Here is a 48835-nt window from a genome sequence, read left to right on the forward strand (position 1 = left end):
CGTGTAGGATTCGAACCTACGACCAATTGGTTAAAAGCCAACTGCTCTACCAACTGAGCTAACGACCCACGCTTTACACCTCCAGCGTTCTCAACCGGAGCGATGCGTATCTTACAGAACTGCCAATAACGTGCAACCCCAGCATTTTCCGAAAAGCTTTCGAAAAATGCGAAATTACACATATCGGGAATTCAGTTTGGAGGTTACCCTTCCAGATTCCTCAAATAAACATCAGCCAAACGTGCCGCTGAGCTTCCTGGGAAATCGTTTATCGCTTTTTGCAGATACTCGCGTGCTTTAGCACGATCACCCTGACGGTCATAAACCTGACCCAGTTTGTAAGTTGCATCGGCCAATTTATCGCTGAAAGGATACTTTTCAACCAACTGGGTAAATGCGGCCTGCGCATCCTTCAACTCGCCTTGGGCAAGATAAACCTCACCCAGCCAGTACTGAGCGTTATCGACAAAAGTACCGGATGGGTACCTTTCAACGTAGGTTTTCAAACCCGCGATGGCTTCAGGAAACTTACGATCACGAATCAGCTGAAAAGTATCCTGATATAAAGCCTCACCAGCCTTTTCTGCAGCCGCTTCTGCCATACCCACTGATACATTAGCAGCTACCGAAGCAGAAGCCCCGGAAACATCAGTCGTTGCAGGTTTTGAAGGGTTAGCAGAATTTGCCTGCTGCCCAGAAGCCAGCTGACTGATGCGCCGATCCAGATCCAGATACCGATCACGATTCTCTTTCTGAATACGCTCAATAGCATTGACCTGTTCTTCTACCAGCCCACGCAGTTCCATCACTTCACGCTGAAGCGTTTCGATTTGGTTGAGGAGACCGGCAGGTTGGGCGATATTCTCGGTCACGGTCAGAGTTGAGACCGGAGATGAAGCGGCAACAACTCTGGAAGCAGGCACAGGTGCACGTTCGCCGCCAGCACTCACTACCGGAATAGGAGAAGATTCAGCATAAACCTGAACTGTGAGAGCAGTCAGCATCAGACCCAGCAAAGCATTCCTTGCCGCCATTTGCGATTACCCTTCTACAGGAACGATAACTGCACGACGGTTCTTCGCCCATGCCGTATCGTTATGAGCAGGATCAACAGGCTTTTCAAAGCCGTAACTCACAACCTCAACACGGGAAGCAGAGATGCCCTTCAGAGCCAGATAGCTTTTCACAGCTTTTGCACGACGCTCGCCCAGTGCCAGGTTATAAGTACGGGTGCCACGCTCATCGGTGTGCCCCTCAACAACCAGCTTGCTGTTCAAGCCTGCAGGGCTGGTCAGGTAAGCTGCCTGCACATCAAGAGCTTTAATATCGTTAGAGCTGAGTTTGTCACTATCGAAACCGAAGTGAACTGTATCCTGCTTCAACAGATTTGCGATCTGCTCAGCACTACCGTTAACCTTGCCAGAGTCGATTACAGCCTGAACTGCTGGATCAACCAGAGGGGTAGTTACAGCAGCAGTCTGATGACCACCAGCAACTTCACCACTTTCAGCGCCAGACCCAGAAGTCTGAGTATTAGAGGCACAACCAGCCAGCCAGAGAACGGCTAATCCCGTAGCGACCCCTTTGGCGATATGGGCAAACTTCATTTTGGACTCCCGAGTTATCATGATAAAAAACTCAATTAAGGTACCAGAGTTGCCCTCGGCAAACCAGAACACCAAAAGGGTCAACTCCTACTTAGCCAACAAAAAACGTACTTTTATTGCAAAAATGGTGACCACGCAGGTTCACGAACATCCCCCTCACTGGAAGGCAGCCGGAAACTGATTCGCCCATCAGCAGAAATAATGCCCAGCACACCTTGACCACCACCCTGGGCGGAGTAAATCAACATACGACCATTGGGGGATACGTCTGGGGCATCTTCAAAAGGTGAAGACGACAGAATACGCATACGTCCAGTACCCAGTTCCTGAACAGCCACATTATAGGATTCGTCCCCTTTGCCTTTGTGAATAAAGGCAAGACTCTTGCCATCTGGGAATACGCGAGCCCGCGCATTAAAGCGACCTTCAAATGTCAGGCGTTTAACACCGCCATTTGCCAGAGTCACTTCATACAACTGAGCTGAACCACCACGATTAGATGTGAATACAAGGCTCTTACCGTTTGGCATCCAGGCAGGTTCGTTATCCATGGCAAAGTGACGTGTCACCTGGGTCAGGGTTCGTGTTGCAAGATCCAATACGTAAATATCAGGGTTGCCAGACTTTGACAGCACCATGGCAATTTTTTTGCCATCAGGTGACCATTTGGGTGCACTATTTAAACCACGGAAGCTGCTGATACGTTCACGTCGACCAGTAGCCAGCTCCTGAATATAAATCGCAGGACGCCCGGTCTCAAAAGAAACATAAGCCAGTTTACGACCATCGGGGGACCAGCTTGGAGCCAGAATAGGCTCTTTTGATTGCAGAACAGGCACAGCACGATAACCGTCCATGTCTGCATAAACCAGTTTGTAGTCTGTTCTGTCGATACTGTAACGCTTGGCCACGACATAGACGATACGGGTAGAAAATACACCCTGTACACCGGTAATTTTTTGATAAACGGCGTCACTGATATTATGAGCAACAGACCTCAACTGATTGCGGTTGCCTGAAACCTCACCCCGAACAACTGATTTTTTGCCCAGTACATCAAATAGCTCATAGTTCACTTTGTAACGATTATTCGGCTGCTCAGTCACCTGCCCTACGACCAGATAAGAAGCCCCAAGGCGCTTCCAGTCACCAAAGTAAACCTCATCATCCTTTGATGGAAAACCAAGGAACTGATTGTTGGGCAGTGGCGCGAACTGCCCACTTAAACGCAGATCATTACCAACAATACCGGCTATATCCTCTGGCAGAACACCTTTTCCATTCCAGGAAAAAGGAACAACCGCTACAGGCACTGCCTGATCATTACCCTGGGTAATCTCAATAGTCAGCTCAGCACGAGCCAGACTCACCAACAGAAGCAAATACCCGAATAGGGCGAACCGAACAGACCGCGCCAACATTCTCATTTCAGCAAATCCCTGGGATCAAAAACAAATCTGAACTCTCGAAAATCTCGATCAAACAGCCGGCTTTCCAAATGCTGAATCTCCCGGAATGGTTGCGCTTTTTCTATGGCCTGCAATGCAGACCTATCAAAAGCACCATTACCACTACTGGAAATCATGGAAATACTGATGACCTCTCCGGTCGGCAGCATTTTTATACGGAATGTAGCCTTCATTCCTCTTTTCGCCGAAGCCGGTCGTGACCATAGCGACTCAACAAGGTTTTTAATAACACCTGCATAGGTGGCCACTGCCACCTGATCACCCTTTAGCTGCTCAGCCTGCATGCGTGCTTGTTGCTCTCTGGCCAATGCCGCCAGCATCTCCTGTTCACGTTGCTTTTGCAACTCATCGAGACGCTCCTGTTCTTTACGGAGTTTTTCCCGCTCTTGTTGTTTACGCTCTGTTTCCTGCCTTCTTTTTAAAGCGATAGATTTTTTATCCACCTTAGGCTTGGGTGGAGCTTTCTTAACAGGTGCCGCCTTAACAGGCTTTGGCTTAGGAGCAACTTTTCGTGCGGGCTTCGGTTTGGCTTTTGGCTTTGCCTCAGGCTCAAGGGTAACCATACGAGCACTGACAAAACTGGGGGTGGGATTAATCGTACGCTCTTCTGATGAAGGCATAATCATAAACAACCCAATCACCAGAATGGTGTGCAATACAACTGAGAACAAGACGGGAATTGTCCAGGCATTACTTCCCTGCCCCCGTAAGATTTTTCTGACACCACCCAGCATCCGCCAGAAGAACTTTTCCTTCACGCTCAGTTAAGCTCCCCTGGCTCAGTAATCAGGCCAACATCACTGACTCCGGCCTTTTGCAGTACAGCCATCGCCTCAACAACCGCACCATAACTGGCAGCCTTGTCACCTTTTACCAATACTAACGTTGAAGGACGAGCTTTTTTGATTTTACTGACCCGATCAGTCAGCACATCCAGAGAAAGCGGCTTATCGCCTGTAGATTCAAGACTCAGATAATAAGAACCATCTGGTTTTATGGAGACAATCAGTGGCTCTTCACCCTTGGGAATCTCTACAGGCTTGCTGTCGGTTTTTGGCAGGTCAACCTGAACCCCCTGAGTAAACATGGGGGACGACACCATAAAAGCCACCAGCATAACCATCATGATGTCGATAAACGGCACCATATTAATTTCTGACATGGGCTTACGACGCCCGGCACCTCGCGCCATAATCAACTCTCCCCGCGCTTATCGGCAGACTGCACAACCTGAGCATGAACCTGACGGTGCAGAATGCTGGAAAACTCTTCCGCAAAGGTTTCATAGCTGGTGAGCAATTGCTCAACACGGGAGTTGAAACGGTTATAGGCAACAACGGCAGGGATAGCGGCAACAAGACCAACAGCTGTAGTTACCAGGGCTTCGGCAATACCAGGAGCAACAGCAGCCAGGGTGGTTTGCTGAACATTGGCCAGCCCGCGGAAAGAATTCATAACCCCGACAACGGTTCCAAACAATCCCACGTAAGGACCAGTTGAACCAACAGTTGCCAGAAATGGCAGGTGAGCTTCAAGGTTTTCCTGCTCGCGGGTTACAGCTACGCGCATGGATCTCTGAACACCATCCATTAAGGCATCAGCATCCACGCCCTGCCCACGCAGACGGGTGAACTCACGAAAACCGGCCATAAAGATGCGCTCCATCCCACCATCAGGATCACTGTCACCATGTACTTCCCGGTAAAGTTTGCCGAGATCCATGCCTGACCAGAAGCGATCTTCAAAGGTAACCGCTGACTGGTGGGCATTACGCAGAACAATAACGCGCTGGACAATAAACACCCAGGACACCGCCGAGGCCACCAGCAACATCAGTAGCACAAACTGAACCACCCAGCCGGCATTCAGCACCAGCGCCCACATTGATGTACCTTCTGTCACTCTTTCCTCACTTGCCCGCTAGTTTGAAGTCGATAGCTTGAAGTCGATAGTTTATTAAGCAGAAAACATTCAGGACTTTCCGTCTTGCGATGATAACAGCATGGCCTGACGCACATTGACCGGCAACCCGACCGGACGAAGACTGTTGGCACTGACACAAGCAATAGCAACCTTGCCTTCACAGAGTTTCTCTTCACCGCGCCAGATAGATTGAATCATATCAAAGCCGGCACGCCCACGGCGGGACAAGCTGACCGTTACATTCAAAGCGTCATCCAGCCTGGCAGGCTTGAGATAATCAACCGAGGTATTACGCACAACAAACAGGATACCGTCATGCATCAGCGCTTGCTGGTCGAACCCGAGACTACGCAGATATTCCGTCCGGGCTCGCTCCATAAACTTCAAATAATTAACGTAGTAAACAATACCGCCGGCATCAGTATCTTCATAATAAACACGTACCGGCCAGTTAAAAACTTTATCGGCCACAGCCACACCTCTACTTGGAAAGAGCCCTCACAAAACAAAAGTGAGCTCTTGATAGGCTTATACCATGGAAAATCATTGTGTAGTGCCATCTATACAAAATGATACATCTACAAAATACCTGAACACATTGAACTTCTTCGTTATGGGTTACATAGGAGCAACACGACTGGTGCCGTTCTGGGTGTAAATACGCACATGTTCACCATTCTGGAACACCATACTCGGATCAACTTCCTGCACAACAGAAATCAACTGCCCATTGGTCAGACGAATGGTAATATTGACACCTTGCTTCCGGGTTGCCTTTTCCTCAGCCATATTGCCGAGAATACTACCCAGAACAGCACCACCAATAGCGGCTATGTCACTGCCATGACCTCTGCCAATACCGCTGCCAGCAATACCACCAACCGCACCGCCGGCAATACCACCGAGACCACTCTGGCTTCCTTCAAGAGTCACAGCCTCCAATTCAATAATAGTGCCTTCCTGTATTGCCTGAATCGTACGAGCTTCGCTCTGGGAATAGACATGGGAAGTCTGGCTAGACTGACAGCCAGCCAGAACAGACATACTGCCAACAACAATAGGTAAAAAACATTTCTTGATCATGGCAGCGCTTTACTCATCAGTGAATGAAAGACCAAAATGCTCATAAGCATGGCGGGTAACTACCCGCCCCCGAGGCGTGCGCATAAGATAGCCCTGCTGGATCAAATAGGGCTCAAGAACATCTTCAATGGTATCCCGCTCCTCACCAATGGCTGCCGCAAGACTATCAACCCCAACCGGCCCGCCATCAAACTTCTCAATCATAGCCAGCAGCAGGCGGCGATCCATATGATCGAAACCCTGGTTATCCACATCCAGCATATTCAGAGCGGCATTAGCCACTTCACCCGTAGCCTTTCCATTCGCTCGCACTTCAGCAAAATCCCGTACCCGTCTCAATAAACGGTTGGCTATTCGTGGTGTACCACGTGAACGACGGGCCACTTCACCAGCTCCATCTACACCCATATCCATATTCAGAATCTTTGCTGAACGCTGAACGATGGTTGTTAGATCGGCAACGCTGTAAAACTCAAGTCGTTGAACAATGCCAAACCTGTCACGAAGTGGAGAGGTCAGCAACCCCGCACGGGTCGTCGCGCCAACAAGGGTAAAGGGTGGCAGATCAAGCTTGATGGAACGGGCAGCAGGGCCTTCACCAATCATTATATCTAGCTGATAGTCTTCCATGGCCGGATAAAGCACCTCTTCAACCACTGGACTGAGACGATGAATTTCATCAATAAAAAGAATATCGTGAGGCTCAAGATTGGTCAGCATGGCCGCTAAATCACCAGCCTTTTCCAGCACCGGGCCAGAGGTAGAGCGAAGATTTACTCCCATCTCATTAGCCAGAATATTGGCCAGAGTCGTTTTACCCAAACCCGGTGGACCAAACACCAAAGTGTGATCCAGGGCATCCTGACGCAGACGGGCCGCCTGAATAAAAATGTCCATCTGCTCCCGCACTTTTGGCTGACCAATGTAGTCATCCAGCTTGTCCGGGCGGATCGCACGATCAATACGATCTTCGAGTGGCGCTTCCTGCGCCGAAATCAATCGATCACTCTCTATCATCTTCGCTTTCCTGCCAGCTCCTGCCTACACCATCGCCTTGAGAGCCTGACGAATCAACTCATCAGTACCTAAAGATTCATCCTGAACCGCAGAAATTGCTTTACTGGCTTCCTGTGGACGATAGCCTAAAGCAACCAGCGCACTGATCGCGTCCTGAATCGGGTCATGACTTGGAGTTGCAGCAACTGGTTTACCAGCCGCAGCCATTTCCAGGGGAGCCAAAGCCGACTGCCACTCATCCAGGCGATCCTTCATTTCAACAATCAAACGTTCTGCAGTTTTTTTACCAACACCAGGAATACGGGTGAGCATAGAAGCATCCTGCTCATGAACGCTGCGGGCAAACATTTCCGCTTCCATACCAGACAGAATCGCCAGCGCCAACTTTGGCCCAACACCATTCACGCGAATCAGGGTGCGAAACAGCTGACGCTCACTCTTATCCGCAAAGCCATACAGCAGCTGCGCATCATCCCGCACCACAAAGTGGGTATATAACGTGGTTTCCAAACCCAGCTCCGGTAACCGATAAAACGTAGTCATCGGTGCTTCCAGCTCATAACCCACACCGGACACATCAATCAGCAACCCGGGAGGGTTTTTCTCTATGAGTATGCCGCGCAGTCTTCCAATCATATTTTGTTCTACTCCCCTCCCCAGCACCCAGAAAAGCGCAGGAGGTTATCTCAAATGCTGACAGCCGGCTTATCCCCAGCAATGACTTTCGCTAAACAATTCGCACAAAAATCAGCGCAATCTACCGCGAGCAATCCGACGCCCACCAGTCCCCGCCAAGCCAATCAACCCCTGCCGAGTATGAGCATGACACAGGGCCACGGCCAAAGCATCCGCAGCATCCGCCTGCGGCTTACGGTTCAACCGCAACATCGCCATCACCATATGCTGTACCTGCTCTTTATCCGCAGAACCAGTACCGACCACAGCCTGCTTCACCTGCCGGGCAGAGTATTCACTCACCGGCAAGCCACTGTTCATTGCTGCAACAATGGCTGCGCCGCGGGCTTGCCCCAATTTCAAGGCAGAGTCGGCATTTTTAGCCATAAAGACCTGCTCAATGCCAACCATCTGCGGCGTCCAGGCAGCAATAACCTGATCAATACCGTCATACACCTGTTTCAGACGCTCCGGCAGCTCGCCCGGCTGAATACGAATACAGCCCGAGTCTACATACTCAACTGTCTGCCCGTTATGGTTAATTACCCCATAACCTGTTACCCGGGAACCCGGGTCAATCCCAAGAATAATTGCCATACATGAAAGCCAGCCTGTTCAGGCAAAGTATTAACACTGTTTATTTTTACAGTAAAATCAGGATGTGTGAAGGGCTAATACAACACCTTCATCTTTTAGGAACAGCACGCCATCAAAATAACTTACAAAGACGCGGCAACCGGTAACCAAAAGCAACAGGTGTTTTTCGCCTCAAGGGTTAAGCTGTCGAGCATATTTTCACCAGCCACATGTAAGAGGCTTATCGGGTCATGAAGGATTGGTTGACGCCACTGGCCGTAGTCACTGCCCTGACGGTTGTTCTTTTTCTGATAACACTGGGAGTCAATGTGTTATGAGAAAAGTGAGAGCACAGGAAAAATGACCATATAGATAACATCACTGCCAATGCCAACATACCTCAGGAACCAATCCTCACCATTTCATGTCTATAGGGAAAACGAGAAGTATCAGAGGGGGGGGATATGCCTGCCATTCGCACCAAACCACACCGACAACGATCAACGCCCTACAACCTCCGCCCACGCCGACCAGCCTTTCCTGGTCGCCACACTCAGGCTCAGCAGAAAGTGTCGCTATCCGGCATCAAAAAAAGAGTAACTTCGATTCTTGCCGGCAAAGTCCAGCTACCCCAAGTATTTACTCTATTTACAACCACCCCCTACCCTCTCAGCCAGAATAACAAAGATGCACTCGAAGAATGCTTATCACGAAAAGAAATTTCATTACAGAGCTACCGGAAAGAAGTGGCCTGGGGTAAATCAGTCACACTTGTTCCAGACAGTGTCTTGATGTCTTTAAATGAACAAGAGTTATCCGAAAGAGCGATTCAACTTGACACGCTGTTCAAGGAACAAGGGCCAGATAAATTTCGCTGTAAGGAGTTAGGCACCGTTCTGATCAATATGTGTATTGTGTTGAAAGCCTTAAAGGAACGCCATGACTGCTATGCACATAAGGAAATTCAATCACTGATTCAGAGAATACAACAACACCTTGAAAGCGCCGAGACATATCACTACACAGACATTTACGCATTTGTGATGCAATATATCCTATTTTATGAAACATACCGGGACGGAATCGAAACGATAAATAAAAACAAAGACAAAAGAAGAACAATAAAGGGAAACCTTTCTCATATAAGTCAAATCAACTTCTCCGACAGAGAGACGGCAACAGATGAATTGCGTGACAAACTCATTCCGTTCTTCTTTTCGAACTATCCAAAATCAGACATGGATAATAAATATCTAATATGGCCCAGCTTCGAACCTTTGGACATTCCTTTTTTTGTCCGATCTCTACGTTACAACATCAAGCCAGCGGGACTGCTTGTCTCCCGCTGGGGATTCCATGATGACTCTTTAATGGGTCTCCATGATTTTTACCGCCACGACATCACACATTGCAATGTTCAATACCAGCAACAAAGTCGTTACGGAACAAAAGCCTCACATAAAGCAATACAGGGCTGGCTAAGCAGGCTAGAAACAAAACTTGAAGAAATAACAACAAACAAAGATGTAAAACTAGCTGTCTGGCTGTTCCTATTTCAAAAACACCATGAGATGGGTAGCCCGGTTTTTAAAACCGACGAATACGAGGTGACCGGCGAAAACTTAACCAAAAAACTCAGTTATTTTGACCAACTGCCGGATACCTTGCATGCCAAACATTTTCACGCAGCGCTGGAGATTTTAAATTTCCTCGACCCTCAATCCCCCTCCACCAGCGCACACACAAGATAAAGAAGAGGAGAACCTGCCCGCAGAACACGGGCAGAGACAAACAGGTCAGCCCAGCTGCTCCATAATCTCCGCAGAGATATCAGCGTTGGTGTAAACCTCTTGCACGTCATCCAGATCTTCCAGACGGTCGATCAGCTTCAGAACTTTTTCTGCACCGCCAACATCCATCTCCGCTTGAGTGGATGCAATCATCGCTACTTCACCACCTGCAGGAGTTAAACCGGCTTTTTCCAGTGCATCTTTAACAGTCATGAACTCAGTCCATTCTGTTAGCACTTCAATGGAGCCATCATCATTGGACACAACATCTTCCGCACCCACTTCCAGTGCAATGTCCATGATCTGATCTTCATCAGCACCTGGTTCAAAAAAGATTTGTCCCTTGCGCTCAAATAAATAAGCCACAGAACCGTCTGTACCCAGGTTACCGCCATGCTTGGAAAATGCATGACGAACCTCAGCCACAGTCCGGTTACGGTTATCAGTCAGACACTCAACCAATACCGCTACACCACCAGGGCCATAACCTTCGTAGACAATCTCTTCCATGTTGGAATCATCATCACCACCGGCACCACGCGCAATAGCACGATTAATGGTGTCACGGGTCATATTGGCGCCCAGCGCCTTGTCGACAGCCGCTCGCAAGCGAGGGTTATCTTCAACGTTACCACCACCCATTTTGGCAGCAACCACAAGCTCACGAATCAGCTTGGTAAAAATCTTGCCTCGCTTGGCATCTTGCGCAGCCTTGCGATGCTTGATGTTGGCCCATTTACTATGACCGGCCATCGGCAATCCTCGGGAATACGAAAAACGATTATTATATCGCGATCACAGCGTACAGCCTAGGCTGTGCACAATAACCATGCAGTTTGCCGATATAAAAAAACCGGGAACAGTCAAAACCATCCCCGGTTCCAGCATCAGAGCTTACAATCAGTGACTCGTCGCAGATGCTGCATCACGACGAATACGGATATTCAAATCATGAAGCTGCTGCTGATCAACCACACTTGGCGCTTGTGTGAGCTGACAAGAAGCTGACTGGGTTTTCGGGAAAGCAATGACTTCACGAATATTGTCAGTTCCAGATAACAACATGCACAGACGATCCAAACCAAAGGCCAAGCCAGCATGGGGCGGTGCACCAAACTTCAGAGCATCCAGCAGGAAGCCAAACTTCTCACGCTGCTCTCCTTCTTCAATGCTCAACACACGGAATACCGCCTGCTGCATATCTTCTTTGTGGATACGTACAGAACCGCCACCCACTTCGTAACCGTTGATAACCATATCGTAAGCACGAGACAGAGCATCAGCAGGGCGAGCTTCAAGCTCTTCTGGTGTGCAGGTTGGTGCAGTAAACGGATGATGCAGAGCTGTGAGATTCCCTTGACTGTTTTCTTCAAACATCGGGAAGTCAACAACCCACAGAGGTGCCCACTCACAGGTATACAGATCAAGATCTGCACCCAGCTTGCAGCGCAACGCACCCAGAGCATCGTTCACAACTGTAGCGCTATCAGCACCGAAGAATACGATATCGCCATTCTTGGCTTCCAGACGATCCATGATATTCATGGCCACTTCTTCGCCCAGGAACTTCAGGATTGGAGACTGTAGGCCTTCAACACCATTCTCCAGTGCATTGACCTTGATCCAGGCCAGACCTTTCGCACCATAGTTGCCAACATACTTGCCGTAATCATCAATCTGCTTACGGGTCAGCTTTTCAGCGCCAGCGGGCAGTTTCAGTGCAGCAACACGACCCTTCGGATCGTTCGCAGGCCCTTTGAAGACTTTGAAGTCTACACCGGCAACCAGGTCATCAATATCGGTCAGCTGCAGAGGGATACGCAGATCAGGCTTGTCGGAACCATACAGACGCATAGCATCAGCAAAGGTCATGTGAGGGAACTCACCCAGATCAACATTCAGCAGTTCGCTGAACATTTTAGCGACCATATCTTCGGTCGTACCCATTACTTCCTCTTCGCTCATAAACGAAGTTTCAATATCGATCTGGGTAAACTCTGGCTGACGCTCTGCACGCAGGTCTTCATCACGGAAGCACTTGACGATTTGGTAGTAACGATCGAAGCCGGACACCATCAGCAGCTGCTTGAATAACTGTGGAGACTGAGGCAATGCGTAGAAAGACCCAGGATGCACACGACTAGGAACCAGATAATCCCGGGCGCCTTCTGGCGTAGCTCGGGTTAGCACTGGTGTTTCAATATCCAGAAAGCCCTTATCTTCAAGATAATTACGCACCAGGCGGGTCGCCTTGCTGCGCATAATCAGCTTTTCCTGCATCTCCGGGCGACGAAGATCCATATAGCGATAGCACAAGCGAACGTCTTCGCCAACATCTGTGTACCCATCTAACTGGAACGGAGGAGTTTGGGCAGCGTTCAGGATCTCAACGTCTTTACCCAGCACTTCAATCTCACCCGTAGACATATTGGGATTGACAGTACCTTCTGGGCGAGGACGCACCAGACCGGTAATTTTCAATACATACTCGCTACGGGCTTTATCTGCCAGTGCAAAGGCTTCTTCAGTATCGGGATCGACAACAACCTGTGCAATACCTTCCCGATCTCGCAGATCAAGAAAGATAACGCCACCATGGTCACGGCGACGGTGCACCCAACCACATAGTGTTACAGTTTCGCCGTTATGGCCCTGATTCAGATCGCCACAATAATGGCTGCGCATGATTAACCTCGAATTCTCGCTTTATGCCGGCTTGTACCGGGCCTGACTATTCCTAATCCCAATCGCAGGTTCAATCGCTGGTTGCTGCGCAGGAACCGCAGCCGCTCTTGGTGTCTTTGCTAGGACAGTGATTATCTGTTGTTGCCAGATTTTTTTTCTGCTCGCCTTTGAAATCAGTCTCATACCAGCCACCGCCCTTTAAACGGAAAGAGGGTGCGGATATCTGTTTCTTAAGTTCCGGCTTGCCACAGTGAGGGCAATTGGTCAGAGGCTCATCACTAAACTTCTGGATAGCCTCATGGGAGCCCCCACAATCCTGACAAAGATACTCATATATAGGCATGAATTAAGCGCCCAAAAAGCCTGATCACTAAAATGACCGGGCATTATCACAAGGGAAACGGGGATTGTCATCACTGTTTTACCCCCCAGAGTCGTCGAATCAGTCAGCACCCTTACATATTCGCCTTAAAAACCTGCGGCTTATACATCTCGAATTTGCACAAACCGCAGCCATTGTCTATTTCATAAGCCTGCACGATCTTCAAGATCATCGGAACGAACCGGAGTAGAACCACAATGCTAACAACGCAAAAAAAAGCGCTAACAACGCAAAAAAAAGCGACGGCAGGCCAAGGTGGAACCATTACTCGGCTGGCAGTCGCCACTCTTGCTTCAGGGTTGATTATGCAGCCAGCCTTGGGGCGTGACCAAAACGAAATTGCCAAACAACCTCAAAGCATGCCTGACATGTTCACCGCAATGGCGAATGACACCACCATTGATCTCGGGCTGCGCAACTTCTACTTTAACAGAGACTTTAGGGATAAAAGCACAGATAATAGAGGCAACACCCTGCCTGGCACTGCAGAGAGCTGGAGCCAAGGTGCACGAGTCGATTTACAATCCGGTTATTTTGCCGACATTATCGGCTTTGACGCTTCCTGGTTTGGAGCGTTAAAGCTTATCGGAGAGGACGACAAATTCGGCTCCGGCGCCCTGAGACAAAAATCATCAAAGGTAAAAAATGGCAAAGTCGTTGCTAACCAGGAAAGCTACGACAAAATCGGTCAAGCCTACCTGAAAGCCCGCTTTGGCGATGACAATATCAACGCACACCTAAAAGCAGGGCGCATGCTTCTGGATACACCACTACTGAATGACAGCAATTCCCGCACCACACCTTCCAGCACACAGGGTATTTTGGCAGAGCTGGAAGTATACAAGCTGGGCTTCTATGGCATTTTCTCAGACAAGGCCTCAGGCAAAACAGAATCCGGCTTCCACTCCTACAAAAACGCTAATGGCGATACTTGGAACGTCGGCATTCTTGGTGCCTCTTTCGCTCTGGAGAACGGTTTAGCTTTCCACGCCGCTACCGGTAAAGCGGATAAATATATCAAGCAAAACTTCTTAAATGGTTCTTACACTCTGGATCTGGGTAGTAAAACCGCTCTACTGTTAGATGGTTATTATCAAACAAGCAAAGATGACGGCCGCTATTATGATGGCAAACTGGACAGTAAACTCTGGAACCTGGCATCACGACTCTCATTCGACAACCTGTCTTTCATGCTCTCTTTCCAGAGTGTTATTGGAGACAGCTTTGATTATTGCTGGGATGGCTGCAACCATGACGACAACGGCTTAATCACTTGGAACGCTGTTCAATACCTTGATTTTAATAAGAAAAATGAAAAGTCATGGCAGAGCCGGGTTGATTACTCCTTTGATAACTGGGGAATTCCCGGTTTAAGCATTATGGCTCGCTATGTAACTGGCGAATTTAAAGACACCAAGAAAGTGAGCGAATGGGAACGCAATACCGACCTGCGCTACACATTTAAAAATGGAACCCTTGAAGGATTAGCAATTACCTGGAGAAACGCCACAGTCAGGAGCGCCACCAAAGGTAACTCTATAGATGAAAATCGTCTAATTATTGACTACACCATCCCTCTTATCTAATTCACTGATTGAAATAAGCTAACCAGACACTGACAAAAAAGAAATAAAAAACCAGTGTCTGGTAATTGTACAACCCCCATAACACAAGACTATTCATTATTAAAATACCTAACATCTCTATGTTGCATTTCCTAAAAACCTATTGAACAATGGAAGTACACATGCGTTTCATGTGTGGTTGCCCGGGGAGGCACGCCGTTTGCTTCACACTGTTGTAAGAAGTTTCTAAGGATTAGAAGCAATGTGTTTTGGTAATTGCCATAAAAAGAAAAGCCAAAAACAACAACACCCAAGGAGCTGGTGTAAGAATGAAATCACTAACAAAAAGTACATTAAGCGTTGCTATTGTTGCAGCTATGGCTGCCACTTCCGCACAAGCTGAACAATTTATGGATGATAGTTCCCTGAATATTCATTTTCGGAACTACTACATGAATAAAGATGTGAAAAGCGGCACAGCAAAATCAGATAAAGATAAATCCTGGGTTCAAGCCATTCGCGCTGATTTCAAATCAGGATATTTCGCCAATATTATTGGTGTTGATTTAAGCTCACACTACGCTCTAAAACTTACAGAAAGCAGTGGCACATCCACAGCAAACAACCTCCTTCAAAAAGGCGGAAGAAATAAAGGCCATAGCTACGGCAAAAACTTTGGCGCTGTGAAAATCAATCTGCTCGATAACGGTGTAGCGAAATATGGCCGCATGGTTATGGATACACCGCTACTCAACGAGAACGACTCCCGCTCACTACCAAGCACCACGGAGGGCTTCTACGCTGACTACTCAATGGAAGGCTTTACCGTGTATGGAGCCGTTGCCAAAGCAGGCAACAAACGTGACCAGTCAGGTTACGAAGATTATGCAATCTTTGTAAGAAGAGACTCTAATGGCGATAATGTCATAGATAACTCTGATGAACTGGTCTCAGACAAGAAAGAAGATGTAAAAACTGTCGGCATTTCCTATGAAGTCGACGGATTAAACCTTGGGCTCGCCTATGGCAAACAGAACGACTTTGCTTCAGCACTCTATGCGGATGCTGGCTACACCTTCAAAGTTGACCAAATGACATCTTTTAACTTTGGCGCTCAATATGGAAAAATTGAGGCCATAGGTCTCAACAAGCGCAACCAGATAATTAAATCAATCGGTGAAAAGGACAATATTTCCTGGCACGGATTAACCGCTGGCATGAATCACTCAAACCTGAGTGCAAGCTTGAGCATGACCGATGTGAGCGATCCAAAAGGCGGATTTGCTGACGCGGGAACGCCATGGCGCGGAGGGGAAGACTCCACTGGCTTCAATGGCTACAACGCTGTGCAAATCAGCGACTTCAACCACGCCAATGAAACCTCATACAAAGTTAAGGTTGGTTATGACTTCTCGGACATGATCGAGGGCCTGAGTGCTTCCGCTCTGTTCGTGGATGGTGAAATTGACAACTCTGGCTCTGATAGTGACGTTGATACCAGCGAGTACAATGTTCGTCTCGATTATGCTGTTCCACAAATGGATGGTTTAACCGTGACTCTGCGCCATGCCAAATATGAGTATGATGCCAAAACCAACGCGAACGACAAAACCCAGAAAGATTCACGCATTCTTATAACCTACGATTTGGCTGTATTCTAAAGAGGGTTTAGCCAGACCAGACCTCAAAGCCGCTATCTCGATAGCGGCTTTTTTATTTTAAATAAATTACCAGTCAGGCAACTCTACCATTCAACAATTCCTGTGAAGCGTTTATAGTGCACAGGACAAGGGCGACCGCTCTAAACCACAATAAAAATCAAGAATAATAAAACCAGTGCAAACAGGAATAAAATGAGATCCCTTGAAGGAAAAGTCGTCGCAATTACTGGCGCCGGGTCAGGCATAGGGCAACATCTTGCAATCGAGCTCGCTCGCCAGGGATGCTTACTATCTCTCGCAGAAATTAATCCTTCGAGCATGAAACTCACTTGCGAGATGCTCCCTGAAAACTGCCAGTACCAAACCAGTACTACAGATGTTTCAAAAAAAGAGCAGGTTGATAAGTTCGCCGAAAGCACCATTGAAAAATTTGGCCACGTTGATGTACTGATAAACAACGCCGGTGTCGCACTCTCTCAAACCATCAGCGATATGGATATTGAAGAGATGGAGTGGTTAATGAATATCAACTTCTGGGGCGTTGTCTATGGTTGCAAAGCATTTCTTCCCCACCTGTTGAAACAGAAAGAAGCCCATATCGTTAATACCTCCAGCGTTTTTGGACTTATGGCCGTTCCTACTCAGGGAGCCTATAACGCCAGCAAATTTGCCGTGCGAGGCTTTACTGAAGCCCTCAGTCAGGAGATGAAACACACCGGCATTAATGTATCCTGCGTTTATCCAGGCGGCATCAAAACCAATATTGTTAAGCACGGCCGCTACCATATTGGCCCGGATAATAACGAAGATCAGGATATCGCTGCCAGCAACTTTGAACAGATGGCAACAACAACGCCCCAAAGAGCTGCACAGGTGATGATCAATGGAATATTGAACAACAGAAAACGGATAATGATTGGGTCAGATTCACTTCTTATCGACTGGCTGGTTCGTCTCCTCCCCACCAGTTACGAAAAAATTCTTAGCAAGGGCCTACATCGCTGATAGCTTTATCTCTTCATTAAAACTCATATCGACCAGATTCAGTCTTGAAAAAACAGAATCCGGTCGATACGCGCCAAACCTCAGGAAGAAGCGAAGTCTTTCAGCTTTTTCAAAGGTCTTATTTTTACTTGAATAGAAGCGGGCTTTGCCGCAACATCCATTAACTCGCCGGGACGAAAAGGGTTAGGAACATTCTTTTTCGCTTTTTGGGCGGGCTTCTTCTTGGTCACAATTTTTAAAAGCCCTGGAATGGCAAACTCACCACAACCGCGCTTTTTAATATGGCGTTCAATAAGATCAGTCAGTTCATCAAGAACATTGCTCACATCCTTGCGCGAAAGCTCAGTATTCTCAGCAATCTCATTAAGAACCTGGCTCTTGGTGTACTTTTCCTTGATAGCTGCACCTGGCATTTGTTATCTCCGAACACGTTTTCTAACAGTTTTGGAATTCCTATTTCCCCTGCTTACAACATGCCTGACCTACTCACCACAACTTAAACTACATACAACGTTTTCAGACGCATACAGGTTTAATGGGTTAGATTTTCATTTTCACCATAACCGATCGACGATTCATCCGCTCGACACGACTCTACACATCCCCACTCTCGATGAAAGTCATTTTGTAACTTCTGACAGTTTGTTACTGATTACTGTCACAAATGGCGTTAGACTTCGAGCGATAAAACCCTGAACAATTTAACCGGTTACGAATCCAATATAAACCACGGTTTTTCGGCTTGCGAGTATTTTTTAATCTATTTTTACCGAACTAAGGTAATTTTCTTTGATAAATGTTTGCTCCTTATACATCGAAGATATTGAGACATGATCCACAATCGCGTTAAATTAAGAGTGCAGTTCTTTATATCTTTGATAAAACCAATAACATTTATGATACGCATGGAAAAAACATGTTGCTTAAAAACCTAAAATATCTCCAGCTACTATCAGGCCTTATCCTTACCGGCCTGTATCTGGCTTCACCTGCTTTATTACCAGCCCTGCACCCCGAGGTGTTTCCGGTAGTTTCTGCTGCAAACATCTACACCAGCGAACCCTCGCTGATTATGTTGCTTGCTGCCGCTGCTGTTAACATAATCGTCGGCTGCTACCAGAAACCCCTCTCAGGGTCCCGCAGACAGCTTCAAACTCTTGGATCAGTTGCTCTTTTCTTCTCTGGAGTTCTTGCAGCCATCAGCGCCCTGAGTCGCATGCCAGTGAATCCGGTAACGTTCTATATTCCTCTGATTATCGTTAGCCTTCTAGTTTGCGGAATCATTCTGCATGCGCTCTGTAACCTCCATCAACTGGCAGCCCCTTCTGCCACCAGCAGTGAAAGCTCCCTCGATAGCGACAGGGAAGCCGGTACAGTGAAATGGTTCAACGTTTCAAAGGGCTTTGGCTTTATTACCCGCGACTCCGGGGATGATATTTTTGTTCATTACCGGGCGATCAGAGGCGAAGGGCACCGTATTCTGAGTGAAGGCCAAAGGGTTGATTTTGTTGTTACAGAAAAAGAAAAGGGCCTGCAGGCAGAAGATGTTGCCACATCCCACTAATTTGCAAACCTGTTGAGAACGACAAAAAAGCAGGCTCAGCGCCTGCTTTTTTGTGCACCACCAAAGGCATCAATAATGCGGTGGAGGTACTTCCTCTTCCGCACTTTCACCCTGCTGACTTATCAGCACCTGCAACTGCTGCTTCATTAACTCAAATTCCCGGCGCAGAAGATCTATATCACCCTGCTGGCGTGCCACCACATCATTCAACTGCTGCACAAGATCGTCCTGATAACTCAGCTGTGTTTGCAGTTCAAGAAGTTCATCTTTCATCTATCTACTCCTGAGGCAGGCTGTCAGCTGCCACCAGCCAAGTGGTAAAAACCGTTGCCAGACGATCACGAATCTCTTTTATCTGGGCGTCAGTATATGCCATGGCAGCCCCCTGCCCCCAAACTGGTCCCGGCCAGGCATAGTCCTCCTTCTTACGCACAACAATATGCATATGAAGTTGGCGGACAATATTCCCAAGAGCGCCCACATTCATTTTTTCAGCGGCGAACACATCCTTGAGTTTCTCTGCAACGTAGGATGTCTCTTTCAGCAATCGCCCCTGATCAGACTGCCTTAACTGAAAAATCTCCTCAATACCCTTAACCCTGGGCACCAGAATAAACCACGGATAACGCGCGTCATTCATCAACAACATACGACTCAGGGGAAAATCACCAATGACTATACAGTCCTTGGCAAGACGGTGATCCAGCTCAAACTGACCCATAAGAAACACCCCAAATAAACATGCAGCGAACTATACGTCTGGATAAAACCGGGAGGCAAGACAATAAAAAAGCGGGATAACCTTTCGGCTACCCCGCTTTAAGAAAAGATTCTGAAACTGGTTTACAGTTTGTCGGACTCTTCAGCCAGGTAAGCAGCAACACCATCAGGGCTGGCGCTCATGCCTTTCTCACCTTTCTGCCAGCCTGCGGGGCAAACTTCGCCGTGTTCTTCGTGGAATTGCAGCGCGTCAACCAGACGAATCAGCTCATCCATGTTACGACCCAGTGGCAGATCGTTAATAATCTGAGAGCGAACAACGCCGCTCTTATCGATCAGGAAGGCACCACGGAAAGCCACGCCACCTTCAGATTCAACATCATAAGCCTTGACGATGTCATGACGCATGTCAGCAGCCAGAGTGTAACCAACCTGGCCGATACCACCCTTCTCAACAGGAGTGTTACGCCATGCGTTGTGAGTAAAATGGGAATCGATAGAAACACCGATAACCTCAACACCTTTCTCTTTGAACTGATCCATACGATGATCCAGAGCAATCAGCTCAGATGGGCAGACAAAGGTGAAGTCCAGCGGATAGAAGAAGATCAGGCCATACTGACCCTTGATTGCTTCTGCCAGATTGAATTCATCAACGATTGTTCCGTCAGCCAGAACCGCAGGAACTGTAAAATCAGGAGCCTGCTTACCTACAAGAACTGCCATTCCCTATCTCCACGTCAAATGGATTGAATAAACGCCCCAATCAGTCTATTGCGTCACACGCGAAGGGGCCGCTAAAAACACATACATCATACACATAGCATTTCGGCTCGCCCACAAGATTCAGAGCATTTACTCATGATTTTTTTATTGTTTAGCGATAGAGGATGCCTATTACAGACAAACAACATGAAATCAGGTAGAAACCACAAACAAAAAAGTCGGTGAATAAACACCGACTTTTTCTCACACTCTTTCTCACACTCTCTGAGATTGATATCAGGCTTCTGCTGAATCACTCGCTGCTTTAACCATCTTCTGCAGTTCTCCCTGCTCATACAGGTCGCTGATAATATCGCTGCCACCCACAAGCTCCCCGCCAACCCAAAGTTGTGGGAAAGTTGGCCAGTTTGCGTATTTGGGCAAGTTAGCCCGGATATCAGGATGCGCCAGCACATCAACGTAAGCGAACCGTTCGCCACAGGCAGACAAAACCTGCACCGCACGAGAGGAAAAACCACACTGGGGCATACGGGGTGATCCCTTCATAAACAGCAGTACTGAATTATTTTCAATCTGCTGTTTAATTTGCTCCATTACTTCTTCAGACATCACTCCACCTCAATCCCAAGTTATTCTCGGCGCAGTATACATGACCCGCCAGTGGACAGAAATCCCGCTATTTACACCAGCAGGATTCCCAAGACCTTCTACACTGCTCCCCGCCAGTTTACAAACACCAAACCGCATATCCGGCAGGAGCCAGAAAATCAGCATGTGCAAACCTTTTCTTTACAGGTTTTCCAATGCAGGAATATCCGCCTTTTTTAAAATACTCTTAAGCGTTCTCTTAAAAATTGTTACGGGGCTGGCTCTCCTCCATCCAGCCTATTCTTTTGCCGTAACCAGAACTCCGAGTTACAAAAGCTGGCCCCACCCCAACCAACCAACTGAGCAACAGGATATAGATCATCAGCAGCAGAACATCGCTAATCGGGATATCATGGAAAACGCTATTATTGAGCGGCTAAGAACCAACAGCAAATCTCCACTGAAGCCAATATCAAAATTCTACCAACACTCCAGTTTACACAACCCCAACAACGTGGAATCCGCTTTCAGGCTTGCCATTTTCGACCCACACTCCGGCACAGTTATCCCACTTTGGGGAAACACCGGCCCAGGCCCTCTACTGTTTGGCCATGGGCAGCACTCAGATACCCTGCACTTCTCTCCGAGCATGCTCGAGAACTTGTTAAGCTGGCACCCGATACTTAATAAAGATGCCTCCACAGCTTGGTTGTATGTTATTTCTGACACGCAAAACACCCCTATTGTACTCCTCGACAATGCAGTGGCCTCCCCCAGCACTCTTCCCACTGCAATGCTTGACAAATCTTTCAGCTATACCCTGAACCTCACAGAAATCCTCCCTGATGAGAAGGGAGAATTTCTGGGACTTGCAAACCTGTCAGAAGCAGATCCCACAATTTTCATCCTGAGCAAACTTTCAAAAGATGGCACTGGCAAAACCCCAGCTGCTCTGATTCAGCGGCTTCAGGCTCTCCCAGACGAACAAAAAAACAAACTTCTTCTAGTCACAAGCCATCACAAGGGAGGGAAACCTACGCTTTCACGAGTACTCGTTCCCGTTAACGCGATTATCACCGAAGAGAAGTATGTGTGCTCAGACAAAACCGTAACCTTCACTGTCAACCAGTATTCCCAACTAACGAATACCGAAGAAGAAACCTTTACACCACAACCATCAAGAGAGGCAGACAAACCCTTTAACACCTCCCCAGAGATGCAACAACAGCTGGAGATAGCTATTCAAGTGGGCGAATCGGGGGGCAAAGCGGCTATCTATCATCGTCTTAAAGACCTCCCCCTCCGAGCATTCCTGGAAGGCATCAGGGCGCAAGACAAGGCGCAGGTGACATTAGACGCCCGCCAGCTCGCCCTACTCTGCTTAACGGAAGAGTTACGCGACGGCCGATTGGTCGTTATAGAGCATATCCCGTCACTCAACACCCGGGTTGTTCACAAACTTAGCCAGCTCAGCTTGAACGAGGAAGTAAACTATATTCTTCAAGATCAACACGACACTGACAATCTATCATCCACACAGATTATGGAGAAACAGGCATTCAGGAAAAAAACTATCACTTTCACTTTGCCTGATATCAACCCCAACTGGCAAGGCTCCGAAAAGAGATCCAAAAACACCATTGAAAACAGTGCATTACTTGACCCAAAGCAGGCACTAGAGACATTAAATTTCGATCCAATAACCGGCCACCGCACTACCGAGCATACCCACTGTCATCAACGAGCGGGTAAGGTCATAACAGTTGCTGACCTCCCCCCTGACTCCAACACATTCTTACCTGGTGGCGCCAAAAGACTGAGTGATGAGGAGTTATATAGCGCTGAAAGTCAGGCTCACCTAAAAGCAGCAGCAACCCAAAAGACAAAGGATGCGGAAACTCAGAGCTATGGATATCAGGGAAATTTGACAGTAGAAGAACTAGTTGCAGCAGCGTCCGCCATCAACGAGGTGCGCATAAAAAAAGGAAGCGACCGCCCATTACTTGATTCCATCCCAGAAAACTCTACCCAAAAATCAGGGAAAGTCTTATCAAAACCGCCCCCTCCTATAAAACGCAAAAAAGCAAGACAACCTATTGAGCCACTACGCCTGCCAGGAAATGCAGAGAGTGTTATAAAAAAGCAGCAAAAAACCTTTGCTCAAATGCAATTGGAACGCCGCAAGGCGATCGTCGAACAAATGCAGGCTGAACACACACACAATTTTGGCGATCCACCTGGAGGTGGAGGCGGTGATGATGGAGGCGGCGGATCAAGCCCCTCTCAACTCCCGGAAAACGACCCCAATGGTGTTGCTCGACACCTTGAACGACAAACTGTCGAGCAGGCGGCAGGATGGCTGCAGGCTCGCATCCGAGAACACCCGGTGCACAGTCTGGTCTCTTTCCTGACCCTGACCTGGATCGTTCTGGACCTTTATCATAACTGGGGCGCTCCTCCCAGCCCAAGGGAGATTCTCATAAAGAAGACCCATCAGGCTATGGGGCCAGGAGCAAGTGCCTTTCAACAGGAAGCTGCCCGCCTACTGATAGAAGGCATGCCAGATCACATTTTGGAATACCTTGGGTCGGACACGTTAAGCTACTGGGTCACCCGCTCCTGCCAGCACTGGTGCAGCAGGAACAACTGCAACGCGAGATATATCTCCGAGATATTCCTTCATTACATTCTCTCCCCGGTTTCTACCCGTAAGGATCGTTTTTTACAGGAGATGCGCGTTCGCATCAGTGAAGAACCTTTAGAGTTGAACAACCCTTGGCTTCGCACCGTTGACAGACGTAGAAAAGGGCTTGCTGCAGCGCTGGATTTCAACCCGGTAACCCAGCAGTCCTGGATGGCGGAATTAAATGATCACGGACTCCTTGAGAAAACCAGTGAACTCCTCAACCTGACCCAGAAACCCGTGAAAGTTATGCGTTATAGCTTTCTGGAAACACTTCAGACCAAGCCTTTTCATAAACGTTACAAAGACCTTGTTCCCGAACCAGCTACTGATGCAACAAATCAGTATCGCCCGGTTGTCCCATACCCAATGGAGCGCCAGCGCTATGGGACGTATACCTGCTCAACCATCGATGGCGACTACTGGCGGGCTATTGATATTAATGGCGAAGAACCCGGTTTTTATGGTGTTCCAGCTGTGATTGGTTATGCCCATAAAGCTGTGAATGGTTACTGCGTTATTAGCACGATGGACAAATGGCTGTCCATATTGGGCGACGATGGTCACATCACCATACTTAGCCCGGAAAACGAACTTGAATATCCGGTTGAGCTTGCCTTGGAAAGTCCGTTCAGAGAGAAAAAAGAGCGACTCACCAGCGAATTCTGCAAAGTGCAGTACTGGAAAGAAAGGCGTTGGAGAAAAGTTCAAACTACAGATATCAAACCCGGAACTATTGAAGCTTTGTTACCGGTTAACGCGTTTTACCGGGTTCGCTGTCATGGCGAAACAGCTACGTTCACTTGGGATGTGAATACCGGAATCATTTACGTCTGGAGCTGGCCCCCTATTTCTGCCGCGACCATGCCGAAAAACAGGAGACAAGCCGCCAACGGCTGACAGTTGCCAAATACTACCCGCCCTCGCTAAGATGCTTTCTGCCTGTGCCTAAACTGCACAGGCAGAAAGCATCTCTCCCCTGATTACAACAAGCAAAAGCCAGAGCAGGATCATGACTGAAAGCCTGATGAAAACCTATAACCGCCTACCGGTTACCTTTACTACTGGAGAAGGTGTATGGCTGGAAGACAATGATGGCAAACGATACCTTGATGCCCTTTCTGGCATAGCGGTATGTGGCCTCGGGCATGCCCATCCACGAGTTGTTCAAGCAATCAGAGAGCAAAGCAGTAAACTGCTTCACACTTCCAATCTTTATGGTATTGAAGCTCAGGAAAAACTGGCTGAACGCTTGACGGGCCTGACTGGCATGGAAAAAGTTTTCTTCTGCAACTCCGGCGCAGAAGCGAACGAATGCGCTATTAAAATCGCCCGCCGTTACGGCCACCAGAAAGGCATAGAAAAGCCCGGCATTGTTGTGATGGAAGGCGCATTCCACGGCCGAACACTGGCTACTCTTACGGCGACAGCCAATGCTGCTGCCAAGCAGGGTTTTGGCCCTCTATTGGAAGGTTTTTACAGAGTTCCTTTCAATGATACTCAGGCAGTCGAAGAGCTGACTGCAAGAGAAGATATTGTCGCAGTTCTTGTTGAACCCATTCAGGGCGAAGGCGGCGTTAATATTCCTGATGCCGGTTACCTGAAAGCTCTGCGCAGCATCTGTGATGATAACGACTGCCTGCTCATGGTTGATGAGATTCAAACCGGTAATGGCCGAACCGGACAGTGGTTTGCCTGCCAGCACGAAAATGTCAAACCTGATGTTATCAGCACCGCCAAGGGCCTGGGTAACGGTCTCCCTATAGGTGCCTGCATGGCTCAAGGTGAAGCAGCAAAAATTCTAGTACCCGGCAGCCATGGCACAACTTTTGGTGGCAACCCTTTCTGCTGCGCAACCGCTCTTGCCGTACTCGACACCATTGAACAGGACAGCCTGCTCGACAACACACTGACAACAGGCCAATACCTTCAGGATCTTTTTCAGGAAGGCTTAAAAGGCAATGATGGAGTTGTTGATATCAGACATGCCGGGCTTATGTTTGCCATTGAACTGGATCGCCCCTGTGCGCAACTGGTTTCTGATGCTCTTAAAGCTGGCCTGCTGATTAATGTAACCGCCGGAAATACTATCCGATTGCTCCCACCGTTAATTCTTTCAAAGACTGAGGCGGCAGAAATTGCCCAGCGTCTCATTCCACTGATTCGAAACCTTCTGGGAACGGCGCTGAATGAGTAACTTGCTCGACGTCTGTGAGATTTCCTGTTCCTACAACAGCGAAACGGTCGTTCACAACCTGTCCTTTGACGTTCAGGCTGGCGAGCATGCCTGTCTTCTTGGCCCCAGTGGTTGTGGAAAAACCACAACCCTGCGCGCCATTGCCGGATTTGAACCCTTGAATCACGGCTCCGTTTCGCTCGCCGGATCAACACTCTCTCAGCCAGGCTTCACTCTTTCTCCCGAGCATAGGCAGCTGGGTATGGTGTTTCAGGACTATGCCCTTTTCCCTCACCTAACCGTGGCTAAAAACATTGGCTTCGGACTATCCGGAAAAAACTCTCGCTCCCGTATTAACGATATGATTCAACTAACCGGGCTGAAAGAGTTTGCCAACCGTTACCCACAGGAGCTTTCTGGCGGACAACAGCAGCGCGTTGCCTTGGCACGGGCTTTGGCCAACGAGCCCAGATTGTTATTGCTGGATGAGCCATTTTCAAACCTTGACGCATCACTGCGTCAATCATTAAGCCATGAAGTGCGTGAACTGCTGAAGCAAACAGGAACCAGCTCTATTCTGGTTACTCACGACCAAGAAGAAGCTTTTGCCTTTGCCGATAAAATCGGCTTAATGCAAAACGGCCAGATGGCACAATGGGGCACTGCCAGAGAACTTTACCAACAACCTGCCAGCGATTTTGTCGCCGGTTTTGTGGGTGAAGGCTCATTGATTAAGGGAACCAGAAACCTTGAGGGGCGGATTGAAACAGCAGCCGGTGTATTCGAGCCTGTCACTGATATTCCCACAGAACAGCAAACAGTTCTTCTCCGCCCCAATCATGTTATCTGTGATCAAACATCACCCCACACGGCCACAGTCGTCCAAATGAGTTTTCGCGGTGAAAATAACCTGCTAAAGCTGCGATTAAGCTCAGGAGAAGAACTTCTTCTGGAAACACCAGCGCAAAGCTCACTCAAAGTAGGAGATACAACCGGGCTGCGCCCATCAGCGATGATGGTGCCTGCTTTCGCCTGATAGATAAACACATAAGAAGTGCTAACCCTCCATTAGAACCCCTAAATACTTTTCTATAAAAACAACAGGACATATACCTGTTGTTTTTATACTCTTTTATGACTCCCCATGGGAATCTGTCGGCACGCCCATAAAATCAACTGAAAAAAGAGGGTAAGAAAATAAAAAACTCCAAAAGCCACATTATCAATGAAAACACCTCTCAGACCATTACTTCACCAAAACACGAATATGCCACCCTCCTCGAACACCCTCCTCAAACACCCTCCGCCGACACACCCAACGCTGAGCGTCATCCCTCCCAGCAATCAACACACTGAAAACTGGCTGATCAACCTGCCTTCCCGCTTTGCACCTGTTCGTATAACCCACGGACTTTGGGAATGTAATGTTGAAGCCCATCTATACGGGTTGATGTCGCCGGATGGGTACTAAGAAATTCGGGAGGCTGCTGACTGTTTTGTGCAGACATTTTCTGCCAGAGAGTGACAGCGGCTTCTGGGTTATAACCGGCCCGAGCCATAAGCTCCAGACCAATAATATCCGCCTCCACTTCTTTTTCCCGGCTGTTGGGAAGAGTCATGGCATAGTGAACAACGTTATTGGCCAGGTCCAGAGTCTCTCGAGACGCACCAAACACGGAACCTACCAGCGTGCTGCCTAGCTGAATCATATAAGCTTCAGACATGCCTTCACGTCCATGCTCCCTTAAAGCATGAGCGATTTCATGACCCATAATGGCAGCGATTTCATCGTCACTCAGGCTCAAGGCTTCAATAATACCGGTGTAGAATACTATCCGGCCGCCAGGCAAGCAGCTGGCATTGAGGATTTTCTCGTCAATCAGGCTAACCTGCCAGGCCCACTGACTGGCATCGGGGCGAAAAACACCGACCTGAGACACCAGCCTATCGGCAACCTTTTGTAACCGGGTAACGGTCGCACCACTGCTTACAAGCTTTTTCTCTTTTTTAGCTTGCTCCCGCATCTGCATATAAGACTGTTCGGACAGTTCTTCCACCTGCTGCTCACTGAGCAACATAAACATACTTTGCTCACGGTTTACGCCAACCGCCCCCTCACGAGTTGTACTCACAGATTGGCACCCGGTAACCACTACCAAAACCAACGACCATAGCAGTTTTCGCAACAACTCCGACCTCATAACCCTTCTCACCTGCTTTTTATTTCTTATACAACTTAAAAAGACACCCTATATGTCTAGAATGACATACAGAATTCCTATCCAGAAGATACAATAGTGTCCGTACGAAAATGAGATAATCATAATCCCATTATGCTGCCAGGAAGTAGTATCACCGATAAAGCAGTACAACTGATAAAGCAGTACAACTGATAAAGCAGTACAACTAAGAAAACAGCGCCAATAACCAATAGCGAGTAGTCATGCAGTCAGACAGCAGTTCCCGTCCCTCCAGTGGCGCAAACACAAAGTATTCTGATGATATCTATGATCTAGTCATTGTTGGTGGCGGAATCAATGGCACCGGTATTGCCAGAGACGCCGCAGGCAGAGGCCTCAAAGTACTGCTCTGTGAGCAGAATGATCTGGCATCAGCGACGTCATCTGCCAGCAGTAAATTAGTACACGGAGGACTGCGCTACCTGGAACATTATGAATTCCGGCTTGTTCGGGAGGCTCTGCGTGAACGAGAAGTTCTGCTGGCTAACGCTCCCCATCTGGTGAAGCCTTTGCGTTTCCGACTGCCCCACGCTCCTCATCTGCGCCCAGCCTGGATGATTCGTGCGGGACTCTTCCTCTATGACTCACTGGCACACCGGGAAACATTACCGGGCAGCAAAGGTGTCAAGCTCAACGGTCACTCTCCGTTGAAACCAGATTTCACTCGTGCATTTGAATATTCTGACTGCTGGACTGACGATGCCCGCCTCGTGATCACCAATGCTATTTCAGCCAAAGAGTTGGGTGCAGACATTCTACCCAGAACACGCTGTACCTCTGCTCACCGCAAAAATAAAGGTTGGGAAGTCGAACTCGAAACCAACAGTACCAAACGCTCAGTTACTGCCAAGGCATTGGTGAATGCTTCCGGCCCATGGGTGGCCGACTTTATTGAAAACAGCCTGCAGGCCAAACCGGAATACGGCATCAGAATGATAAAAGGTAGTCATATTGTGGTTCCAGTACTCCATGATGATGACGAAGCCTATATTCTCCAGAATGCCGATAAGCGGATTGTGTTTGTGATCCCCTGGCAGGGGAAGTGGTCGATGATTGGTACCACCGATGTAGAGTACACTGGCGACCCATCCAAAGTTGCCCCCGACAGTGATGAAGTGGAATATCTTATCGATATTGCCAACCGTCACTTCAACAAACAAATATCCAGTGACGACATCGTATACAGATTCTCCGGTGTACGACCGCTCTGCAATGATGAATCGAATGATCCTTCAGCGATTACCAGAGACTACACGCTGACCGTTTCTCAGGAATCTGAACAATACCCATTGCTCAATGTGTTTGGTGGGAAATTGACCACCTATCGCCGCTTGGCAGAATCTGCTCTGAAAAAACTTCATCCATGGTTTCCAGATATGCAACAGCCATGGACCGACAGCACCCCATTGCCGGGTGGCTCTATAGCCTCACAGCCACTTTATGCTCAGCAGCTGGCCAAAGAGAAAAGCTGGCTTCCGGAACATATGGCAACCCGCTTTGCCAGCAGTTACGGTGAGCTGTGCATGAAGTTTCTTGCTCCTTGTCATTCTCTGGATGACCTTGGCCAGCACTTCGGCAATGATCTGTATCAGGCGGAGGTTGACTATCTTCTTGATCAGGAGTGGGCCGAAACTGCTGAAGACATTCTCTGGCGTCGCACAAAAACCGGAGTTGCTTTAGCAAGTGATGGCCTCGTTTCTCTGCAAAGCTATATTAGCCAGAAAAACTGACACCTCTAAATAAGCGAGACTGTTAGCAGGTCTAACAGTCTCGTTATACCTATCCTGTGACTCTCCTCTGACAATTCTCTCTACACCACCCTCCAGAGGAAGGAACCAGGAATCATGTCCCTATCGGAATTGACTGAACTCGCCCCGATCATTATCAAGTGCCTGGTAACAGTCTTCGCGTCCTCAGCTTTGGCATGGCTTTGTAAACGTATTCTGGATCGTTTAACCGCTCGATTTTCCCGCACCAAAAGCCATTGGGATGACACTCTGAGCCAGGCTGCAACTCCTGTTATTGTTGTTGGCATTCTGCTTATGGGGGCAAGTGTAACGGCTGATTTAGTAATGGAGCACTATGGCATTCAGGCCAGCGGGACTATTCACTCCATTCGCCAGATAGTTGTCGTCTGTTTACTTTATGCATTGTTAATGCGTTATTTGCGTCTGACCCGAGAGAGCTTTCGTCAAGCAGAAAGATCCCGCCTGAAAATAGACCTGCCAACTGCTGAGTTACTGATCAAGCTTATGCAGCTTGGTCTGACTATCGCCACGGCACTGACCCTACTGCAAAACCTTGGCGTCAGTATCAGTGGCCTTCTGGCTTTTGGAGGTGTGGGGGGGCTTGCTATTGGTCTGGCCGCCAAAGATATGCTCGCCAACCTTTTTGGTGGCCTGACTCTTCATATGGACAGACCTTTCATAATTGGAGAAAAGGTTCTTCTAAAAGACAAAGGCATTGAAGGTTTTGTGGAACATATTGGCTGGCGCCAGACCCGTATACGCGGTTACGACCGCACTCCAATTTACGTGCCCAATGCTCTGTTTACCAATATGGCAGTGGTGAACCCTTCACGCATGCAGAACCGCAGAGTCGATATTATTATTGGCCTGCGTTACAAGGACTTCCCTCTACTGGACTCTGTTACCCAGACGATTGAAGACTATCTGGCCAATCATCAATCGCTGGATCAGGTCAGAGGAGTGTTAGCGCGTTTTATTGATTACGGAACCAGCTCTCTCGATATCCGGATACGGTTCTATACCCTGACCACAGACTGGAAAAGTTATATGAATGCCCGTCATGAAATTTTACTGGAGATCGGTAATATCATTCATAAACAGGGGGCGGATATGGCATTCCCAACCCGCACCCTGGACATTCCGGCAAACGCTCTTAACGCCCGCGCTGACGGCGAGGCCACACCAGACTGAACCGGGCACCGCCTAACTGATCACTGACTCCGACCATCGCCTTTCCGTTATGCCAGTGCATAATCCGCCGAACAATCGAAAGTCCCAGACCATAACCACCCGATGAACGGGTGCGACTATCATCAAGTCTGGCAAAGGCAGTGAACACCCGCTCTCGCTGATCTTCAGGAACACCGGGGCCATCGTCTTCCACATCGACACGACAACTGTCGTGACCAACACTGAAGCGCACCTGAACCTTACTATCAGCATAACGGCAAGCATTACTCACCAGATTCTGAATAGCTCGATGAATATAACGCTCTTCCACATCAATCTTTCTGCGGGGCTCGAGCATACGACAAGGAACGTGTTCAACAACAATGCTACTCTTCTGTCTCTGATGCTCTTCCACAACCCTTAATACGATGTTATCTACATCCAACCGCTGAAAACGAATATCAGGAACACCTTCTTCCAGCTTTGCATAGGTGAGAATTTCATCAATCAGGTGATCAAGTTCTTCAATATCACCATCAATCCCTTTGATGTAACTACTCCTCTCATCATCTGCCTGCGCATCTTCGACCATTTCAAGCCCAAAACGAATACGGGCAACAGGTGTGCGCAGTTCGTGGGAGACACCGCGAATCATCTCTTTCTGTATACTCAGCAGACGCTGGATATGACTGGCCATATTATTAAAGGCGGCCGCTAGCTGCCCAACGGAATCACCACCATGAAGCTTTACCCGTGCATCCAGATCACCTCGTGCCAAACGCCTTGCCGTACGTTCCAGCTTGCTGAGCCTGCGCTCAAGCCCACGCACCAGCACATAAATAGCAATACTGATGGACGCAAGAATAAACAGGCCAATGGTTGCCAGCAGCTTAAAGGGATATGGGTTCAACATAGAAATCGGCCCAAGCACAAGCACTTTGCCGGTATCAGGTAGACGACTGTATATATTCATCGCACGGCCACCCTGATTAAACAGGGCCAGAGACATGCCTTGCTCAAGCAGTCCGCGCTGTCGCTGGGAAAAACGTCCAGGATAATGATTCTGAAGGGTAACCTGATAACCAAACAAATCGCTGGCACGATCTTCCAGTATCAGTAATCGCCTTGCTGGAGGTATGCGGCTCAGCCAATCCCGAACAATGGTTGCTGTGCCGGTTGCCAGTTGCTCATTGATATCTTCGAGTGTTCCACGCAACAGCGACGAATCATTGATGGCGGAAAATATTTCGAATTGTCCGGCATCCCCTCCTCGCACCAGCACTCGACCAGCCTGAAGCTGACGAGCTGTTTGCTGCCCAAGACCTTCATCTTTATCTGGTACAACAGTGAGAGCAACACCCAGACGGTTTTCCCAAACCTCCAGTTGTTCCGGCCAGCGATCCTCACTCAGGCTCGCCAGCTCCAGACTCATTACACGGAAGGTGCCTCGTGCTGTTGATTCCCGAAAATCCTGCAGCCTGACTCCATTAATAATGGTCAGAGCCAGTCCGCACAACACGGCCACCAGCACCAGGGTGAACAACAGGCCACCGTAAATGCGCAGAAAAATACTGCTCACTCGCTCATCTCCAACTCAAGAGGTTCTAACGAGACAGGTATCAGCCAGCAAACTGTCTGCTGACGTCATTAGCTATTTGCCCGACCCGGTTTAAACCGGACGAACAAACAGGTACCCCTTGGAGCGAACAGTTTTGATCATACGTGGGTGCATAGGGTCATCACCAATCTTGGGACGAATACGCGACACCCGCACATCAATGGAGCGATCCTGGCCGTCGTACTCAATACCCCGCAGCTTTTCGAAGATTTCTTCCCGGCTCAGCACACGCCCGGCATTGGAAGAAAGCAGCCACAGAAGATCGAATTCAGCACTGGTCAGCTCGATATTGGTGTCTTTGAGCCAGGCTTCACGCATAGCCGCATCGACAACCAGATCACCAAACTCCAGTCGCCCCTTATCACCAAAGTCTTCCTGTACCGGTGCGCTGCGACGCAGCAAAGCACGAATACGAGCGAGCAGTACGCGGGGGCGAACAGGCTTGGCGACATAATCATCTGCGCCCATCTCCAGTCCCAGAACTTCGTCCAGATCATCGGTGCGCGCGGTCAGCATCAGGATGGGATTATGAAAATCAGCCCGCACCCGCCTGCAGATGGAGACACCATCTTCACCGGGCAGCATCAAGTCGAGCACGACCAGATCTGGGTTCTCTTCAAGGATTCGATCAACAGCCTTGCCACCGTCATGCTCAACGCTGACGGTCAGACCATTGTTTTCAAGGTACTCGCGAGTAAGGCTGGCCAGGCGTTCATCGTCTTCGACAATGAGAATATGGCCGGAGTCTGTTTGTTCCACAGTGGATACTTCTGCTTCTGTTTGCATCATAGAGTGTAACCGGATTCTACCTTTGCTAATGATAACCGCACAGGCCTGAACGTTTCTGTTGCAGTCTGTAACCGGTTTCCCTTTGACCTCAATCAAGCGTAAAGATTCACCGCCTCCGGCCACTGCCGTACAATACAAAATAAGGAAGTTATAAAACACAACAACCACAAGATATAGTGCTTTCGGGTATCACTCCGTCAAAGAGTTATTAGCTATGAAATAACAAGATAACGATTATAAAAATCTATAGTAAAAAAAACTGCCATTTCCTGCACCCACCCCATTTCCACTCGAACTCTCAGAATGGGCACGCTAGAGGAAAGTAAACACTTACATGAGGTTTTTTTCACCGCCTAAAAGTCTCTTCTGCGCTACAAGCGGCACCTTGCAATGCGACCAAGACCGCATTATCTTGTATACATAAATAAGAACAACACAACATTTAGTGCCCCATCATGGAACACACACGGGGTCTCAGGCAACCAATTGCTATACAGGGAAATCCATTCGGGAATGTTACCTAAATAGCCCGAAAGCATAGTCAAACGGTTGACACTCTAAAAACAGAAACAGACGAAATCCTTGCCGACTTTGCTTTTTGCTTTCTCTGCAACGGTCTCCCTGTGCCTGTTGAGTGGCTCCAATATACCTTTTGGTATGGTCGTTGCTGTTGTTTTATTTCGAATGATTAGGATTGACACGTCCACATAACCACAACATATAGTGCATATAGGTATCAGCAGGGCATGAACGAACATCTTCAGGTCTCCAAAAGAAACGGGCAGCAGGAAGCTATCGACCTTGAAAAAATTCACAAGGTGATCACCTGGGCTGCTGAAGGGCTGGATAATGTGTCAGTTTCCCAGGTGGAACTGAAATCCCACATCCAGTTCTACAATGGTATCCAAACCACTGAGATTCACGAGACCCTGATTAAAGCCGCTGCCGACCTAATTTCTCGGGAAGCCCCCGATTACCAGTATCTGGCAGCCCGTTTGGCTATTTTCCATCTGCGTAAAAAAGCTTACGGCCAGTTTGAACCACCTGCTTTATATGACCATGTAGGGCATCTGGTGGAACTGAAGAAATACGACGCCGCTCTATTAAAGGATTACACTCGGGAAGAGCTGGAACAGATTGACAGTTTTATTGATCACAACCGCGATATGAATTTCAGTTATGCGGCGGTGAAGCAACTTGAAGGTAAATATCTGGTTCAGAATCGGGTCACCGGTGAATACTTCGAAAGCCCACAGTTTCTTTACGCACTGATTGGTGCCAGCTTGTTTGCGGAGTATCCTAAAGAGACCAGACTGGACTACATTCGTCGTTTTTACGATGCTGTCTCTACATTCCGTATTTCTCTGCCAACACCAATTATGGCTGGAGTCCGTACACCAACCCGTCAGTTCAGTTCTTGTGTTCTGATTGAGTGTGATGACTCACTGGACTCCATTAATGCCACTGCCAGTGCCATTGTGAAATATGTAAGCCAACGTGCAGGTATCGGTATTAATGCTGGTCGTTTACGTGCCGTAGGCAGTCCCATCCGTGGTGGTGAGGCTTTCCATACTGGCTGCATTCCTTTTTATAAGCACTTCCAGACAGCGGTAAAATCCTGCTCCCAAGGTGGCGTTCGTGGTGGCGCGGCTACGCTGTTCTATCCCATCTGGCACTATGAAGTGGAAAACCTTCTGGTTCTGAAAAACAATCGTGGTGTCGAAGACAACCGGGTTCGCCATATTGATTACGGCGTGCAACTGAACCGCCTGATGTATCAACGCCTTATAGAAGGTGGCAATATCACTCTGTTCTCTCCCAGTGATGTACCCGGACTCTACGACGCCTTCTTTGAAGACCAAGACAAGTTTGAGCAGCTTTACACCCAATACGAACAAGACGACAGCATTCGCAAGAAAACCCTGAAAGCGGTTGAACTGTTCAGCCTGTTTGCTCAAGAGCGGGCCAGCACTGGTCGAATTTATTTGCAGAACGTTGACCACTGCAATACCCATAGCCCCTTTGATGCCAAGCAGGCGCCAATTCGTCAGAGTAATCTCTGCCTGGAAATTGCCCTACCTACGAAGCCTCTCCAGGATATTCACGATGAGCAGGCCGAAATTGCTCTCTGTACACTGGCGGCCTTTAACCTGGGAGCCCTTGACAGCCTGAATGAGCTGGAAGAGTTATCTGACCTGATTGTCCGAGCTCTTGATAGTCTTCTGGATTATCAGGACTACCCGGTTGCCGCTGCCCACACCGCAACCATGGGGCGTCGTCCACTGGGTGTTGGTGTTATTAACTATGCCTACTATCTGGCGAAAAATGGTGGTCGCTACTCTGATGGCTCCGGTAACGCACTCACTCATAAAACCTTTGAAGCGATTCAGTATCATTTACTGAGAGCGTCCAATCAGCTGGCCAAAGAGAAAGGTGCCTGTCCGAAGTTTAACGAAACCGTTTACAGCAAAGGCATTCTTCCCATCGATACCTACAAAAAGGAACTCGATGAAATCTGCAATACGCCACTGCGTTTAGATTGGGAAAGCCTGAGGGAAGAGATTAAAACCCACGGTTTGCGCAACTCAACCCTGACCGCGCTGATGCCTTCGGAAACCTCCTCGCAGATTTCCAATGCTACCAACGGTATCGAGCCACCACGGGGTTTTATCAGCGTAAAGGCCAGCAAGGACGGTATTCTTAAGCAGGTTGTGCCTGAGTACGAAACCCTTCGTCATCACTACGAACTGTTGTGGGACATCCCTGACAACAATGGTTACCTGCAACTGGTCGCCATTATGCAGAAGTTTATAGACCAGACTGCGTCGGCCAACACCAACTACGATCCGTCTCGTTTTGAAGGCGGTAAAGTTCCGGTAAAAGTCATTCTCAAGGATCTGTTAACCGCTTATAAGCTGGGTGTGAAGACACTCTACTATCACAACACCCGTGATGGCGCGAGCGACGCCCAGCATGTTGAGCAGGAAGATGACGGCTGCGCCGGCGGCGCCTGCAAGATCTAACTATTGAATAAGCCGCTGGCCACAACACTAGCGGCGCAATATAAAAACAGTTATACCGAGACTCTCAGCGCACCTGCCAGCGCGCTTGTCAAAAGAAGGCGAACATGGCTTACACCACTTTTAATCAAAACAATTTCGACGCCACCAAAGAGCCGATGTTTTTCGGCCAGAACGTGAACGTTGCCCGCTATGACGTGCAAAAGTACGCCATTTTCGAGCAACTTATTGAAAAACAGTTGTCGTTTTTCTGGCGCCCGGAAGAAGTTGACCTGTCTAACGATCGCAGTGACTTTGCCGGTCTTCCAGAACATGAGCGCCATATCTTTCTCAGCAACCTGAAATATCAAACGTTGCTGGATTCTGTTCAGGGTCGATCTCCTAACGTTGCCCTGCTACCGATTGTCTCAATTCCAGAGCTGGAAACCTGGATCGAAACCTGGTCTTTCAGTGAAACCATTCACTCCCGCTCTTACACCCACATCATGCGTAATGTGGTGGCTGAACCTGGTGAGATCTTTGATGACATTATCAACAACGACGCCATTGTCTCCCGCGCCACAGCCATCACTTGTTATTACGACGAACTGATTGAAGGTGTGCAACTGCTCAACACCCTGGGAGAAGGTAAACACACCATTAATGGCGAAACTGTCATTGTCTCCAAGCGGGAGTTGAAGAAAAAGCTTTATCTCACGCTGGTATCGGTCAATGTTCTGGAAGCTATCCGGTTCTATGTCAGCTTCGCCTGCAGCTTTGCTTTTGCGGAACGGGCCACAATGGAAGGCAATGCCAAAATCATCAAACTGATCGCCCGTGACGAAGCTCTTCATCTTACCGGCACCCAGCACACCCTCCAGTTAATGGCGAGTGGTCGCGATGATCCGGAAATGGCAGAGATCGCCAGCGAACTCAAAGATGAAGCTCGCCAGATCTTCCTTGATGCAGCAGAGCAGGAAAAAGAGTGGGCGGCTTACCTTTTCCGCGATGGCTCCATGATTGGCCTGAACAAAGACATTCTTGGCCAGTATGTTGAGTACATTACTGGTCAGCGTATGGCAGCTGTTGGCTTTGAGTCCCCATTCACCATCACTCAAAATCCACTGCCATGGATGAATAGCTGGTTAAACAGTGACAATGTTCAAGTTGCGCCCCAGGAAGTTGAAGTGAGCTCTTATCTGGTCGGACAGATTGACAGTGATGTCGACAGTGATGACTTTGATGGTTTTTCCCTGTAACTCTTACTTTAGGCAAGGCAACTCTATGGCCAATATCGTAAAAATCCAGGATGGTTACAGCTTTCTGCCCAGACCCGGGGAAACGCTTCTGGAAGCCCTGGAAGAACAAGATATTGCCATGGAGTACCAATGTCGTCAGGGATACTGTGGCAGTTGCCAAGTTAAACTGGTGGACGGTGCCGTTGAGTATGCTGAGCAGCCACTGGCCTTTGTGCAGGAGGGGCATATTCTGCCCTGCTGCTGTCAGACCAAATCTGACGTAACACTGGAGCTGCCTCACCCTCTTGAGGTGCTGCAACGTAAAGCGTCTGCCTAGATCTCCAGCATGCCCTTGACCGAAGGTGTGTAAAACGTATAATGCCGCGCAATTTGTCTGGAGATACTGTAGCCTTAGTTCAGACAAAGCTGTTTCAGGTTTGAATATTTACCGGATTGGCGGATTTTTTATGAAGGCAGTTTTTACTCGCATAACTTCTGCACGCCGCTGCAAGCCGGACACCTTTCTTCTTTTTAAAAAGCTCCTATTTCAGGGGCTTTTTTTTGGTTTCAACATCTATCACCCAATATTGTTACCAATAACCGGTGCCATTCAAACCCTGACACAAAAACAGGCTCACAAAGCTATAAAGGACAGGTAAGCTCGATATGACTAATCCGCTCTATCAGAAGCATATAGTCTCCATCACCGACCTCACCCGGGAAGAACTGGAGCTCATCGTATCTACTGCAGAGGCCCTGAAAACCAACCCACGTCCAGACCTGTTAAAAGGGAAAGTGATTGCCAGCTGTTTTTTTGAGGCATCTACCCGTACTCGCCTCTCCTTCGAAACGGCTGTTCAGCGTCTGGGCGGCACGTTTATTGGCTTCGCTGATGGTGGTAACACCTCTCTGGCGAAAAAAGGTGAAACACTGGCGGACTCTGTACAGGTTATTTCTTCCTACACAGATGCCTTTGTTATGCGTCACCCTCAGGAAGGCGCAGCCCGCCTGGCCTCTGAATTTTCTACTGTACCAGTGATCAACGGCGGTGACGGTTCTAATCAGCATCCAACCCAGACACTTCTGGATCTGTTCAGTATTTATGAATCCCAAGGCACTCTCGATGGCCTGAAAGTCGCCTTCTGCGGTGATTTGAAGTATGGCCGCACAGTGCATTCTCTAGCTCAGGCCCTGTGCAACTTTGGCGCTGAGTTTACCTTTCTGGCTCCTGATGCCTTATATATGCCTGATTTCCTACTGGATGACTTTGAAGAGAGCAGCATTAAGTTCAAGCGCGTCCATGACTTCAACGAAGTCGCCCACGATGCAGATATCATTTATATGACCCGTGTGCAGAAAGAGCGTTTTGATGAGACCGAATACAAACACATCGCCTCCCGTTACATCCTGACAGCAGATCACCTGAAAGAAGCCAAACCTAATATGCGGGTTCTGCACCCTCTGCCCCGGGTTGATGAAATCACCGTAGATGTGGATCACACGCCTCATGCGTACTACTTCCAGCAGGCAGAAAACGGTGTTTACGCCCGCGAAGCCCTGTTGGCACTGGTTCTGAACGAAACTATTTGAGGTTGGATATCATGGTCGAGAAGAAAAAACTTCAGGTCGAAGCCATCAACACCGGCACCGTAATTGATCACATCCCGGCTGGACAAGGCGTAAAGATCCTCAGCCAGCTGCAGCTGCTGGGAACCGATCTGCGCATCACAGTTGGTTTCAACTTACCCAGTAAGGAACTGGGGCTGAAAGATATCATTAAAGTTGAAAACCGCCTGTTCAACGAAACAGAAGCCAGCGAACTGGGGCTGTTTGCGCCTCAGGCCACCATCAATGTGATTGAGGATTACACTGTTCGCGGCAAGTTTAAAATGAGCGCACCTGAGAAACTGGAGGGGGTATTTGAATGCCCTAACTCCAACTGTGTAACCCACAACGAACCGGTACAAAGCTCCTTTACCCTTAAGGAACGCAACAGCGATATTCAGATGAAGTGCAAATATTGCGAAAAAAGCTTCAGCAAGGATATCGTAGCAGGGCTCTAAATGATCCATTTCCGGTCAGACTGTGTTAAGCAGCCTGACCGGAGTGTTAGCCATACTGACAAAACCGCTCTCAAGCCCCCGTTTACGCCCTCCTGTTACGGAACCCACCCCCGAATTCGCTTTCTAAACGTTGGAAGCAGGCTCCATTTTAAAGGCCTGCATGGGTAAGAAAGGAGAGGATTATGAGCAGTATTCGCCCTACAGCCATGCCTCCAACAGGTTATAGCCTAAATACGGCCATGGCACACTTTGAAGAAGAGAAGACCTTCTTTGGACCAATGTTCGTTGTTGTTGCACCTTACACCCGGCGCCGATTGAAGCACCTGAGATCCCGACGGGAGCGAGAGCGAGCAGCCTCTACCCTTGGTAGAGTTATCAGACGTTTCCGTACTGGCAGAAGCATGATGCGAAAACGTAAGCAGCCAAAATACTACAGAGACTCAACTCTAGACGATTAAACTGCCAAACCCATCAGCCTGAGCAGAATTCAGGCTGATTCAAAGCGCCCAAATCACACCCACTGTCGACAACTGAGACCCAGCAGTCGATAATGCTCTGATTGCCGCACCCTAATATTCTGAGTGCCTGACCATTCTCCGGCGGAGGTTCCCTGCCAAAAAACAGAAACGGCGAGGGGACAGAAGCTGGATTTACGACCCTCACAAATAGTATCAGGCCACCACTTCAGAACCACGGTGCCCACAACAGCCGTGAATAGCAGGTTCAAGTTGACCCAGCTTCAGGCTGTTTTACCTAACGAGAAGGAAACAACCAGGTTTGAGTGGTTTTCTAAATATTTTCAGCCGGTCCAAGAAAAAGCGCGCGACAGCCGGCACGCGTCGCAACAGTGACAGCTCCTCTCAGGGAAACAGCTCCTCAGCCCATCCCCCAAAGAGTCAGGATTCCAGGTCATACCGTGATGATGACCAGAAAAAACGTGGCCGCCACCCCCATAAACGCCACAAGCGTCATCAGGAAAAATCCACTCAACCGGTGAATAACTGGAATCCAAGCCAGTTTCAGGTACCGGTGGAAGAAGGCAAATCACGCTTCCATGATTTCGACCTTCCGAATGAGTTGCTTCACGCTGTTGCCGATCTTGGCTTCAAGTACTGCACGCCGATTCAAGCCGAAGTATTAGGAGCCACCCTGCAAGGCCGAGACGCTATCGGTAAGGCTCAGACCGGTACAGGAAAAACGGCAGCATTCCTGGTCGCCACCATTAAGCAATTACTGGAAACCCCTGCTCCGGATGAACGTTACCTGGGTGAACCTCGAGCCTTGGTTATTGCCCCTACCCGGGAGCTGGCCATGCAGATTCACAAAGATGCCGAAGCTCTGACCAAACACACCAAGCTGCACACTGTTATGGTGGTTGGCGGCATGGACTATGAAAAGCAGCGCCAGCAGCTTCAGCAAGAATACGTTGATATTCTAGTTGCCACCCCAGGTCGTCTGCTGGATTACTGCGAGCGCAGGGATATCCATTTAGACCTTGTTGAAACCATGGTGATAGATGAAGCCGATCGTATGCTGGATATGGGCTTTATCCCTCAAGTACGCCGAATAATCCGCTCCACTCCGCGTCCTGGCGACAGGCAAACTTTACTGTTCTCAGCCACGTTCAGTGAAGATGTTCTGCGACTGGGAGAGCAATGGACCTGGAACCCACTGAAGGTAGAAATTGAGCCGGACAGTGTTGCAACAGATACGGTTGATCAAAAGGTCTGGATTGTCAGTACCGAAGAGAAATACAAGATCCTCTATAACCTGATCAACCGCCACAATCTTGAACGAGTCATAGTCTTTACCAACAGAAGAGACCAAACCCGTCGCTTAGCCGAGAAATTGCGCAAAGATAAAATCCGCGCTGATATGCTGTCGGGCGATGTTCCGCAGAAAAAACGCATTAGAACCCTGGAAGACTTCCGTGCTGGAAAATTGCAGGTTCTAGTGGCAACAGATGTCGCCGGTCGGGGCATTCACATTGATGGTATTTCTCATGTTGTGAATTATCACCTGCCGGAAGACCCAGAAGATTATGTCCACCGCATAGGCCGTACCGGTCGTGCTGGTACTACTGGCACATCTGTCAGCTTTGCCTGTGAAGACGACTCCTTCCTGATTCCAACACTGGAAGAGCTGCTGGGGGATCGACTCAGCTGCACACGCCCACCAGAAGAACTGTTTTAATCACTCTCTGGGCAAAAGGAAAATGGCCGCTCTTCTGGAAAGCGGCTATTTTTCATTCAGGGAATCTCAACCGCGACTCTTTTATCCAACAACAGATTGTCTTCCCACTCCGGCTCATGCAGGGTAAATGCTTCATCCGTGTCGAGGCAGAAAATACGACACGGACTATTCTCCTGATAGTCTTCTACACGACCGGACACTCCAAGCTCTGTACGCTTCATATAAATACCCAGCGCATAACTCAGCTGCTCCCCCTGACAAATGCTCACCATCCCAGACAGGTATAAAGCAGACACTTCATGGGATACTCCAGGAGGTTCATAAATCACCGCACTGGCTTTTGGGTTTTCAGCGAGGTTTTGGGAATGCCTGCCACTGCTGGCAGAAATCCAGAATAATCGCCAATGTTCATCAAACGCATAAAACAAAGGTGTAGACCACGGCTCCGCCCGGCTGTTAGCTGTGGAAAATACACAGTAGTGATTACTTTTCAACAACTCTTCCGGAGTCAATTTGGTTCCCATACACTTTCCTCTTACAACAGAAAAACCAGCAGCACCTCAAAACACCCCGTGCCACCTTACAAGACGATTAACCATCACCATCATCAGCACGTTCTCGGAAGCCATCGCTAAACAACCAGAGCACCCCAAGGGACAGGCGACTGCACTCTTCCCCCAGGAAATTCATCAGGTTTCCTTTCCTGTAATCCAATTCGGCCCGACATAATGGACAGATTGGTATTGTGGGCGCGTCCCGGGAGGAGGCATTACCGTCATGCTGAAAACTTCTTGGATTTACTTTATTCCAGTGCACTTTTTCACAGTTTCGGCATGGCCGTATATTTGCGACATTCATATGCCTTTTCAGGCAGTCGAAACAAACTTTATGGCTACCCTGGCAACCAAAGTCCACCAGCGTTCCCGGCTGGTAACGCCCACACCCGCCAATGCCGCAACGAGGGTACTGGCAGGGTCCGTCACATAGTTTGCAATCTATAGCTTCGGATTCTTCGTGATCTTCCAGCAGTTGGGATTCAGGGATAACTTGATCATCCTTGGGTTTTGACGGCGCACCATTCCCCCAGATCCCATGATGCATAGACACCACTAATCGGTTTACCGCAACCTGACCAGCTACGCCGATCAAGCCAAGGGCAAAACGACTCACAAGTTCAGGAATCCTCACCTGAAAATAACTGCCCTGATACCATATCTGCGGCTCACGATTGAGCAAAATTGTTCTGTTGCGCTCGGCGAAACTAGCAAACCGGGTATAGAGGGTCATAGGAGGCTGGCGGAAAAGAACAGACAGATCACCAAGCACCAGGTAATTTTCCCAGCACAAAGGGCGGCTATTAAAGTTACATCCACTCAAAGGTAACACCCGGCCGGTATTGTAATTACGCTCCTCCCATATTTGTGGCAGCACGACTGCCACCCTGGGACGAAAGAATAATCCACCATCCACAGATTCCAGAACACCAGACAAACATAACCCTTTCTCCCCGGCCTGAAGGTTAGGATGCTCTCTGTGACACGACAGCATCTGTGCAGCCAGTTCCAACGCGTCCTGAGACAGCAGGCTCGCATAGAGGCGAATCTCCTGCCGTGGCACTTTCTGTCGAATCACCTCAAATAACCAGGGAACCGGTTGATAAATGCTGTCCAGCGCAGCACTGATCAGCTGCTCACGGCCATTAGCAGAGGGATTCCGGTAATGTAACTCAAAAGAGCCATTTATCGCGCCCCCTAGCCGAACCCGACTGATACCACTGGTTTCCATTTCTTTATGAAGCTCCCCCCAAGGGTTCGCATAGGGAAAGGGGCGTGTCAGCATTGGAATATTTGCCATCGATGGAACCCGATCAAGCTCTACAGTGACCGGATCGGTAATTTTCTTGGGGAAGGCAACTTGAGCAAAGAATTGAAAAGAGAGTTCCGCATCATTCACCAGAATCGGCATCGCGCCCTCATACCAATCACCAGTCATCGTTTTCCGGTAATCATTTAAAAAAGTAAAGAGCGGGGCAACTACCTGAGCAAGGGAACGATACACGGCCAGCATCACCCATAACTGTGAGGACACGGATAAAAGCTGATGGGCATAATTGGGCAACAACTTCCAGACATGGCGAAAAAAAATCTCCTGGGTCAGTAGGTTGCCCTCCTTCCAGAAACCGCCAAGTACCAGATCCACCATAAGTTTTGAAACATCTTCAGGGGCATCAACCCCCTCAAAAAGAACAATCCTGTTGCCATAAACAACATAGGTGCCAACATCATTGACGGCGTACCAGCGCCCACGACGCTCTTCGCCACTGAAGTCGCCACTGAAGGACCATCCTGAAGATAAATAATCATCAATAGCTGGCGGCCAGCCTTGCGTCACAGCCGGAAGAAGCAACCCCACAACAATTACCAGCAATGGCCATAAACGGTGCCTTTCCAAGAATCACTCCCGTCGACAGCCTTTTTTCAGGGACTGCTTCTTATCAATACTTTTTGAAGTTGCAGCATCTTTTTTAATGAGATTCGCAACACAACCCTTACCGACCGGCAAATATAGCCGGTCTGGAAAAATTGGCACTTCTGTTGTGAGAGTGGGTCCAGTGATATGCTTAGGCTTTCTCCCACCAAGATTTCAGTACGTTATGGATACCGCTGGATTTAACAAAGAACTACTGTCCTTTCTGCAAGCTTCCACCACGCCATACCACGCCACTGCCGAAATGGCCCACCGCCTCGATAAAGCCGGTTTTACTGCTCTTGATGAGCGGGACAGCTGGACGCTGGAAGCAGGCAAGAAGTACTACGTAACCCGCCACGATTCTGCCATTATTGCCTTTACCACTGGTAAAGGTGACTTTGCCTCTCATGGCCTGAGAATGGTTGGCGCTCACACCGACAGTCCCTGCCTGAAGGTTAAGCCAAACCCCGAACTCAACAGCAAACATTACTTTCAGCTGGGTGTGGAGGTGTATGGTGGCGCGCTGCTGAATCCCTGGTTTGACCGCGATCTTTCCATTGCGGGACGGGTGACCTGGCAAAACCCCAAAGGTGAGATTCAGAACTCCCTGATCGATTTCACCAAAGCTGTGGCAACCGTTCCCAGTCTAGCGATTCACCTTGACCGGGAAGCCAACAAAAAACGCAGTATTAATCCCCAGAAAGATATTCCGCCAGTACTCTGCCGCCTGAAAGGGGGCGAAGACAAACCAGACTTCCGCCATCTACTGGCGACTGAACTGGAAAAACAGGGAGAGAAGCCTGCCAGCGTTCTGGATTATGAAATGTTCTTCTACGACACTCAGGCTCCGGCAACTATTGGTCTGACCGACGAATTTATTGTTTCTGCACGTTTAGACAATCTGCTCAGCTGTTTTACCGGCATAGAAGCTTTGATTGCCGCCAGCGACAGCGATTACCCCTGCCTTCTGATCTGTAATGATCACGAAGAAGTTGGCAGTCAAAGTGCCACCGGCGCCAGCGGCCCATTCTTGCGTCAAACCCTGGAACGTATCTGCGAAACTTCTGAAGAACTGACCCGCACCATGCAGCGCTCTGTCATGATCTCTACAGACAACGCCCATGCTGTGCATCCTAATTTTTCCGATCGTCACGATGGCAACCATGGCCCTGTTATAAACGAAGGTCCGGTCATCAAGATCAACGCCAACCAACGCTACGCTACCTCCAGTGAAACCAGTGCGTTGATTCGCCAGCTATGCGAGCAGGAAGGCGTTCCTGTACAAACTTTTGTTGCCCGTACCGACATGGGCTGCGGCAGCACAATTGGCCCCTTAACAGCCAGCGAGATGGGGGTTCGTACACTGGATATTGGCCTGCCGACTTTTGGCATGCACTCTATACGTGAACTTGCCGGCAGTGAAGATGCCGCTGGCCTGAGCAAGGTTCTTGTGCGCTATTTCCAACTGAAAAACCTTCTGCCTTAATCACTCCGAAATAAAAGTGTCACGCATCTCTTACGGTGCATGACACTTTTATGCCGCGCCAACATCCGTACAATAACGAATCAAGTACATTTTGGAGGAATGTTAATCTGTCCGATTACCGACCAAACAGATCATCATGTCCTACTACAACTCTCCCCCCAAACCAGGCACCGCCTTAGAAAAAGAATGGCAGGCATTGGAGTCCGCTATTGCCAGACAGAACCGTCTGCTGCCAATACACGACAAAGAAAAAGCATCCGTACCTATTGATGACCAACAAGATGATCGGAAATATGGCTTTATCCTGAGTGAAAATTAATCGCCCTAAAAAAATCTGTGAGTCACTCTCAAAAGTTGATACAAATCAACCAACAAACAGTATCAGGATGATGCTATAGTGCTGAAAGCACTGTTTTTAATGCATTAGCAATGTTCGGAACCAAACACTAGGCATTGAATGACAGCGCCATCCAAAAAAACAGGGATGTTTTCGCTACCCTCTTCCCAGGCTGGCGACAACACCGAGAAGAGAGTGACATAGCTGATGCGCTTCAGTCCCAAAGCTTTCCATTTTTCCTTATGTCAGGCTCGCAGGCAGATTCACCTGACCTTCAGCCTTCTTGCATTCTTCCTGTTAATAACATCAGGTGTCCGGGCTGCAGAGGATCTCAGTCAGCCTGTTCCAGCGCTGAAACCAACCCTTAACCAAGCTATTGCCAGCGTTAATGTGGTTCAGCTACTGAAAAATAACTCCTACGAAAAACTGAGCCTTGACCAGTCCAACTCGGAAAAAATATTTAACAGTTATTTCGATACGCTGGATCGCAATCGCAGCTTTTTCCTGGCTTCTGATATCAAAGAGTTTACCAAGTACCAGAACAATCTTGATGACGCCCTGAAAGGTGGCAACCTGCGCCCGGCCTTTGAGATTTTTAATCGTTATCGCGAGCGCAGTGAAGAGCGCATACGCTACATGCTCAAGCTTATTAATGCCGGACTGGATGAGCTTGATTTCAAAAAAGACGAAACACTGGAACTGGATCGGGAAAAAGCAGACTGGCTCAAAGACACCAAAGAGCAGCAGGATCTGTGGCGCCGCCAGCTGAAAGACAGCGTATTAAGCATGAAACTGAATGATAAAAAGATATCAGAGATTTCTGAACTGCTGACCAAACGCTTCAATAACCAACTGCGCCGCTTACACCAGACCCGCAGTGAAGACGCCTTCCAGCTTTACCTGAACTCGTACACTCAGCTTTATGATCCGCACACCCAGTACTTTTCTCCCCAGCGCGCTGAAAACTTTGATATCAACATGAGCCTCTCTCTGGAAGGCATTGGCGCGGTTCTCCAGTCAGAAGATGAGTACACCAAAGTCATCAGCATTGTTCCTGCAGGCCCCGCCGATAAAGCTGGCCAACTGAAGCCTGGCGACAAAATTATCGGCGTAGCCCAGGGTAACGATGGCAAGATAGAAGATGTTGTCGGCATGCGCCTGGATGAAGTTGTCAAACTGATTCGCGGAGCCAAAGGCACCCTGGTTCGCCTTGAAATTATTCCCTCAAGCGCCAGCGACGGAAAAACCCGCATTTATCCCATCAGCCGGGATAAAGTAAAACTCGAAGAACAATCTGCCCAAAAAAACATTCTTGAAGTTGGTAAAGGCGACAAAAAGGCACGCATTGGCGTGATAGATATTCCAGCCTTCTACATCGATTTCAAAGCCGCTCAGGCTGGTGACCCAAACTATAAGAGCACAACCCGCGACGTTCGAAAGCTAATTAACGAGCTGAAAAAAGAAAAAATTGATGGCCTGGTTATTGACCTTCGTAACAATGGTGGAGGCTCCCTGCAGGAAGCCAACCAGCTGACTGGTTTGTTTATCCCTAAAGGCCCCACCGTGCTGGTAAAAGACAGCCGTGGACGCACAGAAGCCCAGCAGGACCCGGACCCCAAGGAAGTATATGACGGCCCTATGGTTGTTCTGATTAACCGCCTCAGTGCTTCTGCCTCAGAAATTTTTGCCGGTGCCATGCAAGACTATCAGCGTGCGCTGATTATTGGTGGACAGAGCTTTGGTAAAGGAACTGTGCAAACTATCCAACCTTTAAACCATGGTCAGCTGAAGCTTACTGTTGCCAAGTTCTACCGGGTTTCTGGCCAAAGCACCCAGAACCGTGGTGTGATTCCAGACATCAGCTATCCATCCCTGTTTGACCCAAAAGATATTGGCGAAAGCTCTCTACCCAATGCACTACCTTACACTGAGATCAAACCAACGCAGTACGCAGCCCTCAAACCTCTTGCCCCGGTTATTCCGGAGCTGACCAAAGAACATGCAAAGCGTATTGCTGACAACCCGGACTTTATCTATCTGAACAAGTTACGGGAGTATCAAAAACAATTTGATGGCCGTACAGTTGTTCAGCTGAATGAGAAAAAGCGTAAGCAGGAAATCACTTCCATGCGGGAAGAGCGGCTTGCTATAGAAAACTCCCTGCGCAAAGCCAAAGGTGAGAAACCCTATAAAAATCTCGAAGAGCTGGAAAAAGAACAGACTGACAAATATAGCCAGAACAAAAAAGATAAAAAGCCTGAAGAAGACGCTCTATTGGTTGAAACCGGTGAGATTCTTGGTGACTGGATTCGTACCAAGAACCCAATGGTCGCCAAAAACAATCAGTAAACTTTCTTTCCTAGAGCCCACAGCAAAGACTGTGGGCTCCTCCCTTAAAGATTCCCCCTCAGCAATTTATAGTTTCTACCTATGTACGGGACAATGTATGGCCCCGTATATAGGCGAGAAAGATACCACCGAAAGACAAAAGGTTATCACTGAAGAGAACCCTGAAAAGGTGAACGTGATCTTTACTCACAACACCTTTTAGAATTTCTATCTCAAAAGCTTGGCATGTCTCTCTAATCAG

General features: G+C 48.6%; 43 protein-coding genes and 2 pseudogenes. 20 read left to right on the plus strand and 25 right to left on the minus strand.

What is annotated here, in order from left to right; all coding sequences use genetic code 11:
• Positions 1-203: 203 nt before the first annotated feature.
• The 11 genes from ybgF to ruvC form a co-directional block, all read right to left on the minus strand.
• Positions 204-1034, minus strand: coding sequence for a tol-pal system protein YbgF (gene ybgF, locus QMA35_RS09020; RefSeq protein ID WP_281646818.1), 831 nt, complete (start codon positions 1032-1034; stop codon positions 204-206).
• 6 nt (positions 1035-1040) lie between these two features.
• On the minus strand, positions 1041-1607 hold the full coding sequence (locus tag QMA35_RS09025) for an OmpA family protein (RefSeq protein WP_281646819.1): 567 nt from the start codon (positions 1605-1607) through the stop codon (positions 1041-1043).
• A gap of 113 nt (positions 1608-1720) precedes the next feature.
• Positions 1721-3034 carry a Tol-Pal system beta propeller repeat protein TolB gene (gene tolB / locus QMA35_RS09030; protein ID WP_281646820.1) on the minus strand — a complete coding sequence of 438 codons (1314 nt, stop codon included), beginning with the start codon at positions 3032-3034 and terminating at the stop codon, positions 1721-1723.
• Entirely contained in the window at positions 3031-3834 is an 804-nt protein-coding gene (gene tolA, locus QMA35_RS09035; RefSeq protein ID WP_281646821.1) for a cell envelope integrity protein TolA, read from the minus strand. Before tolA ends, tolB begins: the two co-directional genes overlap by 4 nt.
• A gap of 2 nt (positions 3835-3836) precedes the next feature.
• The gene (gene tolR / locus QMA35_RS09040) at positions 3837-4268 is read right to left on the minus strand and encodes a protein TolR (protein ID WP_281646822.1); all 432 of its coding nucleotides are present in this window, start codon (positions 4266-4268) and stop codon (positions 3837-3839) included.
• 2 nt (positions 4269-4270) lie between these two features.
• Positions 4271-4978: a protein TolQ gene (tolQ, locus tag QMA35_RS09045; protein ID WP_281646823.1), complete on the minus strand. Its 708-nt coding sequence runs from the start codon at positions 4976-4978 to the stop codon at positions 4271-4273.
• A gap of 69 nt (positions 4979-5047) precedes the next feature.
• Positions 5048-5470, minus strand: coding sequence for a tol-pal system-associated acyl-CoA thioesterase (ybgC, locus tag QMA35_RS09050; protein WP_348650938.1), 423 nt, complete (start codon positions 5468-5470; stop codon positions 5048-5050).
• A 147-nt stretch (positions 5471-5617) separates the two neighbouring features.
• On the minus strand, positions 5618-6082 hold the full coding sequence (locus QMA35_RS09055; RefSeq protein ID WP_281646825.1) for a glycine zipper 2TM domain-containing protein: 465 nt from the start codon (positions 6080-6082) through the stop codon (positions 5618-5620).
• 9 nt (positions 6083-6091) lie between these two features.
• On the minus strand, positions 6092-7099 hold the full coding sequence (gene ruvB / locus QMA35_RS09060) for a Holliday junction branch migration DNA helicase RuvB (RefSeq protein WP_281646826.1): 1008 nt from the start codon (positions 7097-7099) through the stop codon (positions 6092-6094).
• Positions 7100-7123: 24 nt separating this feature from the next.
• Positions 7124-7735: a Holliday junction branch migration protein RuvA gene (gene ruvA / locus QMA35_RS09065; protein ID WP_281646827.1), complete on the minus strand. Its 612-nt coding sequence runs from the start codon at positions 7733-7735 to the stop codon at positions 7124-7126.
• Positions 7736-7846: 111 nt separating this feature from the next.
• The gene (gene ruvC / locus QMA35_RS09070; RefSeq protein ID WP_281646828.1) at positions 7847-8371 is read right to left on the minus strand and encodes a crossover junction endodeoxyribonuclease RuvC; all 525 of its coding nucleotides are present in this window, start codon (positions 8369-8371) and stop codon (positions 7847-7849) included.
• Positions 8372-8814: 443 nt separating this feature from the next.
• Between ruvC and QMA35_RS09075 the strand changes: the two genes are divergently transcribed.
• The gene (locus tag QMA35_RS09075) at positions 8815-10101 is read left to right on the plus strand and encodes a hypothetical protein (protein WP_281646829.1); all 1287 of its coding nucleotides are present in this window, start codon (positions 8815-8817) and stop codon (positions 10099-10101) included.
• A gap of 45 nt (positions 10102-10146) precedes the next feature.
• Here QMA35_RS09075 and QMA35_RS09080 read toward each other — a convergent pair whose 3' ends face one another.
• The 3 genes from QMA35_RS09080 to QMA35_RS09090 form a co-directional block, all read right to left on the minus strand.
• On the minus strand, positions 10147-10893 hold the full coding sequence (locus QMA35_RS09080; RefSeq protein WP_281646830.1) for a YebC/PmpR family DNA-binding transcriptional regulator: 747 nt from the start codon (positions 10891-10893) through the stop codon (positions 10147-10149).
• Positions 10894-11040: 147 nt separating this feature from the next.
• On the minus strand, positions 11041-12825 hold the full coding sequence (gene aspS, locus QMA35_RS09085) for an aspartate--tRNA ligase (RefSeq protein WP_281646831.1): 1785 nt from the start codon (positions 12823-12825) through the stop codon (positions 11041-11043).
• Between the two features lie 70 nt (positions 12826-12895).
• Entirely contained in the window at positions 12896-13168 is a 273-nt protein-coding gene (locus QMA35_RS09090; RefSeq protein WP_281646832.1) for a zinc ribbon domain-containing protein, read from the minus strand.
• A 236-nt stretch (positions 13169-13404) separates the two neighbouring features.
• Here QMA35_RS09090 and QMA35_RS09095 point away from each other — a divergent pair, with 236 nt between their 5' ends.
• From QMA35_RS09095 to QMA35_RS09105, 3 genes are all read left to right on the plus strand, one after another.
• A complete protein-coding gene (locus tag QMA35_RS09095; protein WP_281646833.1) occupies positions 13405-14793 on the plus strand; it encodes an OprD family outer membrane porin in 1389 nt (462 codons plus the stop codon).
• 308 nt (positions 14794-15101) lie between these two features.
• On the plus strand, positions 15102-16433 hold the full coding sequence (locus QMA35_RS09100) for an OprD family outer membrane porin (RefSeq protein ID WP_281646834.1): 1332 nt from the start codon (positions 15102-15104) through the stop codon (positions 16431-16433).
• 192 nt (positions 16434-16625) lie between these two features.
• Positions 16626-17438 carry an SDR family NAD(P)-dependent oxidoreductase gene (locus tag QMA35_RS09105; RefSeq protein WP_281646835.1) on the plus strand — a complete coding sequence of 271 codons (813 nt, stop codon included), beginning with the start codon at positions 16626-16628 and terminating at the stop codon, positions 17436-17438.
• Positions 17439-17518: 80 nt separating this feature from the next.
• Here QMA35_RS09105 and QMA35_RS09110 read toward each other — a convergent pair whose 3' ends face one another.
• A complete protein-coding gene (locus QMA35_RS09110; protein WP_281646836.1) occupies positions 17519-17851 on the minus strand; it encodes an HU family DNA-binding protein in 333 nt (110 codons plus the stop codon).
• Between the two features lie 944 nt (positions 17852-18795).
• Between QMA35_RS09110 and QMA35_RS09115 the strand changes: the two are divergent.
• Positions 18796-19002, plus strand: a pseudogene (locus QMA35_RS09115) (cold-shock protein); the annotation flags it as partial.
• 69 nt (positions 19003-19071) lie between these two features.
• Here the strand turns inward: QMA35_RS09115 and QMA35_RS09120 are convergent.
• From QMA35_RS09120 to grxD, 4 genes are all read right to left on the minus strand, one after another.
• Entirely contained in the window at positions 19072-19275 is a 204-nt protein-coding gene (locus tag QMA35_RS09120; protein WP_281646837.1) for a SlyX family protein, read from the minus strand.
• A gap of 4 nt (positions 19276-19279) precedes the next feature.
• Positions 19280-19723 (minus strand): HIT domain-containing protein, encoded by a 444-nt coding sequence (locus QMA35_RS09125; protein WP_281646838.1) that lies wholly within the window; start codon positions 19721-19723, stop codon positions 19280-19282.
• A 122-nt stretch (positions 19724-19845) separates the two neighbouring features.
• Positions 19846-20448: a peroxiredoxin gene (locus QMA35_RS09130; RefSeq protein ID WP_281646839.1), complete on the minus strand. Its 603-nt coding sequence runs from the start codon at positions 20446-20448 to the stop codon at positions 19846-19848.
• Positions 20449-20724: 276 nt separating this feature from the next.
• Positions 20725-21057: a Grx4 family monothiol glutaredoxin gene (grxD, locus tag QMA35_RS09135; RefSeq protein ID WP_281646840.1), complete on the minus strand. Its 333-nt coding sequence runs from the start codon at positions 21055-21057 to the stop codon at positions 20725-20727.
• A 163-nt stretch (positions 21058-21220) separates the two neighbouring features.
• Here grxD and QMA35_RS09140 point away from each other — a divergent pair, with 163 nt between their 5' ends.
• From QMA35_RS09140 to QMA35_RS09150, 3 genes are all read left to right on the plus strand, one after another.
• On the plus strand, positions 21221-24619 hold the full coding sequence (locus QMA35_RS09140; RefSeq protein WP_281646841.1) for a hypothetical protein: 3399 nt from the start codon (positions 21221-21223) through the stop codon (positions 24617-24619).
• A 112-nt stretch (positions 24620-24731) separates the two neighbouring features.
• Positions 24732-25916, plus strand: coding sequence for an aspartate aminotransferase family protein (locus tag QMA35_RS09145; protein WP_281646842.1), 1185 nt, complete (start codon positions 24732-24734; stop codon positions 25914-25916).
• On the plus strand, positions 25909-26931 hold the full coding sequence (locus tag QMA35_RS09150) for an ABC transporter ATP-binding protein (protein WP_281646843.1): 1023 nt from the start codon (positions 25909-25911) through the stop codon (positions 26929-26931). The genes QMA35_RS09145 and QMA35_RS09150 overlap by 8 nt, the downstream gene beginning before the upstream one ends.
• Positions 26932-27262: 331 nt before the next feature.
• Here the strand turns inward: QMA35_RS09150 and QMA35_RS09155 are convergent, their stop codons facing one another.
• Positions 27263-28027, minus strand: a complete 765-nt coding sequence (locus tag QMA35_RS09155) for a M48 family metallopeptidase (RefSeq protein WP_281646844.1) — start codon at positions 28025-28027, stop codon at positions 27263-27265.
• Positions 28028-28338: 311 nt separating this feature from the next.
• On the opposite strand from QMA35_RS09155, the gene glpD reads away from it, so the two are divergent.
• Complete coding sequence (gene glpD / locus QMA35_RS09160) at positions 28339-29865, plus strand: glycerol-3-phosphate dehydrogenase (RefSeq protein WP_281646845.1); 1527 nt, start codon at positions 28339-28341, stop codon at positions 29863-29865.
• Positions 29866-29979: 114 nt separating this feature from the next.
• A complete protein-coding gene (locus QMA35_RS09165) occupies positions 29980-31074 on the plus strand; it encodes a mechanosensitive ion channel family protein (RefSeq protein WP_281646846.1) in 1095 nt (364 codons plus the stop codon).
• On the opposite strand, the gene QMA35_RS09170 is transcribed toward QMA35_RS09165, so the two are convergent.
• Positions 31037-32632 (minus strand): ATP-binding protein, encoded by a 1596-nt coding sequence (locus tag QMA35_RS09170; RefSeq protein ID WP_281646847.1) that lies wholly within the window; start codon positions 32630-32632, stop codon positions 31037-31039. The genes QMA35_RS09165 and QMA35_RS09170 overlap by 38 nt on opposite strands.
• 90 nt (positions 32633-32722) lie before the next feature.
• Positions 32723-33460, minus strand: a complete 738-nt coding sequence (locus QMA35_RS09175) for a response regulator transcription factor (RefSeq protein WP_281646848.1) — start codon at positions 33458-33460, stop codon at positions 32723-32725.
• A gap of 746 nt (positions 33461-34206) precedes the next feature.
• Here QMA35_RS09175 and nrdA point away from each other — a divergent pair.
• The 7 genes from nrdA (at position 34207) to rhlB (ending at position 41953) form a co-directional block, all read left to right on the plus strand.
• Positions 34207-36483 (plus strand): class 1a ribonucleoside-diphosphate reductase subunit alpha, encoded by a 2277-nt coding sequence (gene nrdA, locus QMA35_RS09180; protein ID WP_281646849.1) that lies wholly within the window; start codon positions 34207-34209, stop codon positions 36481-36483.
• A 104-nt stretch (positions 36484-36587) separates the two neighbouring features.
• Complete coding sequence (gene nrdB / locus QMA35_RS09185) at positions 36588-37718, plus strand: class Ia ribonucleoside-diphosphate reductase subunit beta (protein ID WP_281646850.1); 1131 nt, start codon at positions 36588-36590, stop codon at positions 37716-37718.
• Positions 37719-37743: 25 nt separating this feature from the next.
• Positions 37744-38034 carry a class I ribonucleotide reductase maintenance protein YfaE gene (yfaE, locus tag QMA35_RS09190; protein ID WP_281646851.1) on the plus strand — a complete coding sequence of 97 codons (291 nt, stop codon included), beginning with the start codon at positions 37744-37746 and terminating at the stop codon, positions 38032-38034.
• Positions 38035-38363: 329 nt separating this feature from the next.
• Positions 38364-39287, plus strand: a complete 924-nt coding sequence (gene pyrB, locus QMA35_RS09195) for an aspartate carbamoyltransferase (protein WP_281646852.1) — start codon at positions 38364-38366, stop codon at positions 39285-39287.
• An 11-nt stretch (positions 39288-39298) separates the two neighbouring features.
• Entirely contained in the window at positions 39299-39760 is a 462-nt protein-coding gene (gene pyrI, locus QMA35_RS09200) for an aspartate carbamoyltransferase regulatory subunit (RefSeq protein ID WP_281646853.1), read from the plus strand.
• A 182-nt stretch (positions 39761-39942) separates the two neighbouring features.
• Entirely contained in the window at positions 39943-40218 is a 276-nt protein-coding gene (locus QMA35_RS09205; RefSeq protein WP_281646854.1) for a hypothetical protein, read from the plus strand.
• Positions 40219-40753: 535 nt separating this feature from the next.
• Positions 40754-41953: an ATP-dependent RNA helicase RhlB gene (gene rhlB / locus QMA35_RS09210; protein ID WP_281646860.1), complete on the plus strand. Its 1200-nt coding sequence runs from the start codon at positions 40754-40756 to the stop codon at positions 41951-41953.
• 56 nt (positions 41954-42009) lie between these two features.
• Here the strand turns inward: rhlB and QMA35_RS09215 are convergent, their stop codons facing one another.
• Together QMA35_RS09215 and QMA35_RS09220 are read right to left on the minus strand one after the other, a co-directional pair.
• Positions 42010-42477: a pyridoxamine 5'-phosphate oxidase family protein gene (locus QMA35_RS09215; RefSeq protein ID WP_281646855.1), complete on the minus strand. Its 468-nt coding sequence runs from the start codon at positions 42475-42477 to the stop codon at positions 42010-42012.
• A 67-nt stretch (positions 42478-42544) separates the two neighbouring features.
• Positions 42545-44404 (minus strand): hypothetical protein, encoded by a 1860-nt coding sequence (locus QMA35_RS09220; RefSeq protein WP_281646856.1) that lies wholly within the window; start codon positions 44402-44404, stop codon positions 42545-42547.
• A 202-nt stretch (positions 44405-44606) separates the two neighbouring features.
• On the opposite strand from QMA35_RS09220, the gene QMA35_RS09225 reads away from it, so the two are divergent.
• From QMA35_RS09225 to QMA35_RS09235, 3 genes are all read left to right on the plus strand, one after another.
• The gene (locus QMA35_RS09225) at positions 44607-45908 is read left to right on the plus strand and encodes a M18 family aminopeptidase (protein WP_281646857.1); all 1302 of its coding nucleotides are present in this window, start codon (positions 44607-44609) and stop codon (positions 45906-45908) included.
• A gap of 136 nt (positions 45909-46044) precedes the next feature.
• Entirely contained in the window at positions 46045-46227 is a 183-nt protein-coding gene (locus QMA35_RS09230) for a hypothetical protein (RefSeq protein WP_281646858.1), read from the plus strand.
• Positions 46228-46452: 225 nt separating this feature from the next.
• Entirely contained in the window at positions 46453-48594 is a 2142-nt protein-coding gene (locus tag QMA35_RS09235; RefSeq protein WP_281646859.1) for a carboxy terminal-processing peptidase, read from the plus strand.
• 166 nt (positions 48595-48760) lie between these two features.
• On the opposite strand, the pseudogene QMA35_RS09240 reads toward QMA35_RS09235, so the two are convergent.
• Positions 48761-48835 (minus strand): annotated as a pseudogene (locus QMA35_RS09240) (IS200/IS605 family transposase); the annotation flags it as partial.

It is taken from the genome of Parendozoicomonas sp. Alg238-R29 (genome assembly GCF_947331445.1).
Lineage (GTDB): Bacteria > Pseudomonadota > Gammaproteobacteria > Pseudomonadales > Endozoicomonadaceae > Sansalvadorimonas.

Excerpts from the sequence above, each read along its gene's own strand:
- ybgF (WP_281646818.1), bottom strand. The coding sequence starts at position 1,034 with ATGGCGGCAAGGAATGCTTTGCTGGGTCTGATGCTGACTGCTCTCACA.
- QMA35_RS09025 (WP_281646819.1), bottom strand. The coding sequence starts at position 1,607 with ATGAAGTTTGCCCATATCGCCAAAGGGGTCGCTACGGGATTAGCCGTT.
- tolB (WP_281646820.1), bottom strand. The coding sequence starts at position 3,034 with ATGAGAATGTTGGCGCGGTCTGTTCGGTTCGCCCTATTCGGGTATTTG.
- tolR (WP_281646822.1), bottom strand. The coding sequence starts at position 4,268 with ATGGCGCGAGGTGCCGGGCGTCGTAAGCCCATGTCAGAAATTAATATG.
- QMA35_RS09055 (WP_281646825.1), bottom strand. The coding sequence starts at position 6,082 with ATGATCAAGAAATGTTTTTTACCTATTGTTGTTGGCAGTATGTCTGTT.
- ruvB (WP_281646826.1), bottom strand. The coding sequence starts at position 7,099 with ATGATAGAGAGTGATCGATTGATTTCGGCGCAGGAAGCGCCACTCGAA.
- ruvA (WP_281646827.1), bottom strand. The coding sequence starts at position 7,735 with ATGATTGGAAGACTGCGCGGCATACTCATAGAGAAAAACCCTCCCGGG.
- ruvC (WP_281646828.1), bottom strand. The coding sequence starts at position 8,371 with ATGGCAATTATTCTTGGGATTGACCCGGGTTCCCGGGTAACAGGTTAT.
- QMA35_RS09075 (WP_281646829.1), top strand. The coding sequence starts at position 8,815 with ATGCCTGCCATTCGCACCAAACCACACCGACAACGATCAACGCCCTAC.
- QMA35_RS09080 (WP_281646830.1), bottom strand. The coding sequence starts at position 10,893 with ATGGCCGGTCATAGTAAATGGGCCAACATCAAGCATCGCAAGGCTGCG.
- aspS (WP_281646831.1), bottom strand. The coding sequence starts at position 12,825 with ATGCGCAGCCATTATTGTGGCGATCTGAATCAGGGCCATAACGGCGAA.
- QMA35_RS09090 (WP_281646832.1), bottom strand. The coding sequence starts at position 13,168 with ATGCCTATATATGAGTATCTTTGTCAGGATTGTGGGGGCTCCCATGAG.
- QMA35_RS09095 (WP_281646833.1), top strand. The coding sequence starts at position 13,405 with ATGCTAACAACGCAAAAAAAAGCGCTAACAACGCAAAAAAAAGCGACG.
- QMA35_RS09100 (WP_281646834.1), top strand. The coding sequence starts at position 15,102 with ATGAAATCACTAACAAAAAGTACATTAAGCGTTGCTATTGTTGCAGCT.
- QMA35_RS09105 (WP_281646835.1), top strand. The coding sequence starts at position 16,626 with ATGAGATCCCTTGAAGGAAAAGTCGTCGCAATTACTGGCGCCGGGTCA.
- QMA35_RS09110 (WP_281646836.1), bottom strand. The coding sequence starts at position 17,851 with ATGCCAGGTGCAGCTATCAAGGAAAAGTACACCAAGAGCCAGGTTCTT.
- QMA35_RS09120 (WP_281646837.1), bottom strand. The coding sequence starts at position 19,275 with ATGAAAGATGAACTTCTTGAACTGCAAACACAGCTGAGTTATCAGGAC.
- QMA35_RS09125 (WP_281646838.1), bottom strand. The coding sequence starts at position 19,723 with ATGGGTCAGTTTGAGCTGGATCACCGTCTTGCCAAGGACTGTATAGTC.
- QMA35_RS09130 (WP_281646839.1), bottom strand. The coding sequence starts at position 20,448 with ATGGCAGTTCTTGTAGGTAAGCAGGCTCCTGATTTTACAGTTCCTGCG.
- grxD (WP_281646840.1), bottom strand. The coding sequence starts at position 21,057 with ATGTCTGAAGAAGTAATGGAGCAAATTAAACAGCAGATTGAAAATAAT.
- QMA35_RS09140 (WP_281646841.1), top strand. The coding sequence starts at position 21,221 with ATGTGCAAACCTTTTCTTTACAGGTTTTCCAATGCAGGAATATCCGCC.
- QMA35_RS09145 (WP_281646842.1), top strand. The coding sequence starts at position 24,732 with ATGACTGAAAGCCTGATGAAAACCTATAACCGCCTACCGGTTACCTTT.
- QMA35_RS09150 (WP_281646843.1), top strand. The coding sequence starts at position 25,909 with ATGAGTAACTTGCTCGACGTCTGTGAGATTTCCTGTTCCTACAACAGC.
- glpD (WP_281646845.1), top strand. The coding sequence starts at position 28,339 with ATGCAGTCAGACAGCAGTTCCCGTCCCTCCAGTGGCGCAAACACAAAG.
- QMA35_RS09165 (WP_281646846.1), top strand. The coding sequence starts at position 29,980 with ATGTCCCTATCGGAATTGACTGAACTCGCCCCGATCATTATCAAGTGC.
- QMA35_RS09175 (WP_281646848.1), bottom strand. The coding sequence starts at position 33,460 with ATGATGCAAACAGAAGCAGAAGTATCCACTGTGGAACAAACAGACTCC.
- nrdA (WP_281646849.1), top strand. The coding sequence starts at position 34,207 with ATGAACGAACATCTTCAGGTCTCCAAAAGAAACGGGCAGCAGGAAGCT.
- nrdB (WP_281646850.1), top strand. The coding sequence starts at position 36,588 with ATGGCTTACACCACTTTTAATCAAAACAATTTCGACGCCACCAAAGAG.
- yfaE (WP_281646851.1), top strand. The coding sequence starts at position 37,744 with ATGGCCAATATCGTAAAAATCCAGGATGGTTACAGCTTTCTGCCCAGA.
- pyrB (WP_281646852.1), top strand. The coding sequence starts at position 38,364 with ATGACTAATCCGCTCTATCAGAAGCATATAGTCTCCATCACCGACCTC.
- pyrI (WP_281646853.1), top strand. The coding sequence starts at position 39,299 with ATGGTCGAGAAGAAAAAACTTCAGGTCGAAGCCATCAACACCGGCACC.
- QMA35_RS09205 (WP_281646854.1), top strand. The coding sequence starts at position 39,943 with ATGAGCAGTATTCGCCCTACAGCCATGCCTCCAACAGGTTATAGCCTA.
- QMA35_RS09215 (WP_281646855.1), bottom strand. The coding sequence starts at position 42,477 with ATGGGAACCAAATTGACTCCGGAAGAGTTGTTGAAAAGTAATCACTAC.
- QMA35_RS09225 (WP_281646857.1), top strand. The coding sequence starts at position 44,607 with ATGGATACCGCTGGATTTAACAAAGAACTACTGTCCTTTCTGCAAGCT.
- QMA35_RS09230 (WP_281646858.1), top strand. The coding sequence starts at position 46,045 with ATGTCCTACTACAACTCTCCCCCCAAACCAGGCACCGCCTTAGAAAAA.
- QMA35_RS09235 (WP_281646859.1), top strand. The coding sequence starts at position 46,453 with ATGCGCTTCAGTCCCAAAGCTTTCCATTTTTCCTTATGTCAGGCTCGC.